Here is a 42877-nt window from a genome sequence, read left to right as displayed (position 1 = left end):
GTGTTCGCGAATCTGTTCTTGACACTGGCGATCTGGGGTATCGACCCCGGTTTCCGGATCTCGGGGTGAGGCGTCGATGATCATCGATCAAAGCGGCCGGGGGGGGCCCCCCCGCGGCTAATAAGGGGGGGGCGGGGGGGGGGCGCCGCCCCCCCCGACGCCGACCGCGGGACGCGGCGGCTCACGGTGGCCTTCTCGGCGGGGTTGTACGTCTCGGAGGCGATCCGGGCGTTCGCCGCCCGGCACCCCGACGTCGAGGTCGATATCGTTCCGGTCCGGTGGTGGGAGCAGGACACACCGCTGCGCGACGGCCGGGCTCAGGTCGGTTACCTGCGCCGGCCCTTCGACGACACCGGTCTGCACCTCGTTCCCATCGGCTCGGAACCGAAGGTCGCCTGTATGCCGGCGTCCCACCCCCTGGCGGCGCGCCCCGAACTCACCCGCGCCGACCTCGACAGGGAGCGCGTCCTCGACCTGCCGACCCGGCGGACGACCACCCTCGAGGAGAAGTTCGAGCTCATCGCGTCCGGGCACGGCATCGCGCTCGTCCCGCACAGTGTCGCGCGGTCCTACTCCCGCCCCGATCTCGTTCACGTCCCGATCACCGACGCACCCGAGGTACAGCGGTGCCTGGCTGTCGCCACCGACCGGCCCGGCCCGGTCGTGCGCGACTTCCTGGAGATCGCGGCGGCGGCACTACGGCACTGATGTGCTGCGTGTCGGCCCACCGCCCGCACCGTGGGGCCTTCTATCCTGGGCACGGGGCCGGCCTGCCGCCGGGGAGGTAAAGCGTTCGACCGGGGATCGCCACCGGACAGTGATCGTGCCACGCCGAACGGAAGGTAGAACGGATGCAGCCCAGCCGCGCCGGAGACCACATCGTGGTGGGCGTCGACGGATCCGAGACCTCGCTGGCGGCCGCCGCTTGGGCCACGACGTTCGCCGGTGCCCTCGCGCTACCGATACATCTGGTGCATTCGTCGCCGGCGCCGGGCCCGATGCCCGATCTCGCGATCACCCCGGAGGAACTGGCGCAACGACAGCGCGCCTACTGCGCCGATCTGCTGTCCACCGCGGAAACCACCGTGCGCCGCTGGGCGCCGGATATCGACGTGCGGACGATGACCGAGACCGAGGCGCCGGCGGACGGACTGCTGAAGGCGGCGCAGGGGGCGGCGATGATCGTTCTCGGTGCCACCGGCGCCGGGGCGGTCGAGCGCTGGATTCTGGGCTCGACCGCGATACGTGTCGCCAACCAGGCGGACTGCCCGGTCGCGGTGTGGCGTGGCGACCCCGCGAATCCGCTACCCGACGACCGGCCGATCGTGGTGGGCTCCGACGGCAGCCCGGTCTCGGCCGCGGCGACCGAACTCGCCTTCGACTGGGCGCGGTTGCTGTCCGTCCCGGTCGTCCCGGTACGGAGCTGGACGGACAGTTCCGCGGTCGGGGCGAACGTCCCCACCGCCATGCAGGTGTTCGGTCCGACCGCGATGGCCATCGACTGGGAGCTGATCGCGCGCAGTGAGGCCGAGACTCTGTCGACCATCATCGCGCCCTACCGGAAGAAGTATCCCGATGTCGTCGTGGAGGAACGCTCACGTCGCGGATCGGCGGCGCGGGAACTGCTCCGGGCGCTCGACGAGGCGCAGCTGGTGGTCGTGGGCAACAAGGGCTGGGGACGGCTGCGCGGCGCGCTGCTCGGTTCCACCAGCCAGAACCTGCTGCACCGCGCCGACCGCCCGGTGGTTGTCTGCCGCGCTACCGACGAGTGAAAACGCGTGCCCTGCCGGATGGCTCGTATTCCGGCAGGACACGCCGTGTCAGCCGGTCGCGAGCGCGAACCAGGCCGACGCGAGCAGCAGGATCGCGGTGATCGCCAGGACGGCGCGGGTGGTGTACACATGGCGCATGACGGCCCCGTTCAGACGAAGTCGAATCGTTCGGTGTGCAGGTGCTCGGCGGGAACACCGAGAGCGGCGAGGGCATTTTCGACCGCGGTGACCATCGGGCCCGGGCCGCAGGCGAAGTACTGCCACCGGGGGTAACCGTCGGGGAGGTGACGGGCCAGCACGGCGCGGTCGAGGTAGCCGTGTTCGCCGGTCCAGCCGATGGGCGGTCTCTCCGGAACGCGGATCACCGTGAGTTCGAGTCGCAGTTCGAGTGCCCGGATCTCCTCGTCCAGGGTGGCGTCGTCGAGGGAGCGGACCGCGTACAGCAGCAGGACCGGCCGGCGGTCGGCGCGGTCGGCCATGGTCCGCAGGATGCTCACCATCGGTGTGATGCCGATACCACCGGCGATCAGCACGAACCCGGGTCCTTCGTTGCGGTCGGGGGTGAAGACGCCGTGTGGTCCAGAGAGGTAGGCACGGGTGCCGGGTGCGATATCGCCGACGGTCGAGGTGAAGTCGCCGAGCGCCTTGATCGTCATCTCGACGCCCCGGGTGTTCTCGGCGCTGGAGGAGAAGGAGAACGGGTGCGCGGTGATCGAGAACGGGGTGCGGTCCACCACGAGCCACCCGAACTGTCCCGGCTGGAACCGGAACCCCTGGTTGCCCACCGGCTCCAGCCCGAGGGTGTGCGCGTCGCCCCGTTCGGCGGTGACCCGTTCGATCCGCCAGGGCCGCCGTAGCCGCAGCAGCGGATCGATCACGCGCACCCACACCAGCAGCAGCACCAGGGCCAGCGTCATCACCGCCCACAGCCATTTCTTCCATACGGCGTCGAGGTAGTAATCGACGAGGAACATATGGGCGAGGGCGCACGCGACCACGAGCACGGACAGCACCCCGTGGCAGATCTGCCAGATCTCGTAGCGGATACGCAGGCGTTTGCGCCATACCGACGTCGCGATGAGGATCAGCAGCAGCACGGTGGAGGCGACGGCGAACCGGGCCCGCGGCGGCGCCTGCGCCAGGTTCAGAAGGCCGATGATATCGGTGCCCGCGAGCTGCAACAGCACGGGATGCGCGAGGATGAACGCGAGCGCCACATAGGAGATCTGGCGGTGGAATTGCACCAGGGCGTCCTCGCCGAACGGTGCCGCGACCGCCCGGAACCGGGCGACCAGCGCGAATTGCAACCCCAGCATCGACATGCCGACGAACCCCAGCGCGACCGAGAACTCCGTCCAGAACCCCCGTTGTGCGTCGGCGACACCGATGGCGGCGAAGACGAGCGGGACGAGCGCCGCCGCCAGATAGAGCCCGAACCAGGCCAGTCCGCGAGCCATCAGCGACAACGCATCCTCCTGGTGGTTCGGCACGGCGATATCTGCGAAAACCGGGATCAGCTGGGCGGAATTCTAGGCGGGCGAATGTCCCCCGCCGGTGCGCCACGCTCGGACGGCCGCACGGTCGTTGTGAAACGTGTTCTAATTTTTCGGTGAGCGTTGCTGTGCACGGCCGGGTCGATCCGGCTTTCCGCGGAGTCCGCGACCTTTTCGCCGCGAATCTGGCCGAGGGGCGGGACCTGGGCGCGGCGGTGGCGGTATTCGTCCGCGGCCGTGGGAACGCGACACCCCCTGCCCCGCGTTCTCGGGTACCAAAGCCGTGACCGCCACCGCGGTGCTGCTGGCCGCTCGGGAGGCGGGTATCGACTGGACCGGCCGCGTGACGACATGGTGGCCCGAATACGGTGCGGCCGGTAAGGAGACCACCACCTTGGCCGACCTGCTGACTCACCGCGCGGGGCTACCCGCGTTCGACCGCCCGGTGACCGCCGCGGAAGCCGCCGATCCCGCGGCGATGGCCGCCCGGCTGGCGGGGCAGGCACCGCTCTGGCCGCCCGGTACCGCCCACGGCTACCACGCGCTGACCTACGGCTGGCTGGCCGGAGAATTCGTCCGGCGCCGGACCGGCGAGACGGTCGGCCGGTTCGCCCGCCGTCGGCTGGGCGCCGAACTGTGGATCGGCGCCCCGGCGCCGGTGATCGCGCGGGCGGCGCGCGTCCGGTTCCCACCGGAGCACGAGCGGCGGTGGAACGACCCGGCCCCCCTCGACGCCGGGACCGTCGCCGAGATGGCCGCGGCGTTCGCGGATCCCGCCTCCCTGGTGACCCGTGCCTCGGTGAACCCGGCCGGCTCGTACAACAACCCCGAGGTACTCGCCGGTGGCTGGCCCGGATCCGGTCTGGTCACGACGGCCCGCGCGCTGGCCGGTTTCTACCGCGACCTGACCGCGGGCCGCATGCTCGCGGCCCCCGACCTCCGGGCCGCGACCGCGGAACAGGTCCGCGGTCGCGATGCCGTCCTGCTGCTGGAGAGCGCCTTCGGCCTCGGCTTCATGCTGCCCTCGCAGAATTTCGTACTGCCCGCCGCCGCCCGCGCCACCGCTTTCGGGCATCCCGGTGCGGGTGGCGCGGTCGGGCTGGGCGATCTCGAACACGAGGTGGCGTTCGCGTTCCTGCCGAACCTGCGCCGGGACTGGCTGGCCGGCGATCGCCGCGCCCACGACCTGATCGAGCAGGTCTACGCCGCGCTGTGAACGATCAGGCGAACCGGCGGACGAAGGCCAGGCTCGTCTCGGCGACCTCCCGCCAGCCGCTGTCGATGGTGAGCGCGTGCCCGCGGCCGGGGATCTCGGTGAACTCGGTGACACCGGGATTGGCGCGCTGCCGTTCGTAGGCCGCGGCGGAGATGGCCCGGGGCACGGTGTTGTCCTTCTCGCCCGAGATGATCAGCAGCGGCCCGCGTTCCGGATTGTGCGTATCGACCTTGGCTTCCGACCACGGATTCAGGTTCGCGGCGGCGGCCTGGAACAGCGGCGCGCCGGGTGCGGGTACCGCGAAGGTCTCGAACAGCTCTTTCGCCTCCTCCTCGGTGACCGCGTTGGCGAAACCGAACCGGAACTGCTCGAAGGTCAGCGGCACCGCGCGATTGCGGTTCGCGGGATTGCCCAGCACCGGCGCCGCCGCCCGCAGCGAACTGATGGGCAGGGGGAGTACGCCGCGGAAGGGGGCGGCGTCGATGGCGACCGACGCGGCGGACAGACCCCGGCCCGCGATGATCTGGGTGAGCAGCCCGCCGAAGGAATGGCCGATAACGGCGGGGGTGCGGGTGAGCCGGCCGATGACCTCCGCGTAATGGTCGGCGACCTGGCCGACGGTCTTGCCCGCGAACACTTCCGGGTGTTCGTGCGCGGCGGCAACGGTGTCGGGATCGTCGGGCCAGCCCGGGGTGACCGGGGCGTAGCCGGCTTCGGCGAACAGCTCGGCCCAGCGGTCCCAGCTGCTGGACAACAGCCAGAGCCCGTGGATGAATACGACCGGGGTGCGGCCGCTGTCGTTGGCGCGGACGATCTGTTCGAGCGTGTGCTCATCGATAGGGTGCGACATGACTGTTCCTGTCAGTGTTCGGCGGCGTCGGCGATGAGGTCGGCGACGGCGGCGGGCCGGGAGACGAGGACGGCGTGCGAGGCGGGGAGCTCGCTGGTGTGCGCGCCCATCCGGGCGGCCATGGCCCGTTGCGAGGCGGGCGGGATGACGCGATCGTCGCCGGCCACGAGATACCAGCTGGGCACGCTCGCCCACGCCGGCGGCCCGGAGGGTTCGAGATTGGCGGTGAGGGCCAGGGTCCGCTGGTGGGCGATCATTCCGGCGACGGTGTCGTCGCCCACGTCGTGCGCGAAGACCTCCCGGAAATGGCCGGGGTCGACCGAGGCCTCGAGTCCCGTTCCGGCCGCCGACACCGCCAGCGCGGGCGGGAGCAGGCGGCTGCCGGGGTAGCGGATCGGGTCCAGCGCCAGTTGTACCGGCTCACCGTGTTGCGGTGCGAACGCGGCGATGTAGACCAGGGCGCTGACATCGGGATCGGAGGCATTGGTGATCACCGCCCCGCCGTAGGAATGCCCGACGAGCACGATCGGGCCGTCGATCTCGGCGAGTGCGCGCTCGAGCACGGCGGCATCGGCGGCCGGACCCCGTAGCGGGTTGCCGGGGACGACCACCCGGTGGCCGTCCGCACGCAACTCGGCGGCGACCCCGTCCCAGCTCGTGGTGTCGGCGAACGCGCCGTGCACCAGCACGATGGTCGGCGCGTCGGCGGCGTGGGCCGGCGCGGCCGTCACCGCGCAGACACCCGCGCCGCACAGCGCGGCGAATGTTCTGACGAGAGTGGTGATTCGCACGGTCGGGCTCCTCAGTCGTGCAGGGCGGCGCGCAGGGTGGCGGCGGCCTGGGCTATCGCGGCGCGGGCGGCATGCGTCTCGTGCAGCGAATTGACCATGACGAAGTCGTGGACGATACCGCCGTACCGGACCGCGGTCACCGGGACGCCCGCCGCCCGGAGTTTGCCCGCGAAGGCTTCCCCTTCGTCGCGCAGCACATCGGCCTCGGCGGTGATGACGAGCGCCGGTGGCAGCCCGGAAAGCTGGTCGAGGGTCGCGCGCAGCGGCGAAGCGGTGATCCGGGCCCGGTCGGCCTCGCTGGTGGTGTATTGGTCCCAGAACCACTCCATGCCCTCGCGGGTGAGGAAATAGCCCTCGGCGAACTCCGCGTAGGAGCCGGTGTCGAAGGCGGCATCGGTGACGGGGTAGAACAGCACCTGCGCCCGGAAGGTCACATCGCCGCGCGCTTTCGCCATCAGGGTGAGAGCGATGGCCATATTGCCGCCGACCGAATCACCGGCCACCGCGATACGCGCGGCATCCAGCCCCTTGTCCGCGCCGTCGGTGGTGACCCATTGCGCCACGCGATAGGACTGTTCGTTGGCGGCGGGGTAGCGGACCTCGGGGGAGCGGTCGTATTCGGGGAACACCACCGCGGCATTCGCGCCGATCGCGAGATCGCGGACGAGCCGGTCGTGGGTGTGGGCGTCGCCGAAAACCCAGCCGGCGCCGTGGGTGTAGACGATCACCGGCAGCGGCCCGGCGGCACCGAGCGGTTTCACGATACGCACCGGTACCGACCCGGTGGGACCGCCGGTGACGGTGATCCATTCCTCGTCGACCGCGGGCTTGTCGATCGGTGCATCCTGGACGGCGTCCACCGCTTTGCGGCCTTCCTCAGGCGGCAGCTGGTAGAGGTAGGGCGGTTCGGCGGTGGCGTCGACGAATTCTTGTGCGGCCGGTTCGAGCGGCAGGCCGTGGGGGTTTCCGGGCACGATGAGCAATCCTTGTCAGGAGGAGAAACGGTGGGCTTTCAGTCTTCGCGACCACCGCCGTTCCGCGCCCCGCTCGACGGGCCAGAAATCCCTACGAATCAGACATGTACCGGCACCGGCTCGGGAACAGTGGTGCGGAAACGCTGCTGATACTTCTTCGGTGACACCCCGAGGCGGGCCACGAATGCCCGCCGCATCGCCTCACTGCTGCCGTAGCCGGCCAGCGCCGCGGCTTCGGTGACGCTGTACCCGGCATCGAGTTTGTCCCGGGCGAAGGTGAACCGGACGAAGGCCACGTATTCCGCGGGAGAAGTATCCAGTTCCTCGCGGAACAACCTGGTCAGGTGCCGGGGGCTGACCCGGGCGTGCGCGGCGAGCATCTGCACGCTGTACGGACGGGCCGGTTCGGAATAGATCAGATCCGCCAGCGCGCGCACCAGCGGGCTGCGGGGCGCGGGCCCGCTCAGCGCCGCCGAGAACTGTGACTGCCCGCCCGCGCGCTGCATGAACACCAGCAGGGACTGGGCGACCCGGCGGGCGACGGCCGCACCGTGATCCTCCTCGACCAGCGCCAGCGCGAGGTCGATACCGGCCGCGACACCCGCCGAGGAATACACCGATCCGTCGCGTACGTAGATCGCGTCCGGGTCCACCCGGATCTCCGGGAACCGCCCGGCCAGATCCCGGGTGAACTTCCAATGCGTGGTGGCGCGCCGGCCGTTCAGCAACCCGAGTTCCGCCAGGACGAAAGCCCCGCTGCAGACGGAGGCGAGGCGCCGGGTGCGGCGCGCCAGATGCGCGGTGGCGGCGAGTACCTGCGGGGTGACGAACCGGGCGGGTGACTGTTCGCTACCCGGGATCAGCACGGTGTCGAACGGGCCGGCGTCGAGCGCGCTGCCCTGGACGCACACCTGGATCCCGATCGAGGTGAGCACCGGCCGGCCGTCGGGGGAGAGCGTCACCATCTCGTATCCGGCCAGCGATTGGTTGGCCTCGACGAAGACCTCCGCGGGACCGGTGTAGTCGAGCATCTTCACCCCGTCGAACACCAGCAGGCCGATCCGCCGGCGCCGCGCCGGCGTGGGGCGCGTTGCGAGTTCGGATACCAGGGCGGTCATCGGCCGGCCCGCTGCACGGCACGGTATTCCCGGGGTGCCATTCCGTACTCGCCACGGAACCGGCGGTTGAAATGGCTCACGTTGGTGAACCCGGTGCGCCGGGCGATATCGGCGACCACGGGTTCCGCGTCGGATCCGGCGAGCAGCGCGGCGGCCCGGCGCAGCCGGCGCCGGATGATCCATTCGGCGATACCGGTATCCCGGCCCGCTTCCGACCAGCGCGTGTAGAGCCTGCGCACGGACACCCCGTGGGCTTCGGCGATCCGCCGCGGGTCGAGCAGGGGATCATGCAGATGCGCGTCGATGTAGAGGCTCACCCGCACGGCCAGGTTGTCGTCCAGCGCCGCGCGGCCCTGCCGGTCGTCGCGGGCCGTGGTCACCAGCGCCCGCACCAGTTGAACGGTGGCCTGGCCGACCGCGTGGGCCGCGTCGGGCGGTAGATCGGCCGGGGTGTTGCACAGCTCCGCGAAATGCGCCCGGACGAGCGGATAGACGGGGCTGGCCGGGAGGAACGGCGCGGCGTCGCGGACCGTATCGACCGGGAGGCCGAGCAGGCCCGGGTCGAAGATCACCACTTTGTTGTCCGAATGGACCGACTGGCGGTAGGTGTATGGCCGTGCGGTATCGATCAAGGTCACCTGGCCCGCTTCGGTCAGGTGCGCGCCGTCGGCGGTGGTGAGCAGGCCCGCGCCCCGGACCGGCATATAGATGGCGAACTGATCCGGCGCGCCGGCGGCGACGTGCCGTGCGTTGCGCACGACGCAGAGGCCGGTGCCGGTATTGCGCAGGACGTGCACGCCCGGACCGAGATCGATGAGCGACATCCGGTGCCGGATATCGCGGTCGGTGACATAGGTGACCGATTGGGGGTTCTCGTTGTCGTTGAACGCCGCCTCGAGCGCGGCCGCCCGATCCGCGGGCGCGATCAGATCGCTGTCGTGTAGCAGCATCCGCCGCAGCCTCCTGCCGAATCGGTCTCCACCTGGGAAGAGTAGAGCGTCCGGGCCGGATTGCGCAGTGCTCGCCCACCGCGACGGCACGCTGGGCAAAGCCGTTCACCTGCGTGGTGCCGGAATATGCGGGACCGCCGACGGCGTGGCGGCACGCAGAGCACAGACCGGAGACTGCCGGACGCGGTGCGCCGGTGCGCCCGGTCGTGCTCAGGGGGTGGCGAAGGCGACCAGCTGTACCGCGACCGGTTCGGGTACACCGTCGGCGACGGGGCCCGCGGCGGTGAGAACGTCGAGGTGGTTGTACCCCGGCAGGGTGATCCGGGTTTCGCGCCGGCTGCCCGATTCGGGGAGCGGGATCCCGCCGCTGCCCTGGACAGTGAGCACGGGGCGGTCGGCGAGCAGGTCCGGGTAGCGGTGATGCGCGGCGATCGAGGGGGCGGTCCGCTGCTGCAGATCCAGGGCCAGCCGCGACGGGAAGTACCACTCCGTGAAATCCAGCGGGGGTTCACAGAGACTGCGGGCCAGCTGGGCGATGGAGGTGACCTCGCTGCCCGGGTCGGTGAAAGGTGCGGCGGTGACGTCCAATTCGTTGTGGTCCAGCCACCGGTAGACGGTGTCCGGATGGTGCCGGGTGGGGGAGACCTTGGGCGCGTTCCCGAAGAAGCCGAACGCGAGCGGGCTACGCGCCAGGGCGTCGGGTAGCGGGAAATCCTTGGGCGCGACGGGTCCGCCCGCCGGGAAACCCGCGCTCGCCTGGAGGAAACCCAGTGGCTGGGAATTGTCGTCGAGCAGCGCCCCGAGCACCGCTTCGTTGGTCGCCTGAAGGGTCCGGGCATCCGGTGTGCCGGTCACGAACGCGGTGGCGTCGCGGGAGAGCAGGGTGCGCAGAGTGGCGGTGATATTGAGGTTGTCCGGCAGCCTGCGGACGAGATCGTTCACGCCGTCGGGGGTGAGCCGGGCGGCCAGGCCGGCCAGCGCGAGCAGATTGGTGGTCTCGGGGTTGATCACCGCGGGGAACCGCAACACCGGCAGCACCGTATCGAGTTGTAGCGACATCTGTTCCAGGGTCGCGGCGAGGGGTGCGGGCGGATCGGGGAACTCGAATCCGCGCAGGCCGAGGCCGGGCCGGACCACCGAATCGAGGGCGAAATAGCCGCCGCACTGGTTGTCGCCGGTATCGGCGGTGGTGGCCGGATCGCCGTCGACATCCCAGCCGGCGAAGTAACCGGTGAGGAAACCGCCCAGCGAATGGCCACCGCACAGGACCTGCTGCCGGCGCAGTACGGCGTCGGGCAGTTCGAGGCGCAGCAGGTCGTATTGGTCGCGCAGCGTCTGGGCGAGACCCTGGTCCCGTAACCAGGCGGTGGCGGCACCGTCGGCGTAGCCGGCGAACCGGCGGCCGTCGACCTGCGCGCCGCCGAAGTAGTAGCCGGTCGCGGTATCCAGCGACCCGGTCCGCAACGCCGCCTGGGTGCCGGTGTGGTCCTCGAGGCAGTTCGACCGGCGATCCAGCGCCCAGAATTCCAGATGTAGTCCGGATCGCGCGGCCAGTGAGATCGTATTGCGGGCGACACTGTCGAAGGCTCCCGCGCCCTCGAAGATTCCCGGCTGGGCGACGAGGATCCGGTCGGCGTCCGCGGCGTCGGCAGGTCCGTCCGCGGAGCGCCAGCGCAGATAGGAGAGCCGGTCGCAGGCCGGTGGATGGGGCGGTGCCCCGGCGGGCAGCGGAATCGTCCGGGTCACCACAGTGGCCACCACCTCGGTGACCGGTGACGACGACGGGTACCGGGTTTCCGTGCGGTCCGGCGCGGCCGCTCCGCTCGGCGGATTGCTCACCGCGGCGGCCACCAGCACCGCACATACCAGGCCCAGCCGCCGACGCCGCATACTCGCCGCCCTTCCCACTGTTGTTGTGCCATCCAACCCGGAAGCCTGGGCCTGTATGCGGCGGTCGGCGGGAATTGCCCCGGATGACAACGGATCCGGCCGGCGCCTGGGATGCGTCACAGCCCGGAGACCAGATCTACGCGGCCGGCGGCGAACAGGTGTGGCGCCCCCGGAGGCGCCGAATCGAGCGGGGCGCCCGGCGCCCGGATCGCGACCGCGGCCGGTCGGCGGGCATTATCCGGCGCCCCTCGCCCCTTGTCATGCGACGCGCCACTGGTATGGTCGGATTCGTTCCGACACGGGGTGCTCCGCAGACGCGGGGCTGAGATCACACCCGAGAACCTGTTCAGGTAATGCTGACGAAGGGATGTCCTGGTTTGCCCGCGCACACCACCGAATCCGGCGGATTCACCGCACAACTCTGGGACCGGACGAAGGAGCTGCGCGCAGCGATCGACGATCTGGAATTCCTCCGGCTGCTCGGTGACGGTACCTTGCCGCCCGAGGTGTTCCGCACCTATATCGAGCAGGATTCGCTGTATCTCGCCGGTTATTCGAAAGTACTGGCCCTCCTCGCCGCGAAAGCGCCCGATGTCCGGGCGGCGCAATTCTGGGCGACGTCGGCCGCCACCGCGGTCTCGGTGGAATCGGCGTTGCACGACGAACTCCTCGGCTCGGGTCTGCTGCCCGCGCCCGCGGACGAGCCGCAGCATTCGCAGGCCTGCCTCGGCTATGTCTCCTATCTGATCGCGACCGCGGCCACCGAGTCGTACGCGGTGGGCGCGGCGGCGGCACTGCCGTGCTTCTGGATCTACGCGGAGGTCGGCCGCGATCTGGCCACCCGCGCGGCCGCTGTGCTCGCCGCCGATCCCGAGCACCCGTATGCCCGGTGGGTGGCCACTTACGGTGCCGCGGAATTCCAGGAGTCGGCGGCCGCGGCGCGCTCGCTGGTCGACGCGGCCGCGGAGTTCGCAGGCGACCATGAGCGCGCGGCCATGGCGGCGGCGTTCACCGTCGCCACCCGGTACGAGCTGATGTTCTGGGACACGGCACTGCATCCGCAGCCGTGGCCCGCCTCGTGAACGGCCGCCTGCGCCGGTCCCTCGCCGCGGTCGCCGTCGTGCTGACGGCGTTGTCCGCGCTCACGGCGTGTACCGCCGGGACCGGTGACGACCACACCATCCGTTTTGCGCTGGACTGGACACCGAACACCAACCACACCGGACTGTTCGTCGCCCAGCAGCGCGGATTTTTCGCCGAAGCCGGCCTGGACGTGGAGATCCTGCCGTACAACAACACCGCGGTCGATACGGTCATCGACGCCGGCAACGCCGAATTCGGGATCAGCACCCAGAATTCGTCGACCTTCTCACGGGCCTCCGGCGGGCGCACGCTGTCGGTACTCGCGCCATTGCAGCGTTGGGCGACCGGTATCGGGGTGAAGGCCGATCGCGCCGATATCCGGAGTCCGAAGGATCTGGACGGTAAAATCTATGCCGGGTTCGGTGATCCGGGCGAGGTGGAGGCGCTGCAGCAGGTGATCCGCAACGACGGCGGTACCGGCGATTTCGAATCGGTCACCCTGGGGACCTCGGCCTACGAGGCCGTGTATTCCGGGCAGGCCGATTTCACGGTCTCCTATCTGGCCTGGGAAGGTATCGAGGCCGAACACCACGGCACCCCGATGAAGTACTTCCGCTACACCGACTTCGGTTTCCCGGACGCCTACGCCATCGTGATCGACGCCAACGAGGACTGGCTGGCCGCCAACCCCGATCGTGCGGCGAGGTTCGTGCAGGCGCTGCAACGCGGATACCAGGTCGCCGCCGACGATCCCGATTCGGCCGCCCGGGATCTGCTCGCCGCCAACCCCGGAGCGTTCGCCGACGAATCGCTGGTATTCGAGAGCCAGCGGATGCTGGCCGACCAGTTCATGAAGGATCCCACCGGGCGGGTCGGCACCCAGACCCGCGAACAGTGGGCGGCGAGTTCCGGATTCCTCTGGGAGAAGGGCCTGCTCACCGGGCCCGACGGCGCACCGTTGGCCGCCGAACCCGACTGGTCGACCTACTTCACCGATGACTATCTCGCCGGCCCGTGACGATTCCGTGCGCGACGACAACTCTGCGCACGACGAATCCGCAGGCACCACCGGGGCAGGCCGGGTGGTACCGGCTGTCGTGACCGTGGCGGCGCTGGTCGCGCTCTGGCAGGCGTATGTGACGCTCAGCGGTATCCGCCCGCAGCTCCTGCCGTCCCCGGCCCGGGTGCTGCACCAGGGCTGGGCGCATCGCGCCGAGATCGCCACCCACGCCGCCGCCACCGTCCAGGTGACGCTGGCCGGATTCGCCGTCTCGCTGACCCTGGCCTGGCTGCTGGCCGTCGTGGTGGACTTCTCGCCGTGGTTGCGCCGCGCGTTCGTCCCGCTGTTCGTGGCCTCGCAGACCCTGCCGATCATCGCGATCGCACCGCTGATGATCATCTGGTTCGGATTCGGGTTGCTGCCGAAGGTGCTCGTCGTCGCGCTGGTCACCTTCTTCCCGATGGCGATCGGCTTGATCGAGGGCTTCGCCGCCGCGGACCGCGAAGCGGGCGCGCTGCTGCGCAGTATGGGTGCCTCCCGGCTCCAGGTGTTCCGGTATGTGCGCCTGCCGTCGGCGATTCCGCGGTTCTTCACGGCGTTGCGCATCGGGATCACCTACGCCGTCGTCGGCGCGGTCTTCGCCGAGTACGTCGGGGCCCGGCGGGGTCTGGGAATCTATATGAGCCTGCAGAAGAATTCGTTCCGCACCGATCTGGTGCTGGCGGCGGTTTTCGTGACCGCGTTCCTCAGCGTCGCGCTGTATCTGCTCACCTTCGCGGTCGAACGGGTCGTGGCACCGTGGTCACGCGCGGAGAACAGGAGTCGCCGTGGCCGTTGAGCCCGGGCGCCGCATCGTGATCGACGCCGTCACGAAATCGTTCCCGCAGCCCGGCCGGCGGGGGACGCGCAGGCAGGTGCTGGGCGGTGTCTCGTTCACCGCGCAACCCGGCGAGTTCGTCTCGGTCATCGGCCCGAGCGGCTGCGGGAAGAGCACGCTGTTCAATCTGCTGGCAGGCCTGGAGACCCCCGACGCGGGCACCATCCGGTTCGGCGCGGGCGACGCCGGGCCGGTGCCGGGCCATTGCGCCTATATGCCGCAGAAGGATCTGCTGTTCCCGTGGCGCACGGTCCTCGACAACACCATCCTGGGCCTCCAGGTGCACGGGGTCGGGAAGGCGGAGGCCCGGCGCCGAGCCCGCGAATTGTTCGAGGTGTTCGGGCTGTCCGGTTTCGAAGACGCCCGCCCGGCCCAGCTGTCCGGGGGGATGCGGCAGCGCGCGGCGATGCTGCGGACCGTCGTCCAGGAGCGGGAATTGCTGTTACTGGACGAGCCTTTCGGGGCGCTCGATTCGCTGACCCGCACCGAGATGCAGGCGTGGTTGCAGGACGTCTGGCAGCGCTACCGGTGGATGGTGCTGATGATCACCCACGATATCCGCGAGGCCGTGTACCTCTCGGACCGGGTGATCGTGCTGTCCGGTCGTCCGGCCACGGTGCGCCGCGCGGTGCGTGTCGATCTGCCCCGCCCGCGCGAGGTGTCGATGATCACCGAACCGGGATTCGCCGCGTTGGAGCAGGAACTGCTCGAGGTACTCACCGCGGACTCGGTGGGCTAGCTGCGGGCGGTGTCATCGGCGCGTGGTTTCCAGTGCCCCGCCCGCGGCGCGCCATTCGATCAGCCCGCCCGACATGTTCTTGGCTTCGAAGCCGTACTCGAGGAGCAGGTTCGCGGCGCCGTAGGAGCGCAGGCCGCCGGTGCAGAACGTGATCAGGAGCCGGTCGTCGGGCAGGTTCTCGCAGCCGGCCGGCAACTGTTCCAGCGGCAGGTGGACAGCCCCGGGGATATGAGTGCGGTGCCATTCGAACTGCCGGCGGACGTCCACGATCAACGCACCGGCGCGGACGGCGTCGACGGCCTCCGCCGCGGAGAGCGAGGGCGCGCGATACAGGTAGTGGCGAATGCTCATGAGCGTCGGTCCTCGAGTCGATCGGTCAGGCAGCTGCGCCGGGGCGGACGATCATGAGGACGACCACGATCAGCCACAGCGTGTTGTAGAGGCCGGCGAGCATGCCGAGAGTCCGCAGCCGGGGGGTGCCGCCGGGTACTGCGAGGGCTTCGCGCTGCATCGGATGGATGATCGTCGTGATGATCGCGGCGGCGCAGGCGGTGAGAACGAGGGCCGCGGTGATCCATATTTCGCCCATCCGGCCTTGCAGCACCGCCAGCGCGATCCCGGCCGCCGGGACGATCAGGCCCAGGCGTGCGTAGGTCCCGGTGATCCGGTGCAGCACCGCGGCGACCGCGGGCGAACGCTGCGCCGCGCCCGCGGAATCGGCGACCGGCGCGTACCGGGGGAACAGACTGGTGGCGACCGCGGAACCGCCGACGAAGACAATGGCTGCCAGGACGTGGACCGACAGCAGCAGGTGGTGCATGAACAGCTCCCTCTCAACCTTCAGTTTGGCTGAAGCCTAACAGATCTTTCAGCTGGCCTGAAGGTTGAGTGGGTCGCCTGGGCGCCGAGGCCTGGCTAAGGGGCTGTTTCCCGGAACGCCTCGGTGAGTGCGGCGCCGATCTGCCGCTGGACGGGATCGGCCGCGGCGCCGAACAGCCGTTCGTCGACGTCGGCGACCACCTGCCGGGCCGCGCCGAGCAGCCGTTGCCCCGCCGGGGTGAGTTCGATCGCCGAGGCCGAACCGGCGCGAGCGGTGCGGTCGCGAACCAGTCCGGCGCCGGCGAGTGCCTTCACGGCGGTGTGCACACTCTGGACGCTGATCCCGGACATACGGGCCAGTTCGCTGAACGAGGCACCGGGGATGCCGGAGATATGGCCGAGCAGGCCCAGCCGTCCGACGGTCAGGTCCAGTGGTGCCAGTCCCGCGCTGAGTTCGGATTCCACGCGCCGGGCCAAGGTCAGCACGATGATCGAGGCGCTGGTGGCCGGGGGCGTCCGGTCGCTGTCGGTACTCACCGGTCCAGTTTCGCGCACCACCGCCGCGGCACGGATACGCGGGCGCGGGTCGCGCGGATATCACCCTTCGTGTAATTCCCCGCAGGGAATCGGCGAAATCGTATACGAGTTCGGCCACGCGGCGGAGCGGGAATATTTTCGGCCGCGAATTCGCCCGGTCCGTGCTGTGATATAGCGATTCGACGGTCAATTTCCGGGGCGCACCGGAAAAGTTGATGACGAAGCGGATTACGAGTTGTTCTCGCCGGTTGCTTCGTTATATACGGCCGGATGGGTTTAACGATTCCGGCACCTGGCACTTCCCGGGTGCCGGGCGCGATCGCGCCATGTCGCACCACGATTCCCGGACGTCGGCGGGGTGCGGTGAAAGTTTGTTTGCACGACCGTTGTTGATGCGCTCGGGGTCCTGACGGCAGCGAATCGGAGTGCTAATCTGCACAGGTGGTGTTCCCCGGAATCGGGGTATGCCGCAGTGGCGGAAGCCCGGTCGTGAACGACTGTGCGGCATCCATTGATTGTTGCCGATGATATGCCGGGTTTTCGTTTCGCAGTTACGTGCCGGAGCACAATCGGAAATTCTTCGCAGGAAGAGAGGAACTACCATGAGCGCGATAATCGGCCTCGGCTCCGCGGTCGCGGGTGCGGCACTCAGCGTGGCTTGGGCGCTACTCGGCCTCGTTCTCTGAGAACGGCACCGCCGCGCCGGCGGCTACGTTCCCGCTCGGGCCCGCCCGAGCGGGATGTCGTGCGGCCGGGGACTATCGGCTCAGACCGGCTTCGGCCGCGCCGGCGGTGAGGGCGTCGAGGCCGAACGCTTCGACGGGACCGAGCGCGCCGGTAGCGCGAAGGCCGCCGTCGAGGGCGGTCCGCGCGCCCCAGGCGAGGATCGCCGCGGTGAAATCGTAGGGGTCGCCCAGCGACAGCGTCACCGACTCGAGCACGCGGCCGGTGGTGTCGGAAACCTCGGCGACCGCCCACGATTTCGTGCGGGCGCGCGACTCGGGGCTCGGGCCGCCGGTGGAGCCCTTCACCAGCCGGGACAGCGCGGATTCGGCCAGTTGCCGCACCGGCCGGATCCGTCCGGCCAAACCGGCGGCCAGGGAGGTGGCCTGGAGACCACGCGCCGCCGGCCCGGGCAGGCCGAGGTAGACGTTGGCGTCCCGGAGCCCCGGGTACGAGCGGGCGAGGGCCAGATGTTCCGAACCGGGTACCGAGGCGCCCGTGAGGGCCCGGCCCGCGACCTCGAAGGTGCGGATCCGGGCGGCCGTCCGCTCCCCGGCGATCCGCCCGCCGCGCAGCGCGAACCCCTCCTCGAACACCATGCCCGCCATGGACGCCCGGGTACCACCGCTGGTGCCGGGTCCGTCGACGAAGTAGCCGATCTCCGCCCGGACGGCGCCGGGTGCGTCCGCCAGTGCCAGCCCGGCGGCCAGATTGCCCGGCACATAGTCGAATCCGAACGCGGTGAGCAGTGCCGATCCCGCCCCGCGAGCCGCGGCGTCGTGGTCGAACACCGTACGGATGAACGGGCCTTCCCCGGTGGAGTCGAAGTAGTGTGCGCCCGCCGCGAGCGCGGCCGCCAGCGCCGGATTGCCGTAGCGCAGGAACGGCCCGACCGTCGTCACCAGAACATCGCCGCGGCCCAGCAGTGCACGGATCGAACCGGGATCGGCGATATCGGCCACCGCGGTCTCCGCGCCCCCGAGTCCGGCGGCCAATTTCTCGAGTGAACCGGCGTTGCGGGCGGCGAGTACGGGCGCGGCGCCGTGGCCGATCAGGGCCTCGGCGATCAGGCGGCCGGTGTACCCGGTGGCCCCGAACAGCACGATTTTCGGCATGGGCTGGTACTTCCGTTCGTCGGTCGGGTGCATCACGTCACCGTTGTCGGAACCGACCCTACTTTCGGGTGCGGAGAGCTGTCCGCGGGGTGTCGCAGGATCGGTACCCGGCGGCGCCTCGGGAAGCCGTACCGGTTCAGTGGGGCAGCGGATGTGCCTCGAAGAATTCCCAGATCAGCTGCGTGGCATCGATCGAGGTGGTGTTGGTGCCGACGAGGAATTCCGGAAAGGGGAATCCGGTGCTGCCGGGCCAGACGTGGCCGGCGCCCTGGACGGAATACAACTCGACGTCCGCGCCCGCCGGACATGGATAGCGTTCGTGGACGACGTCGAGAGCTGTCTCCCGGCGTTCGGCCGGGGTACCGCAGCCGTTGCGTCGCGCCCACCCGGCGACGCTGTCCGGAACGCTCGCGGGACCCGGTCCGTCGACCGCGGGACCGTCCCGGCCGGTGCCTGCCGCGGACCCGCTGCCGTCGGGCGACGGGAGCAGGCGGGCGTTGGGTCCGGCGCCGCCCGTATAGGCGATGATCGGGTCCGCGGTGCCGTGGAAGGCGATGAGCGGAACCGGGCGGGAAGTATTGCACCAGGCGAAATCCTGTACCCCCGCGACCGGTGCGACGGCGGCCACCCGATCGGATAGCTGGCAGGCCACCGAGGAGGTGGTGAACGCGCCCATCGACAATCCTGTGACGAAGATCCGGCGGGTGTCGGCACACAGGGTCGACTCGACATGGTCGAGCAGGTGCGCGATCCAGTCGATATCGGGACTGCCGGGCCGGAAGTTCCAGCGTGGCAGGCCGGGTTCGTCGAGTTGCGGTGTGACGGTGATGAATCCACGGGCGGCGCCGTAGTCGCCGAATCCGCTGGAAGCGCGGGCAATGGCCGCGGGCTCCATATAGCCGTGCAGGTCGAGCACGACCGGGCGAGGTCCGGGCGCATCGGGCGGAATATCCCGGATATAGGTGCCGGATCGCCCGGCCGCCGCGAAACGCTCGACCGTGGTGCCCGGCGCGGCCGGTGCCGCGGCGCAGCCCGGGGAGGGCGTGGCAGGAACACCGCCGGCGTTCGCCGGGCCGGCGAGCAACCCGGAGGGGGTGAGCGCGGCGATGACCGCGGCCGCGACCACCAGTGAACGGACGGCTCTGCTCCGCCGGTTTCCGCGGGACCGGACGGCGCGCCCCCGCAGGGCGGAAACAGTATTCCCCTTCATGAAATCAACCTTCTCACAAGGGTATGGCTCCTCGGCGGCGTTCGGTCGAAGTGCGAGGCCGGCGAACACAGCCGTCCGCGCAGTAGGTACAACTCTCGCCCGGCCGCGCGTCGCGGCCGGATCCGGTGGCCGTCGAATATAGGCTGACCGCGCCCCGGGATCGCTGCGAATCGAACCGAACGAAGGCGAGAAGTCATGCGCGTCCAGGCCGAGCCGGTGCCGCCCCGGCGCCCGCGGTTCCGCTTCCTCGTGCACGTGCCGGCGACCCTGCTGGTGCTCGCGGCGTTGGTGGCTATTCCGGTTTCCCCGGCCGCCGCGACCACGCGGGTCGATACCGCGTGCGGCGCGCCGCTGCCGGCCGATGCGGTGGCCGAAATCGTACGACTCTCCGATACCGCGACCCTGTCCGGTAGCGCACTGGAGCGCCTGGAACAGGCGGTGGAACAGCATCGCCGGATCACCGAGATCCTGGTGCGCCACCGCGATCGGCGGGGCCTGCTGGCCCTCGGCCTCGACGTGGTCGAGCAGTCGGCGGTCATGCCGCTCCAACGCGACCCGGCGGCGTTCGGCAACCCCGAATTCGCGCACCGCATCAGCCTCGACCTGCTGCAGCGGTTCCTGCGCAATATCCGTGCCGAATTCACCGGCGGCCGCGCCGAACCGCAGTGGGCGCACTACTTCACGCTGACCCGCGATTGCGCGCTGTCGCCGGCGCGGGTGGCGATGGCGGGCTACAACGCCCATCTCACCGTCGACCTGGCCTACGCGGTGGCCGCCGTGCGCGCCACACCGGCCGACGCGCCCGACCACTTCCGGATCGTGGATGCCATCGCGAACAAGGGCGCGCTCATCGTGGACGCAACGAAGAACGTCTACGGTGCCGATCTCGGACCGCTGTGGCGGTTCTATTTCCTGGGGGAGGGGCTCGACGCGGTCTTCGGTGCCGGGGTGGGCTCCGGCGCGCTGCTGCGGCTGGCCGACGCGGGAGCGAATGTGGTGATCTTCGGCAACGGCCTGGCACTGCAGGATCCGGCGCTGGCACCCGCCGCGCAGGCCGAGATCGATGCGCTGTGGCGCGGCGCCGATGCCGCGTTCGTCGTGCTGTCCGCGAACGGGGGGCTCTGAGATCCGGCTCTCCCATGTCGCGGCGGGCCGGGTGAGGTGGCGGTCGGTACGGTGACCGGAACGGTTCAGCGGGCGTGCGGTCCGCCCGGTACCCGCTCCGCTTCCACACGCAGCGTGCGGAACTCGGCGGCCAGGGCGTCGAGCGTGTAGTGGGCGTTGAGGCCGCTCGGATTCGGCAGGACCCAGACCTCGGTGCCGCCGATCGTTTCGGGTTGCGGCCCGACGGTGGTCCGCGGGCGGCCGAACGCGGTGCGGTAGGCACCCAGGCCGAGGACGGCGAGGATCCGCGGGCGATACCGGCGGACTCGGGCGACCAGTGCGTCGCCGCCGTCGCGCAGTTCCTGCGCGGTCAATTCCGCTGCCTTCGCGGTCGTGCGCGGCACGACATTCGTGATACCCAACCCCAATTCCAGCAGTTCGTCCTGCTCGTCGGGACGCAGCAGCCGCGGCGTGAACCCGGATCGGAACAGCGCCGGCCAGAACCGGTTTCCGGGACGCGCGAAATGGCAGCCGGTCGCACCCGACCACAGCCCCGGATTGATACCGCAGAACAGCACCCGGAGATCCGGCGCCAGCACATCGGGAATCGTCTTTCCTCCGGCGGCGGCGAGGTCGTCAGGCGTGGGACGGTACATCGCGGAACGGGCCATCCGTCCAGTGTGCCGCACCTGCCCGGCGGCCGCGGCCGCCGACCGGAAGATCGCGCGGTACCTGATTCCCGGTTCGCAGCGACTCCGGGCGCGGTGCGGCCGAGACCGTCTACTGCCCGGGTGGAGGGTCCGGTGCGGCGGGCCGCGGGGCGACCGCTTCGGGACCCTCAGCCGAGGTCGAGGCTGCTCCCGTTCATGTCCCGGGGTGCCGGCGCCGGCAGATCCGTCCCGGCGGGTGCCGGCGGATCGGTTCCGGCCGGGGCCGGCAGCGCGGTATCGGCGCCCACACCTTTTTCCGCCGCGGCGGTCCGGATCGCGTCCACCACGAGCAGCAGCGCCGCCCGCCGCGCCGAATTGGTGCGATAGGCCAGGGATACGGTGCGGGTGAGGATGTCACCGAGCGCGATGATGTCCACACCCGGCGGTCGCAGAGCCAGGCCCAGATCCGACACCAGTGTCACACCCAGCCCGGCCGCGACCATCGCCATCGCGGTCGCCTGCTCCTCGACCTCGTGGTCGATCCGCGGCACGACCCCCGCCGCCTGGAACGCCAGCCGCGCCGACTGCCCGAAATGCGAGCGGGCCGGGGCGAGAATCCACGGATGCTCGGCCAGTTCCGCGAGCGTCACACTGGCGGCCGGCACCGCCCCGGACGGTACGGCGGCCTGGATCCGTTCCACCGCGATCACCGCGCGCTGCAGGCCGCGGTCCCAGGTCATCGGGTAATTGGAGTAGTCGAGGACGAAGGACAGGTCCAGGGCACCGTCGCGGACCGCCGCCGCGGTCGCCTCCGGGGCGAGTTCGCGTGTCCGCACCGAGATCCCCGGATGGGTGCGGGCGAGGGCGGTGAGCGCGTCGGGCATCAGCCCGGAGGCCACCGACGCCCACACCCCGGCCGTCAGCGTCGCCGTCACCGATTCACCGGCATCCTCGAGGGCCTGGGTTGCGCGCTCCACCGAGGCCAGGATCTCCTCGGCGTGCTCGGCGAGCAGGACCCCGAGATCGGTGAGCTGCACACGACGTCCGCGTCGTTCGAACAATCGGGTACCGACATCGCGTTCGAGCTGGGCGAGCTGCTGCGACACCGCCGACGCCGTGTAGTGCAGGGCCGTCGCGGCCGCCGTGACCGTGCCGCGTCGATGCAGCTCGCGCAACATTCGCAGGCGAGGGATCGACAAGTCCATACCTCGAGCCTAAGCGTTGTGCAGCAACGCTGAACACCGCCGTGAACCAACCGTAAATAGACGGGCGCGCAGGTGCGACCGCACAGTTAGGGGATCGGGCACACGTCGTGGCCGGGGGACGAAGAAGTCCGGATGGAACATACGCGCGCCGGGCTGCCGATCTGGTGGTGCCGGCCGAGTACGACGAGGAGGTGGTTCATCGTGACGGCGATCGACAATCCTATGGGGAGTACCCCGCACGTGACCGCGCAAACCCTTCCGGACATTCCCGCGGCGCCGGCCGTCGCGGTACCGGCCGCACGCCGCGCCGAACCGTATATGCGCCTGCAGTGGACCGATTCGGTGACGGGCGCGGTCGGTTACCTGGTCGTGCACACCCTGCGCGCCGGCCTGGCCACCGGGGGCACCCGGATGCGGGCGGGCTGCACCTTGCGGGAGGTCGAGGATCTGGCCCGCGGAATGGCGGACAAGACCGCCACCTTCGATTTGCCGGTCGGCGGTGCGAAGGGCGGTATCGATTTCGATCCGAAGGATCCGCGCGCGCTCGGGGTGCTGGAGCGGTTCTGCGAGGCCATGCGCCCGTGGCTCGACGCGCATTGGGTGACGGCGGAGGATCTGGGTGTCCCGCAGCATCTGATCGACGAGGTCTTCGAGAAGCTCGGCCTGGGGCAGAGCTACCACGCCGCGATCCGCCGCGCCGCCGACCCGTCCGCCACCCTGGAGCGGGTCCGCGGCGGGCTGAACGCGGCGGTCGACGGCGGATTCCTGCTGGGCGATGTGATCGGCGGCTACGGGGTCGCGCACGCCTGTCTCGCCGCGGCGGTCTGGCGGGGCCGGCCACCTGCCGAGACCACGGTCGCGATCCAGGGGATCGGCACCATGGGCGGGGCCGCGGCCTACTACCTGCACGAGGCGGGGATGAAGGTCACCACGGTCGCCGACGCCGCCGGCGCCCTGTACTGCGCGGACGGGCTGGATATCCCGGCCCTGCTGGATCTGCGTGACGGTTTCGGCGAGGTCGACCGCACCCGGCTGCCCGAAGGTGTCGAGGAGTTGCCGCGCACCGCGGTGCTCGCCGCCGAGGTCGATATCCTCGTCCCGGCAGCGATCTCCTACGCGATCACCCCGGACAACTCGTTCGATATCCGGGCCCGCGTCATCGTGGAGGCCGCGAATGCCGCGACCACCCCGGAGGCGGAGGCCATGCTGGCCGCCCGCGGTGTCCCGGTGCTCCCGGATTTCGTCGCGAACGCCGGTGCCGTCGCCTGGGCCTGGTGGCTGTTGCTCGGCGAGGTCGACGACGAGCCGGAGAACTCGTTCGACCGGCTGCGCACCACCATGCACAGCAAGGTCGCGCAGTTGCTGGCCGCCTGGGCGGAGGAGGGAATAACCCCGCGGGAGGCGGGCCACCGCCTGGCCGACGAACCGGCGCCGGCCGGGGCCTCCGGTCCGGTCGTCATTCCCTGAGCGCGGGCGCCCGCCGCGGTGTCCGGGCGCGCCGGCCGCCGTGCGCTCACCTCGCGGGGTGGCCACGGGGCCGGCGCGTCTCGCGCCCCGCCCCGATGCCCCCCGTTCTGCCGGAACCTGTCGGGCGCGGAGAGTACGCTCACACCGGCCGGGGTGGCGGTGACGACAGGGAGGTACGTAATGGACGTACTGCTCGGAATCGGGACGCGTAAGGGTTTGTTCCTCGCGCGCAGCAAGGACGGCCGGTCGAACTGGGAGGTCGGTGAACCCCGGTTCGCGGTGGCCGATGTGAAGGCTTTCGCGATCGACACCAGGCGGGCGACGCCACGACTGCTCGCGGGCGTGCTGGACAGTCATTTCGGGCCGACCATGGTGTCCAGCGACGACCTCGGCGCCACGTGGAGCGAGCCCGACGACGCACCGCTGGCCTTCCCCGAGGACACCGGCGCGGCCCTCCAGGGGGTCTGGCAGATCGCGCCCGCCACCGCGGCGGAACCGGAGGTGGTGTATGCGGGCGCCGAACCCGCGGCGCTGTTCCGCTCCACCGACGGCGGCCGGCGGTTCGAGCTGATCCGGGGCCTGTGGGAGCATCCGCACCGGCCGCAGTGGATGCCCGGCGGTGGCGGGCTGGCCTTGCATACGATCCTGCCTCATCCGGCCGATACGCAGCGGATAGCGGTCGCCATCTCGACCGGCGGGGTGTATCGGAGCGCCGACGGCGGAACCTCGTGGCAGCCGGCGAACAAGGGCGTCACCGCGGATTTCATGCCGGGAGAACTGCCGGAGTGGGGGCAGTGCGTGCACAAGGTCGCCGTGGACGCCGCAACGCCGAGCACCCTGTACCTGCAGAACCACGGCGGCGTGTTCCGCAGCACCGACGACGGCCGGAGCTGGCAGTCGATCGACGGCGGATTACCCCCGGCCAACTTCGGATTCCCGATCGTCGCGCACCCCCGGCGGCCCGGTGTCATCTACACCTTCCCGCTCGACGCGGAGATGGAGCGTTTCCGCTTCCCGCCGGACGCCCGGTGCGCGGTGTACCGCAGCGAAGACGGCGGCGAGACTTGGACGGCGCTGTCCGACGGGCTCCCGCAGGTGCCGTTCTGGGCTGCCGTGATGCGCGATGCCATGTGCGCGGACGATGCCGATCCGGCGGGTATCTACTTCGGAACCCGCAACGGCGAGGTCTATTGCAGCGCCGACGAAGGTGATCACTGGCAGCTCGTCGCGGACAAACTGCCGGATGTGCTGTGCGTGCGCGCCGCGGTCGTCGGATAACGCCGTGGCCCGGGTCCACCTGCCGTCCATGTTGCGCACCTACGTCGGCGGCGAGAAGGAAATCGATATCGGCGGGGCCACCCTGCGCACTGTGCTGGATGCCGTGCGGGAGCGGTCGCCGGGGCTGGAACGCCGGCTGCGGGACGAAAGCGGTGAACTGCGCCGCTACGTGAACTTCTACATCGGCGACGACGAATGCCGCACGCTCGCGGGGCAGGATACCCCGGTCGGTGCCGAAACGGAGATCATGATCATCCCGTCGGTCGCCGGCGGGTGATCGCCCCACGGGCACGCCTGATCGTGCAACCTCGCCGCGGCACACCGGAAGTCGGAGCTGCCACGGGTGAGCCGTTGTGCCGCAGCTGTTCTCGGAAGTTCTGTTGACGTGTTCGCGGAGGAGGAGCCATGCGTATCGGCGTGCCGAGGGAACTCAAGGATCACGAGTACCGAGTCGCCATCACGCCGATCGGTGTGCACGAACTGACCGCCCAGGGGCACCGGGTCGATATCGAGACGGGCGCCGGATCCGGGTCCTCCATCACCGATGACGAATACGCCGCCGCCGGTGCGCGTATCGCCGCACGCGCCGAGGACGTGTGGGGTACGGCCGATCTGGTGCTCAAGGTGAAGGAACCGATCGCCGCGGAATATCCGCTGCTCCGTGCGGACCTGGTGCTTTTCACCTACCTCCACCTCGCCGCCGACCGACCGCTCACCGACGCGCTGCTCGACCGCCGGGTCACCGGTATCGCCTACGAGACCGTCCAGCTGCCGTCGGGCATCCTGCCGCTGCTCTATCCGATGTCGGAGGTCGCCGGTTGTCTCGCGCCCCAGGTCGGCGCGTACTCGCTGCTGAAAGCGCAGGGCGGGCGCGGAGTGCTGATGGGCGGGGTAGGCGGGGTGGCCAATTCGCGGGTGGTCATCCTCGGGGCCGGGGTCGCCGGGCAGAACGCGGCGAATATCGCCCTGGGCATGGGTGCGGACGTGACACTGCTCGATACCGACCTCGACAAGCTGCGGATGTCGTTCTGGCGCTATCACAACCGGGTGCACGGGCTGGCATCGTCGCGGCTGGCCATCGAACAGCAGGTGGAACAGGCGGATCTGGTCATCGGTGCGGTGCTGATCCCGGGCGCTTCGGCGCCCAAGCTCGTCGGCAACGATCTCGTCGCGCGGATGAAACCCGGTTCCGTGCTGGTCGATATCGCCATCGACCAAGGTGGCTGTTTCGAGGATTCCCGGCCGACCACACACTCCGAACCCACCTTCCCGGTGCACAATTCGACCTTCTACTGTGTGGCGAATATGCCCGGCGCGGTGCCGAACACCTCCACCTACGCCCTCACCAACGCGACGCTTCCGTACACGGTCGCGCTCGCGAACAAGGGCTGGCGCCGGGCGCTCACCGAGGATCCGGTACTGGCGAAAGGTCTCAACACCCATGCCGGTGCGATCACGAATGCTGCGGTCGCCGAGGCCCACCAGCTGCCCCCGGTGGCGCTCACCGAGGTCCTCGATCGCCGGGACGTGGTCTAGCCGGTTATGCCCGCGCCCCCGCTGGATTGGTCACGCAGGCCGGGCTGAGCCGAGCCGGATCACCGGATTCTTCGTGCCGTGGGCGCCGGGCCGGCAGTCGCCGTGTCTCGCTCACGCCGCTCCGCAGGTACCCGACCTCACTGCGGACCTTCCCGTGCCGGTTACCGGGTGCGCCCGGGTAAGGTCGCGGCGGCAACGGATCCGGCGATGACGACGCCGGTGCAGAGCTGAGCGAGGTGGACCGACATGTTGTCGACTCCCTGGTCCCGGGAGAGGGGGTTGCGGGCGCCGATAGTGAACGCTCCGATGGGCGGGGTGGCGGGTGGGCGTCTCGCGACCGCCGTGACCGCCGCCGGCGGTCTCGGGATGATCGGGATGGGTAGCGCGGGCTCGGCTGCGGCGTTGACCCGTGAGCTGGAACTACTCGGCGAAGTCTCCGGTCCGTTCGGGATCGGGATGGTCGACTGGGTACTGGCGCGGGAACCCGGTCTGCTCGAGACGGCTCTCGCCGCGCGGCCGGCCGTGGTCTCGATCGGTTTCACCGGCGATTTCGCCTGGGTGGACCGATTGCACCGGCACGGCGTCGAGGCGGTGACCCAGGTCTACGACGCGGAGCAGGCGCGCCGGGCTGCGGATGCCGGGGTGGATGTGCTCGTTGCCAGGGGCGCCGAGGGCGGGGGTCACGGGGAACCGCTACTGGGCACCCTTCCGCTGCTGGATGCCGTACTGGACGCGGTCGACGTACCGGTCCTGGCCGCCGGCGGAATTTCCACCGGCCGGACCTTGGCCGCCGTACTGGCCGCCGGTGCGGCAGGCGCCTGGGTGGGGACGCGGCTGACGATGTGCACCGAGGCACTGACGACTACCGGTGCACGCGCGGCTCTGGCCCGCGCGAGGGCAACCGATACCGTGACCACGCGCGTCTTCGACATCGCCCAGAACCTGTCCTGGCCGGCTCGGTTCCCTTCCCGCGTGCTGCGCAACGACTTCACGCGGCAGTGGGCCGGCCGCGAGGACGAACTGGCCGGTACACCCGCGGTCCATGCGGAGGTGGCTGCCGCGACGGCCGCGGACGACCCCGATATCGCACCCGTCGACGCGGGCCAAGGGGTGGGCGTGCTGGCGGAGAGCGCTCCGGCGCGGGCAGTGATCGCGGACCTGTGCACGGCAGCGCAGCGGTGCCTGCGGAACTTGGGCACGAGCTGACGACAGTAGTGCGCGTGGGCGTGCAGCTTCGGTTCTCCCGCCGAGACGGCGGGCCGAGGGCGTCTGTGTTGCGCACGGGGCATTCTGTCCGCGGACCAGGAGTTGGCCGCCGGAACCGGATCGGGTGGCAGGCGAGCATAGAATTCCGAAATGGTTCCCGCCGCAAACGTCCTCGCTTTCGTGGCAGCGGCCACGCTGGTCATCATCGTTCCGGGCCCGGGCGTGCTGTTCACCATCGGGCGCGCGCTCACCCTCGGCCGACGGGCGGCGCTGATCTCGGTGCTGGGTCATCTGCTCGGCGTGCAGATGGCGCTCATCTTTGTCGCGCTGGGCCTGGGTGCGGTGCTGGCGGCATCGGCCACGGCCATGGCGATCGTGAAACTGGCCGGTGCGCTGTACCTCATCCACCTCGGTGTGCAAGCGATCCGCGAACGAAGGGCGTTGCACGAGATGCTGGGTACTCCCGTCCCGCCGGCGGCCGGGCGGCGAGTGTTCCGCCAGAGTGTGGTGGTCGGCGTGACGAATCCGAAGGCAATTGTCTTCTTCGCGGCGGTGCTGCCGCATTTCGCCGATCCGGCGTCGGGCGCGCTGCCCGTTCAGCTGCTGGTGCTGGGTTCGATCTTCCTGCTGATCGCGCTGGTCTGCGACAGCACGTGGGCGCTGATCGCGTCCGCGGCGCGGCACTGGTTCGCCCGGTCGCCGAGGCGGCTGGAACTGATCGGGGGAGCCGGTGGGGTGATGATCGCCGGGCTCGGCGTATCGGTTGCCGCGGAGCAGGGTTTGTCCGGGCACTGACCGGAATCCGGGCACACCGCCGCGGGCCGATACGATCCGCGCACGGTCGAGCGGTGATCAGCAGGTCACGTGGATATCGGCGACGGAGTCGAACGATACGTGGACGTGGTCGTAGTGATTCTGGGTAGGGCTACCGCGATCCTCCATATACGACCAGCCGCTGCCGTCGTTGTACCGCTGCTGCCAGATCACATAGGTCACTCCGAAGCGTTCCTTGTTGGCCAGCACGAACTCGGCGATCGCGTCGCCCTGCGCGGGATCGGCGGTCATGAAATCGAGTGCCAGGCCGGCGCCGTGCTCGCCGTCGTACCGGCCGTGGGCCCCGCCGATATCGCCGATCCCGAATGTTTTTCCGATCAGATTGCCCACCTGTGCCACGTGCGGCTGTGTCCCGGCGAGCTCCGTGGAGCAGGGTACCGGTGGCGGGGCGAGCCGTTTGAGATATCGGGGCGGTTCGGGTGGGTTGTCGAGTGCGGCGGCCACCGGCAGCGCCTGCTGCGCCGCCGCGGGAGGATCCTGGCGGGCCTGGTCCGTTCCTGCCGGTACCGCCGCATCGGCCGCCGCCGCGGCCGGTTGGGTGTTCGGGGCGGGGCGCGAGGTCACCGTCAGGACGATGGCCGCCGTCGCCGCGATCGCACTCCCGGCCAGGGGAGCGAGCCGCGGGGCTCGCGCCGGTTTGCGGTGTAGACCAGGCATAATGGTGACCACTCGTAACGCTCGGAGACAAGATCACCGTTAGATTACGAAATGGTCGCCGCAATGTCACGGCGCTGGCGCACTTGGGTCAGTTCACCGCTTTGCGTAGTCGGCGGCACCCTGCCAGTCGATCATGACGCAGGGCTCGTCCCCGACGGTCCAGGCGTCGTGCCCGGGTGGGACGATCATGAAATCACCGGGGCCGTATTCCTGTTTCTCGCCGTCGTCCATGACCACCGCCAGGTGTCCCGACACGCAGTAACCCATATGCGGCGCCTGGCAACTGTCGGTCCCGGCGAGGGGTTTGACATGTTCCGACCATCGCCAGCCGGGTTCGAAAACCGCCCGGCCCACCGGGCCGGTATCGAGCCCTACCAGATCGAGCTTGCCCTTACCCGCCTCGAAGGTGCGGGTTTCCTCGGGCGAATCGAAATTCTTGCGTACCAAACCGGACATGACGGTTCTCCTCGGTACTGCGGTCCCCACCCCACCTGGCGGCGCAGCCGCTCATGGCGCGCCAGAAGTACAGAAGCATGATCTGGATCACACTCTACTTCGGTGGGTGTGAGGCGGCAAGGTGGCCGAGGTGAGGGGGATCGGTTCGAACATCGGCGGTTCGTCCTCGGGGAACAGTGCGGTCGGGCCGTAGATCCAGTCGGTGAACGAGTAATCGTCCACCTGCCGCGCCCGCAGCAGAAGGTTGCGCTGCTCGCGCGGCACGCCGTCGAGATGCCACAGCTCGCCCCATACCCGAGCCGTCAGGACCACCCGGCGGCAGTGTTCCGGCCGGACCGCCTCGTACGCGGCCAGCGCACCCTGCCAATCGACCACGCCGTCCGCGCCGCGCAGCCGCCGCACATGTTCGGCGAGCACCCATCCGTCCTCGATGGCCATGATCGCGCCCTGGGCCATGTACTGCAGTGGTGGATGTGCCGCGTCGCCGAGTAGGGCGATCCGGCCGTCGACCCAGGTGCCGATCGGGTCCCGGTCGTACATCCGCCACCATTTGTCCCGCCACATATGCGGTAGTCGCTGCTGGACGAAATCGCAGGTCGCGGTGAACGCGGCGTCGAGTTCGTCGGGCGTGCCCCAGTCGTCCAGCCCGGCCCGCGCTGTGGGGGATTCGAAGACGGCCACCTGGTTGAGCAACTCGCCACCGCGCAATCCGTAGTGGACGAAATGGCAGCGCGGCCCGACGTAGACGACCACCTCGGACAGATCGACGGGGCCGTTCACCTGCGCCATCGGCACCGTCCCGCGGTAGGCGACGTAGGCCGACGATACCGGCTCGTCATCGGTGAACAGTTTCCGGGCGACGGAGTGCAGCCCGTCCGCGGCGATCACCACGTCCGCTTCGTGCACCACACCGGTATCGGTTGTCGCGCGGGCCTTCTCGCCGGTCTGGGCATACGACGTCACCCGCTGTTCGGTGCGGAGTTCGACACCGGACGCCCGGCACGCCTCGAGGAACAGGGCATGCAGATCGCTGCGGTGGATGACCAGGTACGGGAAACCGTACTTCCGCTCGAGGTCGGCCAGGTCGAGGGCGGTGAGCTCACTGCCGTCGACCGCGTCGCGCATCACCATCCGGCCGGGCACGAGCCCGCGTGCCTTCGCCGCGGCGAGCAGGCCGTAGTCGTCGAGGATGCGGGTGCAGTTCGGTGCCAGCTGGATACCGGCGCCGACCTCACCGAACTCCTTGGATCGCTCCAGGACCCGCACGCGCAGCCCGAGCCGCGAAAGTGCGAAAGCGGTGCTCAGACCGCCGATTCCGCCGCCGACCACAACGACGTCCGGGGTGCTCATTCTGCTGCCCTCCTCAGAGCCAGGGGCCGAGGTCGGCGACATCGGCGAGAGAGTGGGGACGACCGGCGAGGTAGGCCGCGACCTGCGGAAGCGGCCCGCCGGGTATTTCGCCGAGGCCGCGTTTGCCCTGGATATCGGCAACGAGCGCGGCGAGGAAATCCTCGGGGAGATGCGCGAAAGTGGTGCCTGTGCCGAGGTCGACGGCATGGACACACACCTCGCGCGCCCGCAGCCACGCGATCTCCGTGGCCGGAACGGTCCGGCCCTGGGCGGTGACGATTTCGGTACGCCACTGCGCGCCGGTCAGGGCGTCCATGGCGACACCCAGCTGGTGTACAGACGATTTCAGCCGGTCCGCGAGATCGGCCGCGGAGCGTTGCGCGCCCGCCTCGATATCGGCGGTGCGCTGCTCCGGCGAGGTGTACATGGGGGTGCGCTCACCGGTTCGTGCCCAGTGCACGAGGTTGCCCAGCGCGTCCGCGTTGGCGGCGACGTGTGCGACCAGGTGTTTGCGTGTCCAGCCGGGCAGGATGCTCGGCTGCGACATCTGCTCTTCGGCGAGCGCGGCGGCCTGGGCCGTGAACAGCGCCGTCCCTTGCTCGACCCACCGCAGCGAATCGGCGTGCGTCCGTACGCTCACGACGCCGGCACGACCGTGTTGGTGCACGCCCCGAGGCCCGCGATCCGTGTCACGACGGTTTCGCCGCCGGCGAGGTAGATCTTGGGGTTGCGGGCGTGGCCGACACCGGCCGGAGTCCCGGTGGCGATCAGATCGCCCGGGTTGAGCCGGATCACCGTCGACACGTACTGCACGAGGGCCACCGGGTCGAACAGCAGGGTGCCGGTGTCATCGTGCTGCCGCACGGCACCCTCCACAATCGTCTCGACCTCGAGTGCCGGGCGCACCCCGCCGACCTCGTCGGGCGTGACGACATACGGGCCGACCGGGGTGGAGGAGTCCCAGATCTTGCCCTGGGTCCATTCGATCGTGCGGAACTGCCAGTCCCGCATCGAGATATCGTTCATCACGGTGAATCCGGCGATGGCGGCGGCGGCCTGGTCCGCGGTGGCCCGGCGCACCGGTTTCCCGATCACGGCCACCAGTTCGACCTCCCAATCGAGCGCTTCGGTTTCGCCCGGCTTCACGATCGGGTCGTTCGCACCGATGAGGCTGTCGGCGAACTTCGGGAAAAGGGTCGGGTAGCTGGGAAGTTCGCGCCCCATCTCCTTGATGTGGTCGGTGTAGTTGTGGCCGACGCAGATCACCTTCGACGGGTTCGGCACCACGGGGGCGAAGTCGGCGCCCGCGGCCGGCCACGCCGGGCCGGCGGCGTTCGCGGCGCGAGTGGCCCAGTCGTCCCGGGCGAACAACGCGCCGAGATCGGAAAAGCCTAGATCGACATGGGTGTCGCCGTCGAGGCGGACCGCGCGGGTGCCGCCGTCGACGCGGAGGGTGGCCAGTTTCATCGGGTGATCTCCTGACGGTTGAGCTGCAACGCCTCGAATACGGGGGCGTCCGAGAAGCGGAAGAGGTCGAGTGCGCCGGAATCGGAATCCGTGGTGCCGGCTTCGGATCCGGCGGAAAAGGGTTCCCACGACGGGACGACGAACAGATCGCCGCGGGTGACCGACCAGGACTTCTCGCCCACGGTCACGGTGCCGGAACCGTCGAACACCTGGTACACCGAGGAACCCGTCTCGCGAACCGGGGCGGTCTGCGCGCCGCGGGCGATCCGGTGGAATTCCGCGCGGATGGTGGGCAGGACGTCGGTACCGTTGTGCGGGTTCGAGAACCGCACCGCGGCGTGCCCGGGTTCGACCGTGCCGCCGTACCCCTCCTTCTCCAGCAGCAGCTGATCGTTCAGTGCGGCATCGGTGTGCTCCCATTTGTAGGCCAGCAGCGGCGACCCCGGCGCGACCGCACCCACCGACACCGGCCGTAGCCCCGGATGGCCCCACAACCGCTCCGACCGCGACCGCTCGGGCGTGATCCGCTCGGCCGCGCTGATCTCCTCCCGGCCGAACTGGAAGAACTGCGCTTCCACCACGTACTGGAACGGGATATCGAGTCCGTCGATCCAGGCCATCGGTTCCGTGGTCGCATTGTGGTGCGCATGCCAGTTCCAGCCGGCCTGCGGCAGGAAATCACCGCGGCGCATCGGTACGGCATCACCATCGGCCACGTCGCCGCTGCCACCGACCACCGTCCAGACACCCGAACCCTCGACCACGAAACGGAAGGCGTGCTGGGTGTGGCGGTGCTCCGGGGCGTCCTCACCGGGCATCAGATACTGGATCGCCGCCCACAGCGTCGGGGTCGCGAACGGCCGCCCGCCGAGCGAGGGGTTCGCCAGGGCGATCGCCCGCCGTTCCCCGCCGCGGCCGACGGGCACGATAGTGCCCGCCTGGGCGGCCAGGTGGAGCAGGTTCTCCCACCGCCACAGATGCGGCACCGCGCGGGAGCCGGGATGGGCCGGCATGAGGTCGCCGATCTCGGTCCACAGCGGCACCAGCAGTTCCTGTTCGAAACCGCGGTACAGCTCCTCGAGAGCCGGGGTCACCTCCGGCTGGTTCGGCGCGGCGACCGCCCGCAGGCGGACGGGGGTGTCAGTCGTGCTCATATCGCCTACAGTGGCGGCTGTCGAGTAAGCAGAACATCAAATTCTGGAGAGCGGAACAAGCGGATGGGTCACCCGGAACCGAAGAACCCGCCGGCGTATGTCGTCACCAGCGCCGATCACGCCTTGCGGGCAGCGGTGATGTTGCAGCTGGAGGGTGGGCTGACGGTCAGCCAGGTGGCCGAGCGGCTGGGGGTGGCGCGGTCGACGGCGCATCGCCTGTTGCAGACATTGGTGTACCGGGACTTCGCGGTGCAGGACGATGCGCGTAAGTACCATCCGGGTCCGGTGCTCGAACTGGCCGCCCATTCCCAATCGCGGACCTCGCGGCTGCGGGCCGCCGCGCTACCGCATCTGCAGCGGCTGGTCGACCTGGTGGGGGAGTCGGCGAACCTGACTATCCGGACCGGCGACACCACGCGCTTCATCGCCAGCGTGGAATGCCGGCAGGCGCTGCGCGTGGGCTCACGCGAGGGGATGGTGTTCCCCGCGCATCGCACGACCGCCGGTCTGGTATTGCTCGCGGACCTCGAGCCGGACGAGGTGGCGGAACTCTACGACGAGCGACGGTTCACCGAGCGCGCGGACGAACGGCCGGACCTGTCCGGGCTGCGCGCCCAGCTGGCCCGCGTCCGCCGCGCCGGGTTCGCGCTCAACAACGGATTGTCCGAGCGCGGCGTGGTCGCCGTCGGGGTTCCGGTCCGCGATGCGGCCGGTGCGGCGGTGGCGGGCCTCTCGGTCTCGATGCCGTCGATCCGCTACGACCGGAACAAGCTGGCCGCCCTGGTCGCCACGCTGCACCGTGCGGCCGGCGCGATCGAAGCGGATCCCGGCAGCGACTGAGACCGCCGGGCCGGAGATCATTCCCGGAGCCGGTCCGGTAGCGCAGCGGGAGTCCGCGGTGCCGGGCGCCGGATCGCCGACATGATCCGGCCGACGAGTTCGTCGAGGCGGTCGCGATGTGTCCCCGCCCAATAGACGCGGGCGCACCCGGTGCAGCGGAGAAAGGTGTCGTGGTGACGGCGGACGTGCGGGGGAAGCCGGTCGGCGATATCGGCTTTGTCCACGCCTGCCAGGGCCGCGCCGCAGCGCAGGCAGCGAGTGAGCGGGGCGAGGAAGTTGGCGAGGTCGAGCCGGTCGATCACCTCCACGACCTGATCGACCGGCTGTTCGGCGCGCACGAAAAGGCCGTGCGTGACGATACGGCGGGCGAGCAGGCCACGGTCCCTGGTGAGCAGGATCCGGTGGTCGTCCACGGCGATCTCCGCGAGTCGCGCATCACCGGCCTCGAACTCACAGCGGACATCCAGCCCCATCAACCGCAACAGGCGCGCGGCGCCACCGAGATTGACGTCGACCAGTAGCCGCGGTTCGCGCAGCGGATGCGGTCGTACCCGGGTCAGCGCGGTGATATCCAGACTTTCGAACACGGGGTAGGCGGCGAGCCGATCGCCGGGCCGGGGCCGGTGCCCGAAGCTCACGGATTCCCCGTTCACCAGCAAGAGGTCGATCTCGGTGTGCGGTATACCGGCCGCCTCCACCACATCTTTCACGGTCTGATGGGACCGCACCGGCCGCCGTAGCACCGAGAATCGGGAGCGCGGGGGCAGGAAATCGTTGAGTTCCGCATAGACGCGTAATTCCAGGCTGCCCGGCCCGGCGTCGAGCTCGTCGGTGTGCGTATTCACGATGAACTCCGTGCTCGTACCGACTCTGTTCGGAAGTGCTGCGCTACCTCGGAGTTTACCCGGCCGAATCGCACGCACGTCCCGAGCCGGTGCGAAGGTTCCCGCCGCCACGGCCTTCCGAGGTCGGCCCCGCGCGGAAGTTCTTCGCCCTCAACGATGCCGGGCGTGCGGAGCTCGCCGACTTCTGGGCGAGATAGGATTACGTATCGGCCCGGATGAACTAGCTCAAAGGGTCGAGGCGCTAGGAGGGGGCCGCGGGCGGTCGAGGAGTCGTGGAACTGATCGGCACCGATATCGCGGCTTTCTGTGATGACCTGATCAAGGATTCGCGAACCTACGCCGAGATCTATCAGGAGTCCGCCGGCAAGCGGCTCGGCTGACGGCCGGCAACCCGGCGATATCCGCCGATTCGACCGGAAGTCATCCCGTCACCGCCACCGCGATTTTCCCCCGCGCGTGATGCCCGAGCATATGGTTCACCGCGTGGGCGACCTCGCCCAGCGGGTAGGTCCTTTCGATGATGACCGCGACATCTCCGGAAACAAGCAGCGCCCGGAGGTCGTTCAGGTTGTCGTGGTCGGGCAGGCAGGTGACGGAGCGGATATCGGCCGGGCCCCACCGCATCGTCTTCGCGCGCACGATGCGGGGCAGGCTGCCGAAGAGCCCGCGGGGGTCTCCGATGCTGTTGGGCACGAGCGTCCCGGTGGAGGTCAGCAACCGGGCTGTCACGGCGGGTGGGTGGTTCAGCACATTGTCGAGGATCACGTCGTAGCGCTGTGTGCCGGCGGTGAAGTCTTCCCGCGTGTAGTCGATGACGTGGTCGGCACCCAGCGACTCCACGAACTCGATATTGCGCGTACTGCACACCGCCGTGACCTGCGCGCCGAGTACCTTGGCGAGCTGGATCGCGAGAGTGCCGACACCGCCCGACGCCCCGTTGATCAGGACTCGTTTCCCCGGCCCGGCGCGGCCGGTGTCGCGGAGCGCCAGCAGCGCGGTGATTCCCGACATGACCGATGCCGCAGCCACCTCGAAGGACAGCTCGGCCGGTTTGGCGATCAGCTGGGACGCCGGGGCCACCGCGAATTCGGCGAACGTACCCGCCTGCGGCTTCCCGCTGTTGTTCCACAGCGAACCGAACACTTCGTCGCCGGGACGGAATTCTCCGACGTTCTTGCCGACCGCCTCGACGACCCCCGCGATATCACTTCCGCGCACCGGCGTTGCGGGACGCGGCAAGCCGAACTGCAACCGGAGGACGTAAGGGGTACCCGTCACCGTGACCCAGTCCGGCGTGTTCACGCTGGTAGCCCGCATCCGCACCAGCACGTCGTCGTCTCCGGGGACGGGCCGGGCGATGATGTCCTCCGCCAGCACTCGGTCCGGCAGGCCGTATGCGCGCTGGACGATGGCCTTCATCGTGGCGTCGGGTCCGACGCCGGCGGCGCCGGACACGTGGGCATTCATCGATCTCGACATGCTGATCTCCTCGGAGAGCCGGCCCGGGTCGTCCCCGGGTACGTATCGATCGTCGCGGTCGGGGCCGCCGGAAACATCGGACGAGCGGTTCGTTCCGCGTCGTCCGTACGGCCGATGGCGCAGGTAGTACTTTCGGCCGGTGCGCCGCGTTCAGCCTCCGGCGCGGTCGGTCTCGTAGGCCCAGATGACGAGTTCCACTCGGTTCCGGGCGCCCAGTTTGGCCATCAAGCTCGCGATATGTGTTTTGACGGTGCTGAGGCTGATATGGAGTTCGGCGGCGATCTCGGTATTCGTTCGCCCGCGAGCCACCGCGGTCAGGACATGTTCTTCGCGCGCCGTGAGCTGGACGACCGGCCGAGTCGGTGCCGCGGTGCGGCCGGAATTCGCGAAGGCGGTGAGCAGGCGGGCGGTGATACTCGGGGCGATGAGCGCGTCGCCCCGGGCTGCGGCGCGCAGGGCCTGCACCAGCATCGCGGGCCCGGCCTCCTTCAACAGGAATCCGCGGGCGCCGGCACGCAGCGCGGCGTAAACGTATTCGTCGAGGTCGAAGGTGGTGATGACGACGACAGCGAGCGGATCCCGTACCTCGGGCCCGGCGAGCCGGCGGGTCGCCTCGACGCCGTCCAGGCCCGGCATGCGGATATCGAACAGGCATACATCGGGGCGAAGGTCGAGGGCCAGGCGGACGGCCTGCTCACCGTCCGCGGCCGCACCTACCACCTCGATGCCCGGTTGGGCCTCGAGGATCATCACCAAGCCGGTACGGACGATTTCCTGGTCGTCGGCGATCACCACCCGCAGGATTTCCGCCTCGCCCGCGGTCACAGCGCCGCCGCCGCGCGGGGGAGTACCGCGGTCACGGTCCAGCCGCGGCCGGGGCCCGGGCCCGCCGCGCAGGTGCCGCCGAGCAGGCCTGCCCGCTCGGCCATTCCGGCCAGACCGTAGCCGGGGAGACCGGCCGGGCGTCCGGTACCGCCGTCACCGTCGTCCCGTACGAGCAGCCGGACCGCGGAGTCGTCCGCGGTGACCCGCACCTCGATCCGCGTGGCGTGCCGGGCATGGCGTAACGCGTTGGTGACCGACTCCTGTGCCAGCCGATAGACGGCGGTGCCGACGGCCGCGGGAAGGTCCGTCATGTCACCCCGGACGTCCACCTCGACCGACGGGCCGGCACCGGCGGGCCGGGCCAGCCGAACCACATCGGTGATCCCGAGTGTGGGGGAGCGGTCCGGGTCGTCGTCCGGTCGGTCGCGGCGGAGTACTCGGACGATCGCGCGCATCTCGGCAAGCGTTTCCACGGCCTCGGTTTCGATCCGGCGCAAGGCGTCGACGGCGGCTCCGGGTCTGGACTCCGCGACCGCCAGCCCCGCCTGGGCGCGAATCGCCACAGCGGAAATATGATGGGCGACGGTATCGTGCAGATCGCGGGCCAGTCGTTCGCGTTCCAGCAGCCGGACCCGATCGAGCTCCCGGGCTTTCGCCCGGGCCCGGTACCGCGCCGCCGAGCCCAGCGCGACGGCCGCGCACAGCACGGCCGATCCCGCGGCGGTATCGGCCGCCGTAAGCCCGCTGCCGACCATCGCGATGCCCGCGCACGCGAGAACGATCGCCGAGCCGATGACGATATCGCGTCCGGATCCCCACCGGTACAACGCGTACGGAAGCAGCAGCATCGCCGCCATGGCGGTGATCTCCGACTGTTCGCCGCCCAGCGACAGCGTCACCGCGGTCGAGACGAGAAAGGCTGCGCCCGCCATCGGCAACGGCCTGCTCCGGCGCCACAGCAGCGCCGGGATGATGCCGACCGCGACAACAATCCACACCAGCCGATGCGAAACATCCGGCCGCAGCGTGCCTTCGGCCACGGCGAGCACGCCGAACACACCGACCAGCGCCCAATCCCGCCACGACCGGCGCGGCGGGTCGGGTGCGGCGGGCTCGGACCAGATCGACCGCAGCGAGTCGTGTACCCGTCCATGATCGCGCGTGCGCCGCACGAAGGGAATCGCACCGGTGATCGGCATTTCCGTCGGGCGGACCACCGGCCTCTGGACAGCGTGAGAGTAATGATCCGATATTGCACAACGCCTGCGGGCATGTTTCGGCGCCGAGTATCAGCATCCACCACGGCCGGTCGTGCCTGTCGCCCTGACCTATCCTCGATCACGAGGTTCGTGCCGGGATACGGCGTGGGGCCGGAGGATCTCGGAGATCTCGGCCGGAGGTCCGGGGAGGAACGGTTATGCACGGCGACGAGTTGTCCTGCACCCGCACACGTCTCGGCCCCCTGGCAGCGGTACTGCTGTTGGTGTCGGTCATCGCCGGCGGCTGCGGAACATCCGACAGTGCGCCCCCGGGCGGTTTCCCACTCGCCGCGGCGACGGTGGTCGACCGGGCCGTGCGAGCGCATATGGAGGCAGGGCTGATTCCCGGTGTCGCGGTGGCGATCGTGGATCCGGATCGGGGAACATTCCGGCAGGCATACGGCCTCGCCGATATCGCCACCGGACGACCGGCGACCGTCGACGACCACTACCGCATCGGCAGCGTGACGAAGACCTTCACCGCAACCGCTGTCCTGCGCCTGGCGGAGCAAGGGCGGCTGGCGCTGGACGATCGGCTGGAGCACTTCGTGCCGGGTGTGCCGAACGGGGGTGCCACCACCCTCAGGCATCTGCTCGGTATGCGCGGCGGCGTCTACGACTACTCCCGTGACCCGGAGTTCGTGGAACAGCAGGCCCCCGCGGAGCCGACCCGCGTATGGAGTGGCCGTGACGTGCTGCGAATCATCGCGGCCCACCCTGGGGAAGCGAAACCACCGGGGCGGCAAGGGGTTTACTCCAACTCCGAATACTACTTGCTGGGGATGGTGCTCGAGCGGGTGACCGGCCGGCCGCTACGGCAGGTACTCGGCGACCTTGCCGCCGAGTACGGATTACGCGCGACCTCCTTCCCCGGTGATGGATCGCTCCCCGATCCCGCCGGTCGGGGATACGCCTACGCCGCGGATGTGGCGGTCGATGTCACCGAACGCACACGCCCGGAGGTCTACGGTGCGGCGGGCGCGATGGTGTCCACGGTGGCCGACCTGGCCTTGTACGCGGGCGCCTTGGGCCGGGGCGAACTGTTGCAGGAATCGACTTTCCGGGAACGGACCGAATTCACCGAGATCGCCCTTCCCGCGGGCGGCACGGTGCCGTACGGCCTGGGTTTGATCGAGAACGGCCACTGGTTGACCCACAGTGGAGCCGTTCTCGGTTACTCGTCCCAGATCGGCTATCTCCCGGATCACGATGTCGGTGTGGTGGTCGTGGCGAACCAGTACACGCTGCCGCCGGAGCAGTTGCTGATCAGCGCGTCGAATATCTGGTCGGCAATCGTGGACGATCTCTACCCCGGCACCCGTGGTGCGGCCGTCGCCGAATCCGTGGTCACACCGCCGGTACCGACTGTCGCCTCTCGACGGGGCCGTCGGCCACCGAGTCGCCGGCTTGCCGATGAGTACGACGAGGCGGGCGCCGACCGCGGTACGGATGCCGCCATATCGTTCGTGGTCGATACGTCGTCGTGCATGCACCCCGCCAGTCGGGCGAGACCACCAGTCCGGTGGAGTCGGCGCGTACGCTCACTGCCGGTAGCGGGTGGCCGATCCCATCCAACGGCGAACGGAGTGGTATGAGCGCGAGCGATGCGCGGACCATCGTGTCCACCGAGCCGGGTTCCTTCGCCTGGGGCGTGCTCACGCATCGGCATCCCGCCATCATCGAACAGGTCGGTGACGCCCACCCGTACCCACCCGAAATCCGGCGCCGCCTCGACACGCTGCGCGAACACATCACGGGAACCGTGCAGCCGTTGCCCGACGGCGGTGCCGCCAAATCGCGATGGGACCGGTGGGGGCACGACATGTACGGTCGACGGTGGCTCGACATCCCGTTTCTCTGGGCCGAAAGCTACTTCTACCACCTGCTTCTCGACGCGGTCGGCTACTTCGGAACCGGTCCGTGGCGGGGGATCGATCCGTTCACCCGTAAACGAGCCGAACTCGACGACCCCGCGCTCGACGCCGAGCTCTCGACGACGGCAACCCGGACCGGCTTCCGCTCGTCGCGGGAGCAGCTGATCGCGCTGCTGCACGCCGCGCTGTGGGGCAATCGGGCGGACCTGGGGTTTCGGCTGTCGCATTCCGCGGCGGCCGATGACGAGGCGCCCGGCAGCATTCTCGACGATCAGTCCACCGAGGTGGCCGACCACCTCGCCACCCACTCCGCGGGAACCCTCTGCCTGATCGCCGACAACGCCGGCCGTGAACTGATTCCCGACCTTTTCCTCATCGACCACCTGCTGCAATTGCACCCGCACCTCGTCCTGGACCTGCACCTCAAACCGCGGCCGTACTACGTCTCGGACGCCACCACCACCGACCTACTGGCGACCCTCGAGCGTCTCTCGGGTATCCCCGGAGCGGCGCGCGCGACAGCCGACCGGATCTATTCCGAACTCCGGGCGGGCCGGCTGCGGGTACGTACCCACGACTTCTACTGTGCTCCCTTGTCTTTCCACCACCTGCCCGGCGACCTGCACGCCGATCTCGCGCGAGCCGACACCGTGATCCTCAAAGGCGACCTCAACTACCGGCGACTCGTCGGAGACCGCCACTGGCCGGCCACCACCTCGTTCACCGCACTCACGCAATATTTCCCGGCCCGCGTGATCGCCCTGCGCACCCTCAAATGCGACGTCGCCGCGGGCATCGACGCCGGCATCGCCGCCGATCTGGACGAGAACGAACCGGATTGGCGGATCAGCGGTTCCCACGGCGTGGTGCAGATGAGCGAGGTATCGGACGGTTAGGTGATCGCGACACCCACCGGCGGCTACCAGGATTCGCTGTACCGCAAGGGGGAATGCGCGCCGGGGCGGATATCGGGTACGAGAACCGTGGTGTGCCAGCGGTCCTCCTCCCACAGCTGGGCCGGGAGGTCCGTGTGCAGCCGGTGTTCGAAAGGCGTGGCCAGCGCGATCACCAGGGTGGTGCGTTCGATCAGGCGGCGGCGCTCCCAGGTCAGCGGGCCCGAGATCTCGAGCACGCCGGGCCCGGGGCCGATCGTCGCGGGAACGTTGACGACCAGGGGTGCGGCGGTCCAGGTGGCCGGGTAGTCGTAGTAGCGCGCGAGGTAGGTGCGGGGTGCGCCCGCGGTGCCGAACGAGAGCGCGGACAGTGCCCAGTCGACATCGGGAAGGCCGAACAGACCCCAGAAGTGCGCGGACAACCAGGAATGGATCGGCAGCGCGATCGTCCGGTCGTCGCGGGCGATCGCCGGGGAATCGATATGGAGCAGGGTGATCTCGGTATTGCGCGTACGCATGCTCGGAGCCGTCCGATCGATCATCGGGCGGGGCGGGAGGCGGCGGTGACGGTATGGCCGTACGGAACTGCGTCCAGGAGGGTGACCGCGATCTCGGTACCGTTGGGCACCTGATAGGTGCGCTGTTCGCCGCGGCGGGCCCCGGTGAGCGCGGCGCCGAGCGGGGAGTCGGGGGAGTAGACCTCGAGGTCGCTGTGTTCGGCGTCGCGGCTGCCGAGGAGGAAGGTTTCGGTATCACCGGCGCCGTCGTAACGGATGGTGAGCACCATGCCGGGCTCGGCAATCCCGTCATCCGGGGGATCTTCGCCGAACACGGCGTTGCTCAACAGGTTCCGGATATGGGCGATACGGGCCTTGCGCTGGTGGTGGGCGGCGAGCCGGTCCTGCGGGTCGGCGGATTCGGTGTCTTCGGTGTTTTCCGCGGCCAGCAATTCGGACAATTCGGTCTCGAGCTGTTCGCGGGCGTGGGTTGTCAGCCAGATGGGCGCACTGCTGGTCATATCCGTCCTACGGGTTCGAGAGAAAGTGGATGTCGGCCGTCGGGGCGGCGGAGGGAGAAGGAGGGCCGCCCCGACGGCAGAACTCCGTGGGGCCGGGGTGTTCGGGCACCCGCGCCCCGGGTGGGGGAATGGGCGAGGGCGCAGCCCGGGGGCGGGGTGGCCCCCCCGCCGCGCGCGGGTCGGTGGCGGGCGGGCCGCCGGTCGGCCACGCGCCCGGCGTCGACGAGCACCGCCGAGGTGGCGATCCCGAGAGCGAGTTGGGCGTTCTGTTCGCCGACGAGGTTGGTGGTGCCGGTGTCCGCGTTGATCCTGGCGAGGGCCCG

The 42877-nt window shown here is 69.7% G+C and carries 43 protein-coding genes, 1 pseudogene and 1 riboswitch; of the genes and pseudogenes, 18 read left to right on the top strand and 26 right to left on the bottom strand.

Going from position 1 to position 42877, the window contains the following annotated elements:
• The first annotated feature begins 120 nt into the window (after positions 1-120).
• Both QH276_RS20605 and QH276_RS20600 read left to right on the top strand, forming a co-directional pair.
• Positions 121-708 carry a LysR family substrate-binding domain-containing protein gene (locus QH276_RS20605; protein WP_280406860.1) on the top strand — a complete coding sequence of 196 codons (588 nt, stop codon included), beginning with the start codon at positions 121-123 and terminating at the stop codon, positions 706-708.
• A 143-nt stretch (positions 709-851) separates the two neighbouring features.
• Positions 852-1772, top strand: coding sequence for a universal stress protein (locus QH276_RS20600; RefSeq protein ID WP_280400721.1), 921 nt, complete (start codon positions 852-854; stop codon positions 1770-1772).
• Between the two features lie 149 nt (positions 1773-1921).
• On the opposite strand, the gene QH276_RS20595 is transcribed toward QH276_RS20600, so the two are convergent.
• Positions 1922-3262, bottom strand: a complete 1341-nt coding sequence (locus tag QH276_RS20595; protein WP_280400722.1) for a ferredoxin reductase family protein — start codon at positions 3260-3262, stop codon at positions 1922-1924.
• 286 nt (positions 3263-3548) lie between these two features.
• Here QH276_RS20595 and QH276_RS20590 point away from each other — a divergent pair, with 286 nt between their 5' ends.
• Positions 3549-4481: a serine hydrolase domain-containing protein gene (locus tag QH276_RS20590; protein ID WP_280406859.1), complete on the top strand. Its 933-nt coding sequence runs from the start codon at positions 3549-3551 to the stop codon at positions 4479-4481.
• A gap of 4 nt (positions 4482-4485) precedes the next feature.
• Here QH276_RS20590 and QH276_RS20585 read toward each other — a convergent pair whose 3' ends face one another.
• The 6 genes from QH276_RS20585 to QH276_RS20560 all read right to left on the bottom strand — a co-directional run bounded on the left by QH276_RS20585 (position 4486) and on the right by QH276_RS20560 (position 11054).
• Entirely contained in the window at positions 4486-5331 is an 846-nt protein-coding gene (locus tag QH276_RS20585; protein WP_280400724.1) for an alpha/beta hydrolase, read from the bottom strand.
• A gap of 11 nt (positions 5332-5342) precedes the next feature.
• Positions 5343-6122 (bottom strand): alpha/beta fold hydrolase, encoded by a 780-nt coding sequence (locus QH276_RS20580; protein ID WP_280400725.1) that lies wholly within the window; start codon positions 6120-6122, stop codon positions 5343-5345.
• A gap of 11 nt (positions 6123-6133) precedes the next feature.
• A complete protein-coding gene (locus QH276_RS20575; RefSeq protein WP_280400726.1) occupies positions 6134-7096 on the bottom strand; it encodes an alpha/beta hydrolase in 963 nt (320 codons plus the stop codon).
• Between the two features lie 98 nt (positions 7097-7194).
• Positions 7195-8214, bottom strand: coding sequence for a GlxA family transcriptional regulator (locus QH276_RS20570; protein WP_280400727.1), 1020 nt, complete (start codon positions 8212-8214; stop codon positions 7195-7197).
• The gene (locus QH276_RS20565) at positions 8211-9164 is read right to left on the bottom strand and encodes a helix-turn-helix domain-containing protein (protein ID WP_280400728.1); all 954 of its coding nucleotides are present in this window, start codon (positions 9162-9164) and stop codon (positions 8211-8213) included. Before QH276_RS20565 ends, QH276_RS20570 begins: the two co-directional genes overlap by 4 nt.
• A 210-nt stretch (positions 9165-9374) precedes the next feature.
• Positions 9375-11054 carry a hypothetical protein gene (locus QH276_RS20560; protein ID WP_280400729.1) on the bottom strand — a complete coding sequence of 560 codons (1680 nt, stop codon included), beginning with the start codon at positions 11052-11054 and terminating at the stop codon, positions 9375-9377.
• 289 nt (positions 11055-11343) lie between these two features.
• A riboswitch (TPP riboswitch) is annotated at positions 11344-11439 on the top strand.
• Here QH276_RS20560 and QH276_RS20555 point away from each other — a divergent pair.
• The 4 genes from QH276_RS20555 to QH276_RS20540 all read left to right on the top strand — a co-directional run bounded on the left by QH276_RS20555 (position 11432) and on the right by QH276_RS20540 (position 14753).
• Entirely contained in the window at positions 11432-12136 is a 705-nt protein-coding gene (locus QH276_RS20555) for a TenA family protein (protein ID WP_280406858.1), read from the top strand. Its footprint overlaps the riboswitch before it by 8 nt.
• The gene (locus tag QH276_RS20550; RefSeq protein WP_432278691.1) at positions 12133-13155 is read left to right on the top strand and encodes an ABC transporter substrate-binding protein; all 1023 of its coding nucleotides are present in this window, start codon (positions 12133-12135) and stop codon (positions 13153-13155) included. Before QH276_RS20555 ends, QH276_RS20550 begins: the two co-directional genes overlap by 4 nt.
• A complete protein-coding gene (locus QH276_RS20545) occupies positions 13133-13975 on the top strand; it encodes an ABC transporter permease (RefSeq protein ID WP_348536655.1) in 843 nt (280 codons plus the stop codon). Before QH276_RS20550 ends, QH276_RS20545 begins: the two co-directional genes overlap by 23 nt.
• A complete protein-coding gene (locus QH276_RS20540) occupies positions 13965-14753 on the top strand; it encodes an ABC transporter ATP-binding protein (protein WP_280400732.1) in 789 nt (262 codons plus the stop codon). The genes QH276_RS20545 and QH276_RS20540 overlap by 11 nt, the downstream gene beginning before the upstream one ends.
• A gap of 12 nt (positions 14754-14765) precedes the next feature.
• Here QH276_RS20540 and QH276_RS20535 read toward each other — a convergent pair whose 3' ends face one another.
• From QH276_RS20535 to QH276_RS20515, 5 genes are all read right to left on the bottom strand, one after another.
• Entirely contained in the window at positions 14766-15104 is a 339-nt protein-coding gene (locus QH276_RS20535; RefSeq protein ID WP_280400733.1) for a rhodanese-like domain-containing protein, read from the bottom strand.
• 25 nt (positions 15105-15129) lie between these two features.
• Entirely contained in the window at positions 15130-15573 is a 444-nt protein-coding gene (locus QH276_RS20530; RefSeq protein WP_280400734.1) for a hypothetical protein, read from the bottom strand.
• 95 nt (positions 15574-15668) lie between these two features.
• A complete protein-coding gene (locus QH276_RS20525) occupies positions 15669-16109 on the bottom strand; it encodes a MarR family winged helix-turn-helix transcriptional regulator (protein ID WP_280400735.1) in 441 nt (146 codons plus the stop codon).
• 758 nt (positions 16110-16867) lie between these two features.
• Positions 16868-17980 (bottom strand): saccharopine dehydrogenase family protein, encoded by a 1113-nt coding sequence (locus QH276_RS20520; RefSeq protein WP_280400739.1) that lies wholly within the window; start codon positions 17978-17980, stop codon positions 16868-16870.
• A 103-nt stretch (positions 17981-18083) separates the two neighbouring features.
• Positions 18084-19157 carry an alpha/beta hydrolase family esterase gene (locus QH276_RS20515; RefSeq protein WP_280400736.1) on the bottom strand — a complete coding sequence of 358 codons (1074 nt, stop codon included), beginning with the start codon at positions 19155-19157 and terminating at the stop codon, positions 18084-18086.
• Positions 19158-19352: 195 nt separating this feature from the next.
• Here QH276_RS20515 and QH276_RS20510 point away from each other — a divergent pair, with 195 nt between their 5' ends.
• Entirely contained in the window at positions 19353-20282 is a 930-nt protein-coding gene (locus QH276_RS20510) for a DUF5995 family protein (RefSeq protein WP_280401051.1), read from the top strand.
• A 65-nt stretch (positions 20283-20347) separates the two neighbouring features.
• Here the strand turns inward: QH276_RS20510 and mug are convergent, their stop codons facing one another.
• Together mug and QH276_RS20500 are read right to left on the bottom strand one after the other, a co-directional pair.
• Positions 20348-20932 (bottom strand): G/U mismatch-specific DNA glycosylase, encoded by a 585-nt coding sequence (gene mug, locus QH276_RS20505; protein WP_280401050.1) that lies wholly within the window; start codon positions 20930-20932, stop codon positions 20348-20350.
• Positions 20933-21099: 167 nt separating this feature from the next.
• Complete coding sequence (locus QH276_RS20500) at positions 21100-22116, bottom strand: LysR family transcriptional regulator (protein WP_280401049.1); 1017 nt, start codon at positions 22114-22116, stop codon at positions 21100-21102.
• 198 nt (positions 22117-22314) lie between these two features.
• Between QH276_RS20500 and QH276_RS20495 the strand changes: the two genes are divergently transcribed.
• From QH276_RS20495 to QH276_RS20470, 6 genes are all read left to right on the top strand, one after another.
• Complete coding sequence (locus QH276_RS20495; protein WP_432278702.1) at positions 22315-23583, top strand: Glu/Leu/Phe/Val dehydrogenase dimerization domain-containing protein; 1269 nt, start codon at positions 22315-22317, stop codon at positions 23581-23583.
• 180 nt (positions 23584-23763) lie between these two features.
• Complete coding sequence (locus QH276_RS20490; RefSeq protein WP_280401048.1) at positions 23764-24861, top strand: WD40/YVTN/BNR-like repeat-containing protein; 1098 nt, start codon at positions 23764-23766, stop codon at positions 24859-24861.
• Between the two features lie 4 nt (positions 24862-24865).
• The gene (locus QH276_RS20485; RefSeq protein WP_280401047.1) at positions 24866-25138 is read left to right on the top strand and encodes a MoaD/ThiS family protein; all 273 of its coding nucleotides are present in this window, start codon (positions 24866-24868) and stop codon (positions 25136-25138) included.
• A gap of 128 nt (positions 25139-25266) precedes the next feature.
• Entirely contained in the window at positions 25267-26397 is a 1131-nt protein-coding gene (gene ald, locus QH276_RS20480; protein WP_280401046.1) for an alanine dehydrogenase, read from the top strand.
• 246 nt (positions 26398-26643) lie between these two features.
• Positions 26644-27603: an NAD(P)H-dependent flavin oxidoreductase gene (locus QH276_RS20475; RefSeq protein WP_280406857.1), complete on the top strand. Its 960-nt coding sequence runs from the start codon at positions 26644-26646 to the stop codon at positions 27601-27603.
• 150 nt (positions 27604-27753) lie between these two features.
• Positions 27754-28398 carry a LysE family translocator gene (locus QH276_RS20470; RefSeq protein ID WP_280398854.1) on the top strand — a complete coding sequence of 215 codons (645 nt, stop codon included), beginning with the start codon at positions 27754-27756 and terminating at the stop codon, positions 28396-28398.
• A 57-nt stretch (positions 28399-28455) separates the two neighbouring features.
• Here QH276_RS20470 and QH276_RS20465 read toward each other — a convergent pair whose 3' ends face one another.
• From QH276_RS20465 to QH276_RS20440, 6 genes are all read right to left on the bottom strand, one after another.
• Positions 28456-29094: a hypothetical protein gene (locus QH276_RS20465; RefSeq protein ID WP_432278621.1), complete on the bottom strand. Its 639-nt coding sequence runs from the start codon at positions 29092-29094 to the stop codon at positions 28456-28458.
• 93 nt (positions 29095-29187) lie between these two features.
• Complete coding sequence (locus QH276_RS20460) at positions 29188-29550, bottom strand: cupin domain-containing protein (RefSeq protein ID WP_280398853.1); 363 nt, start codon at positions 29548-29550, stop codon at positions 29188-29190.
• An 87-nt stretch (positions 29551-29637) separates the two neighbouring features.
• Positions 29638-30900, bottom strand: a complete 1263-nt coding sequence (locus QH276_RS20455) for an FAD-dependent oxidoreductase (protein WP_280398852.1) — start codon at positions 30898-30900, stop codon at positions 29638-29640.
• Positions 30901-30913: 13 nt separating this feature from the next.
• Complete coding sequence (locus tag QH276_RS20450) at positions 30914-31540, bottom strand: maleylpyruvate isomerase family mycothiol-dependent enzyme (RefSeq protein ID WP_280398851.1); 627 nt, start codon at positions 31538-31540, stop codon at positions 30914-30916.
• Positions 31537-32367 (bottom strand): fumarylacetoacetate hydrolase family protein, encoded by an 831-nt coding sequence (locus tag QH276_RS20445; protein ID WP_280398850.1) that lies wholly within the window; start codon positions 32365-32367, stop codon positions 31537-31539. Before QH276_RS20445 ends, QH276_RS20450 begins: the two co-directional genes overlap by 4 nt.
• Complete coding sequence (locus QH276_RS20440) at positions 32364-33521, bottom strand: cupin domain-containing protein (RefSeq protein ID WP_280398849.1); 1158 nt, start codon at positions 33519-33521, stop codon at positions 32364-32366. Before QH276_RS20440 ends, QH276_RS20445 begins: the two co-directional genes overlap by 4 nt.
• Positions 33522-33584: 63 nt before the next feature.
• On the opposite strand from QH276_RS20440, the gene QH276_RS20435 reads away from it, so the two are divergent.
• Positions 33585-34361 (top strand): IclR family transcriptional regulator, encoded by a 777-nt coding sequence (locus tag QH276_RS20435; RefSeq protein WP_280398848.1) that lies wholly within the window; start codon positions 33585-33587, stop codon positions 34359-34361.
• Positions 34362-34378: 17 nt separating this feature from the next.
• On the opposite strand, the gene QH276_RS20430 is transcribed toward QH276_RS20435, so the two are convergent.
• The gene (locus tag QH276_RS20430; protein ID WP_280398847.1) at positions 34379-35206 is read right to left on the bottom strand and encodes a Mut7-C RNAse domain-containing protein; all 828 of its coding nucleotides are present in this window, start codon (positions 35204-35206) and stop codon (positions 34379-34381) included.
• A gap of 257 nt (positions 35207-35463) precedes the next feature.
• On the opposite strand from QH276_RS20430, the pseudogene QH276_RS20425 reads away from it, so the two are divergent.
• Positions 35464-35586: pseudogene (locus tag QH276_RS20425) on the top strand (DUF1048 domain-containing protein); the annotation flags it as partial.
• A gap of 40 nt (positions 35587-35626) precedes the next feature.
• Here QH276_RS20425 and QH276_RS20420 read toward each other — a convergent pair.
• From QH276_RS20420 to QH276_RS20410, 3 genes are all read right to left on the bottom strand, one after another.
• Positions 35627-36685 (bottom strand): NAD(P)-dependent alcohol dehydrogenase, encoded by a 1059-nt coding sequence (locus QH276_RS20420; RefSeq protein ID WP_280398846.1) that lies wholly within the window; start codon positions 36683-36685, stop codon positions 35627-35629.
• A 150-nt stretch (positions 36686-36835) separates the two neighbouring features.
• Positions 36836-37510 carry a response regulator transcription factor gene (locus tag QH276_RS20415; protein WP_280398845.1) on the bottom strand — a complete coding sequence of 225 codons (675 nt, stop codon included), beginning with the start codon at positions 37508-37510 and terminating at the stop codon, positions 36836-36838.
• Positions 37507-38709, bottom strand: a complete 1203-nt coding sequence (locus tag QH276_RS20410; RefSeq protein ID WP_280398844.1) for a sensor histidine kinase — start codon at positions 38707-38709, stop codon at positions 37507-37509. The genes QH276_RS20415 and QH276_RS20410 overlap by 4 nt, the downstream gene beginning before the upstream one ends.
• A 218-nt stretch (positions 38710-38927) precedes the next feature.
• Here QH276_RS20410 and QH276_RS20405 point away from each other — a divergent pair, with 218 nt between their 5' ends.
• Both QH276_RS20405 and QH276_RS20400 read left to right on the top strand, forming a co-directional pair.
• Positions 38928-40364 carry a serine hydrolase domain-containing protein gene (locus QH276_RS20405; RefSeq protein ID WP_280398843.1) on the top strand — a complete coding sequence of 479 codons (1437 nt, stop codon included), beginning with the start codon at positions 38928-38930 and terminating at the stop codon, positions 40362-40364.
• Positions 40361-41539, top strand: coding sequence for a damage-control phosphatase ARMT1 family protein (locus tag QH276_RS20400; RefSeq protein WP_280398842.1), 1179 nt, complete (start codon positions 40361-40363; stop codon positions 41537-41539). The genes QH276_RS20405 and QH276_RS20400 overlap by 4 nt, the downstream gene beginning before the upstream one ends.
• A 23-nt stretch (positions 41540-41562) precedes the next feature.
• On the opposite strand, the gene QH276_RS20395 is transcribed toward QH276_RS20400, so the two are convergent.
• Positions 41563-42054, bottom strand: coding sequence for a hypothetical protein (locus tag QH276_RS20395; protein ID WP_280398841.1), 492 nt, complete (start codon positions 42052-42054; stop codon positions 41563-41565).
• A 20-nt stretch (positions 42055-42074) separates the two neighbouring features.
• Complete coding sequence (locus QH276_RS20390) at positions 42075-42554, bottom strand: GreA/GreB family elongation factor (protein ID WP_280398840.1); 480 nt, start codon at positions 42552-42554, stop codon at positions 42075-42077.
• Positions 42555-42877 lie beyond the last annotated feature (323 nt).

This window comes from Nocardia carnea (assembly GCF_029869215.1).
Taxonomy (GTDB): Bacteria; Actinomycetota; Actinomycetes; order Mycobacteriales; family Mycobacteriaceae; genus Nocardia; species Nocardia carnea_B.
Note: the sequence above shows the minus strand (reverse complement) of the source record. Positions and strands in the feature narration are given on the sequence as shown.

Excerpts from the sequence above, each read along its gene's own strand:
- QH276_RS20560 (WP_280400729.1), bottom strand. The coding sequence starts at position 11,054 with ATGCGGCGTCGGCGGCTGGGCCTGGTATGTGCGGTGCTGGTGGCCGCC.
- mug (WP_280401050.1), bottom strand. The coding sequence starts at position 20,932 with ATGGCCCGTTCCGCGATGTACCGTCCCACGCCTGACGACCTCGCCGCC.
- QH276_RS20395 (WP_280398841.1), bottom strand. The coding sequence starts at position 42,054 with ATGCGTACGCGCAATACCGAGATCACCCTGCTCCATATCGATTCCCCG.
- QH276_RS20400 (WP_280398842.1), top strand. The coding sequence starts at position 40,361 with ATGAGCGCGAGCGATGCGCGGACCATCGTGTCCACCGAGCCGGGTTCC.
- QH276_RS20410 (WP_280398844.1), bottom strand. The coding sequence starts at position 38,709 with ATGCCGATCACCGGTGCGATTCCCTTCGTGCGGCGCACGCGCGATCAT.
- QH276_RS20500 (WP_280401049.1), bottom strand. The coding sequence starts at position 22,116 with ATGGACTTGTCGATCCCTCGCCTGCGAATGTTGCGCGAGCTGCATCGA.
- QH276_RS20435 (WP_280398848.1), top strand. The coding sequence starts at position 33,585 with ATGGGTCACCCGGAACCGAAGAACCCGCCGGCGTATGTCGTCACCAGC.
- QH276_RS20390 (WP_280398840.1), bottom strand. The coding sequence starts at position 42,554 with ATGACCAGCAGTGCGCCCATCTGGCTGACAACCCACGCCCGCGAACAG.
- QH276_RS20600 (WP_280400721.1), top strand. The coding sequence starts at position 852 with ATGCAGCCCAGCCGCGCCGGAGACCACATCGTGGTGGGCGTCGACGGA.
- QH276_RS20510 (WP_280401051.1), top strand. The coding sequence starts at position 19,353 with ATGCGCGTCCAGGCCGAGCCGGTGCCGCCCCGGCGCCCGCGGTTCCGC.
- QH276_RS20490 (WP_280401048.1), top strand. The coding sequence starts at position 23,764 with ATGGACGTACTGCTCGGAATCGGGACGCGTAAGGGTTTGTTCCTCGCG.
- ald (WP_280401046.1), top strand. The coding sequence starts at position 25,267 with ATGCGTATCGGCGTGCCGAGGGAACTCAAGGATCACGAGTACCGAGTC.
- QH276_RS20440 (WP_280398849.1), bottom strand. The coding sequence starts at position 33,521 with ATGAGCACGACTGACACCCCCGTCCGCCTGCGGGCGGTCGCCGCGCCG.
- QH276_RS20515 (WP_280400736.1), bottom strand. The coding sequence starts at position 19,157 with ATGAAGGGGAATACTGTTTCCGCCCTGCGGGGGCGCGCCGTCCGGTCC.
- QH276_RS20475 (WP_280406857.1), top strand. The coding sequence starts at position 26,644 with ATGTTGTCGACTCCCTGGTCCCGGGAGAGGGGGTTGCGGGCGCCGATA.
- QH276_RS20545 (WP_348536655.1), top strand. The coding sequence starts at position 13,133 with ATGACTATCTCGCCGGCCCGTGACGATTCCGTGCGCGACGACAACTCT.
- QH276_RS20420 (WP_280398846.1), bottom strand. The coding sequence starts at position 36,685 with ATGTCGAGATCGATGAATGCCCACGTGTCCGGCGCCGCCGGCGTCGGA.
- QH276_RS20570 (WP_280400727.1), bottom strand. The coding sequence starts at position 8,214 with ATGACCGCCCTGGTATCCGAACTCGCAACGCGCCCCACGCCGGCGCGG.
- QH276_RS20535 (WP_280400733.1), bottom strand. The coding sequence starts at position 15,104 with ATGAGCATTCGCCACTACCTGTATCGCGCGCCCTCGCTCTCCGCGGCG.
- QH276_RS20455 (WP_280398852.1), bottom strand. The coding sequence starts at position 30,900 with ATGAGCACCCCGGACGTCGTTGTGGTCGGCGGCGGAATCGGCGGTCTG.
- QH276_RS20405 (WP_280398843.1), top strand. The coding sequence starts at position 38,928 with ATGCACGGCGACGAGTTGTCCTGCACCCGCACACGTCTCGGCCCCCTG.
- QH276_RS20530 (WP_280400734.1), bottom strand. The coding sequence starts at position 15,573 with ATGCACCACCTGCTGCTGTCGGTCCACGTCCTGGCAGCCATTGTCTTC.
- QH276_RS20470 (WP_280398854.1), top strand. The coding sequence starts at position 27,754 with ATGGTTCCCGCCGCAAACGTCCTCGCTTTCGTGGCAGCGGCCACGCTG.
- QH276_RS20460 (WP_280398853.1), bottom strand. The coding sequence starts at position 29,550 with ATGTCCGGTTTGGTACGCAAGAATTTCGATTCGCCCGAGGAAACCCGC.
- QH276_RS20565 (WP_280400728.1), bottom strand. The coding sequence starts at position 9,164 with ATGCTGCTACACGACAGCGATCTGATCGCGCCCGCGGATCGGGCGGCC.
- QH276_RS20445 (WP_280398850.1), bottom strand. The coding sequence starts at position 32,367 with ATGAAACTGGCCACCCTCCGCGTCGACGGCGGCACCCGCGCGGTCCGC.
- QH276_RS20465 (WP_432278621.1), bottom strand. The coding sequence starts at position 29,094 with ATGCCTGGTCTACACCGCAAACCGGCGCGAGCCCCGCGGCTCGCTCCC.
- QH276_RS20520 (WP_280400739.1), bottom strand. The coding sequence starts at position 17,980 with ATGCACCCGACCGACGAACGGAAGTACCAGCCCATGCCGAAAATCGTG.
- QH276_RS20585 (WP_280400724.1), bottom strand. The coding sequence starts at position 5,331 with ATGTCGCACCCTATCGATGAGCACACGCTCGAACAGATCGTCCGCGCC.